General features: G+C 71.1%; 52 protein-coding genes, 2 tRNA genes and 1 riboswitch (2 of these 55 only partly in view). Of the genes, 24 read left to right on the top strand and 30 right to left on the bottom strand.

Annotated features, from left to right (window positions below; all coding sequences use genetic code 11):
* The 5 genes from AC3RJ7_RS06780 to AC3RJ7_RS06760 form a co-directional block, all read right to left on the bottom strand.
* Positions 1–75 carry the start of a sensor histidine kinase gene (locus AC3RJ7_RS06780; protein WP_491455034.1) on the bottom strand. Its footprint begins 1374 nt before the window's first position, so only the first 75 of its 1449 coding nucleotides appear in the window; its start codon is at positions 73–75; its stop codon lies beyond the left edge, outside the window.
* Entirely contained in the window at positions 65–1621 is a 1557-nt protein-coding gene (locus AC3RJ7_RS06775; protein ID WP_491455033.1) for a multicopper oxidase family protein, read from the bottom strand. Before AC3RJ7_RS06775 ends, AC3RJ7_RS06780 begins: the two co-directional genes overlap by 11 nt.
* 84 nt (positions 1622–1705) lie before the next feature.
* The gene (locus AC3RJ7_RS06770) at positions 1706–2710 is read right to left on the bottom strand and encodes an Fpg/Nei family DNA glycosylase (RefSeq protein WP_491455032.1); all 1005 of its coding nucleotides are present in this window, start codon (positions 2708–2710) and stop codon (positions 1706–1708) included.
* A gap of 4 nt (positions 2711–2714) precedes the next feature.
* The gene (locus AC3RJ7_RS06765) at positions 2715–3230 is read right to left on the bottom strand and encodes a ribose-5-phosphate isomerase (RefSeq protein ID WP_491455031.1); all 516 of its coding nucleotides are present in this window, start codon (positions 3228–3230) and stop codon (positions 2715–2717) included.
* A gap of 9 nt (positions 3231–3239) precedes the next feature.
* Complete coding sequence (locus AC3RJ7_RS06760) at positions 3240–4241, bottom strand: DUF2332 domain-containing protein (RefSeq protein ID WP_491455030.1); 1002 nt, start codon at positions 4239–4241, stop codon at positions 3240–3242.
* 150 nt (positions 4242–4391) lie between these two features.
* Here AC3RJ7_RS06760 and pepN (AC3RJ7_RS06755) point away from each other — a divergent pair, with 150 nt between their 5' ends.
* The 9 genes from pepN (AC3RJ7_RS06755) (at position 4392) to AC3RJ7_RS06715 (ending at position 16696) form a co-directional block, all read left to right on the top strand.
* Positions 4392–6962, top strand: a complete 2571-nt coding sequence (gene pepN, locus AC3RJ7_RS06755; RefSeq protein WP_491455029.1) for an aminopeptidase N — start codon at positions 4392–4394, stop codon at positions 6960–6962.
* A 118-nt stretch (positions 6963–7080) separates the two neighbouring features.
* On the top strand, positions 7081–7992 hold the full coding sequence (locus AC3RJ7_RS06750; protein ID WP_491455028.1) for an ABC transporter ATP-binding protein: 912 nt from the start codon (positions 7081–7083) through the stop codon (positions 7990–7992).
* Entirely contained in the window at positions 7989–8843 is an 855-nt protein-coding gene (locus AC3RJ7_RS06745; protein WP_491455027.1) for an ABC transporter permease, read from the top strand. The genes AC3RJ7_RS06750 and AC3RJ7_RS06745 overlap by 4 nt, the downstream gene beginning before the upstream one ends.
* A 10-nt stretch (positions 8844–8853) precedes the next feature.
* Entirely contained in the window at positions 8854–10155 is a 1302-nt protein-coding gene (locus AC3RJ7_RS06740; RefSeq protein ID WP_491455026.1) for a sensor histidine kinase, read from the top strand.
* Entirely contained in the window at positions 10152–10871 is a 720-nt protein-coding gene (locus tag AC3RJ7_RS06735; protein ID WP_491455025.1) for a response regulator, read from the top strand. The genes AC3RJ7_RS06740 and AC3RJ7_RS06735 overlap by 4 nt, the downstream gene beginning before the upstream one ends.
* Before the next feature lie 53 nt (positions 10872–10924).
* Complete coding sequence (pepN, locus tag AC3RJ7_RS06730) at positions 10925–13495, top strand: aminopeptidase N (RefSeq protein ID WP_491455024.1); 2571 nt, start codon at positions 10925–10927, stop codon at positions 13493–13495.
* 11 nt (positions 13496–13506) lie between these two features.
* A complete protein-coding gene (locus AC3RJ7_RS06725; RefSeq protein ID WP_491455023.1) occupies positions 13507–14616 on the top strand; it encodes a mechanosensitive ion channel family protein in 1110 nt (369 codons plus the stop codon).
* On the top strand, positions 14613–14999 hold the full coding sequence (locus AC3RJ7_RS06720; RefSeq protein WP_491455022.1) for a globin: 387 nt from the start codon (positions 14613–14615) through the stop codon (positions 14997–14999). The genes AC3RJ7_RS06725 and AC3RJ7_RS06720 overlap by 4 nt, the downstream gene beginning before the upstream one ends.
* Before the next feature lie 41 nt (positions 15000–15040).
* The gene (locus tag AC3RJ7_RS06715) at positions 15041–16696 is read left to right on the top strand and encodes an FAD-binding dehydrogenase (RefSeq protein WP_491455021.1); all 1656 of its coding nucleotides are present in this window, start codon (positions 15041–15043) and stop codon (positions 16694–16696) included.
* Positions 16697–16698: 2 nt separating this feature from the next.
* On the opposite strand, the gene AC3RJ7_RS06710 is transcribed toward AC3RJ7_RS06715, so the two are convergent.
* The gene (locus tag AC3RJ7_RS06710) at positions 16699–17376 is read right to left on the bottom strand and encodes a DUF8185 domain-containing protein (RefSeq protein WP_491455020.1); all 678 of its coding nucleotides are present in this window, start codon (positions 17374–17376) and stop codon (positions 16699–16701) included.
* Between the two features lie 90 nt (positions 17377–17466).
* On the opposite strand from AC3RJ7_RS06710, the gene AC3RJ7_RS06705 reads away from it, so the two are divergent.
* The 3 genes from AC3RJ7_RS06705 (at position 17467) to AC3RJ7_RS06695 (ending at position 19443) form a co-directional block, all read left to right on the top strand.
* Positions 17467–18348, top strand: a complete 882-nt coding sequence (locus tag AC3RJ7_RS06705; RefSeq protein ID WP_491455019.1) for an acyl-CoA thioesterase — start codon at positions 17467–17469, stop codon at positions 18346–18348.
* A 95-nt stretch (positions 18349–18443) separates the two neighbouring features.
* Positions 18444–18917, top strand: coding sequence for a QcrA and Rieske domain-containing protein (locus AC3RJ7_RS06700; protein ID WP_491455018.1), 474 nt, complete (start codon positions 18444–18446; stop codon positions 18915–18917).
* Position 18918: 1 nt separating this feature from the next.
* The gene (locus tag AC3RJ7_RS06695; protein ID WP_491455017.1) at positions 18919–19443 is read left to right on the top strand and encodes a hypothetical protein; all 525 of its coding nucleotides are present in this window, start codon (positions 18919–18921) and stop codon (positions 19441–19443) included.
* A gap of 51 nt (positions 19444–19494) precedes the next feature.
* On the opposite strand, the gene AC3RJ7_RS06690 is transcribed toward AC3RJ7_RS06695, so the two are convergent.
* The 6 genes from AC3RJ7_RS06690 to AC3RJ7_RS06665 all read right to left on the bottom strand — a co-directional run bounded on the left by AC3RJ7_RS06690 (position 19495) and on the right by AC3RJ7_RS06665 (position 25039).
* On the bottom strand, positions 19495–19974 hold the full coding sequence (locus AC3RJ7_RS06690) for an acyl-CoA thioesterase (RefSeq protein ID WP_491455016.1): 480 nt from the start codon (positions 19972–19974) through the stop codon (positions 19495–19497).
* Between the two features lies 1 nt (position 19975).
* On the bottom strand, positions 19976–21658 hold the full coding sequence (gene ettA, locus AC3RJ7_RS06685; RefSeq protein ID WP_491455015.1) for an energy-dependent translational throttle protein EttA: 1683 nt from the start codon (positions 21656–21658) through the stop codon (positions 19976–19978).
* A 230-nt stretch (positions 21659–21888) separates the two neighbouring features.
* Positions 21889–22434 (bottom strand): RES family NAD+ phosphorylase, encoded by a 546-nt coding sequence (locus tag AC3RJ7_RS06680; RefSeq protein ID WP_491455014.1) that lies wholly within the window; start codon positions 22432–22434, stop codon positions 21889–21891.
* Positions 22435–23017: 583 nt separating this feature from the next.
* A complete protein-coding gene (locus tag AC3RJ7_RS06675) occupies positions 23018–23671 on the bottom strand; it encodes a hypothetical protein (RefSeq protein ID WP_491455013.1) in 654 nt (217 codons plus the stop codon).
* A gap of 173 nt (positions 23672–23844) precedes the next feature.
* Positions 23845–24339, bottom strand: coding sequence for a DUF6993 domain-containing protein (locus tag AC3RJ7_RS06670; RefSeq protein ID WP_491455012.1), 495 nt, complete (start codon positions 24337–24339; stop codon positions 23845–23847).
* 76 nt (positions 24340–24415) lie between these two features.
* Entirely contained in the window at positions 24416–25039 is a 624-nt protein-coding gene (locus tag AC3RJ7_RS06665; protein ID WP_491455011.1) for a single-stranded DNA-binding protein, read from the bottom strand.
* 259 nt (positions 25040–25298) lie between these two features.
* On the opposite strand from AC3RJ7_RS06665, the gene AC3RJ7_RS06660 reads away from it, so the two are divergent.
* Together AC3RJ7_RS06660 and AC3RJ7_RS06655 are read left to right on the top strand one after the other, a co-directional pair.
* Positions 25299–25547, top strand: coding sequence for a hypothetical protein (locus AC3RJ7_RS06660; protein ID WP_491455010.1), 249 nt, complete (start codon positions 25299–25301; stop codon positions 25545–25547).
* A gap of 71 nt (positions 25548–25618) precedes the next feature.
* Positions 25619–26287, top strand: a complete 669-nt coding sequence (locus tag AC3RJ7_RS06655; protein ID WP_491455009.1) for a hypothetical protein — start codon at positions 25619–25621, stop codon at positions 26285–26287.
* A 13-nt stretch (positions 26288–26300) separates the two neighbouring features.
* Here the strand turns inward: AC3RJ7_RS06655 and nadE are convergent, their stop codons facing one another.
* The gene (gene nadE / locus AC3RJ7_RS06650; protein WP_491455008.1) at positions 26301–27122 is read right to left on the bottom strand and encodes an NAD(+) synthase; all 822 of its coding nucleotides are present in this window, start codon (positions 27120–27122) and stop codon (positions 26301–26303) included.
* Positions 27123–27213: 91 nt separating this feature from the next.
* Between nadE and AC3RJ7_RS06645 the strand changes: the two genes are divergently transcribed.
* From AC3RJ7_RS06645 to AC3RJ7_RS06620, 6 genes are all read left to right on the top strand, one after another.
* Positions 27214–28434, top strand: a complete 1221-nt coding sequence (locus AC3RJ7_RS06645; protein ID WP_491455007.1) for a cation:proton antiporter — start codon at positions 27214–27216, stop codon at positions 28432–28434.
* 30 nt (positions 28435–28464) lie between these two features.
* Positions 28465–28537, top strand: a tRNA-Arg gene (locus AC3RJ7_RS06640).
* Positions 28538–28605: 68 nt separating this feature from the next.
* A complete protein-coding gene (gene orn / locus AC3RJ7_RS06635) occupies positions 28606–29253 on the top strand; it encodes an oligoribonuclease (protein ID WP_491455006.1) in 648 nt (215 codons plus the stop codon).
* A gap of 44 nt (positions 29254–29297) precedes the next feature.
* Positions 29298–29370 (top strand) — tRNA-His (locus AC3RJ7_RS06630).
* A 222-nt stretch (positions 29371–29592) separates the two neighbouring features.
* Positions 29593–29940, top strand: coding sequence for a metallopeptidase family protein (locus AC3RJ7_RS06625; protein WP_491455005.1), 348 nt, complete (start codon positions 29593–29595; stop codon positions 29938–29940).
* A gap of 25 nt (positions 29941–29965) precedes the next feature.
* Positions 29966–31219 carry a D-alanyl-D-alanine carboxypeptidase family protein gene (locus tag AC3RJ7_RS06620; RefSeq protein WP_491455004.1) on the top strand — a complete coding sequence of 418 codons (1254 nt, stop codon included), beginning with the start codon at positions 29966–29968 and terminating at the stop codon, positions 31217–31219.
* Between the two features lie 26 nt (positions 31220–31245).
* Here AC3RJ7_RS06620 and AC3RJ7_RS06615 read toward each other — a convergent pair whose 3' ends face one another.
* From AC3RJ7_RS06615 to AC3RJ7_RS06545, 15 genes are all read right to left on the bottom strand, one after another.
* Positions 31246–31503 (bottom strand): hypothetical protein, encoded by a 258-nt coding sequence (locus tag AC3RJ7_RS06615; protein WP_491455003.1) that lies wholly within the window; start codon positions 31501–31503, stop codon positions 31246–31248.
* Positions 31504–31507: 4 nt separating this feature from the next.
* Complete coding sequence (locus AC3RJ7_RS06610; RefSeq protein ID WP_491455002.1) at positions 31508–32092, bottom strand: nucleoside/nucleotide kinase family protein; 585 nt, start codon at positions 32090–32092, stop codon at positions 31508–31510.
* Positions 32089–32880: an energy-coupling factor transporter transmembrane component T family protein gene (locus AC3RJ7_RS06605; RefSeq protein WP_491455001.1), complete on the bottom strand. Its 792-nt coding sequence runs from the start codon at positions 32878–32880 to the stop codon at positions 32089–32091. The genes AC3RJ7_RS06610 and AC3RJ7_RS06605 overlap by 4 nt, the downstream gene beginning before the upstream one ends.
* A complete protein-coding gene (locus AC3RJ7_RS06600) occupies positions 32877–34361 on the bottom strand; it encodes an ABC transporter ATP-binding protein (RefSeq protein WP_491455000.1) in 1485 nt (494 codons plus the stop codon). Before AC3RJ7_RS06600 ends, AC3RJ7_RS06605 begins: the two co-directional genes overlap by 4 nt.
* A gap of 2 nt (positions 34362–34363) precedes the next feature.
* Positions 34364–35002: an ECF transporter S component gene (locus tag AC3RJ7_RS06595; protein WP_491454999.1), complete on the bottom strand. Its 639-nt coding sequence runs from the start codon at positions 35000–35002 to the stop codon at positions 34364–34366.
* A 37-nt stretch (positions 35003–35039) separates the two neighbouring features.
* Positions 35040–35149, bottom strand: a riboswitch (TPP riboswitch).
* A gap of 66 nt (positions 35150–35215) precedes the next feature.
* Positions 35216–35548 carry a hypothetical protein gene (locus AC3RJ7_RS06590; RefSeq protein WP_244853775.1) on the bottom strand — a complete coding sequence of 111 codons (333 nt, stop codon included), beginning with the start codon at positions 35546–35548 and terminating at the stop codon, positions 35216–35218.
* 10 nt (positions 35549–35558) lie between these two features.
* Positions 35559–36899, bottom strand: coding sequence for a DNA polymerase IV (locus AC3RJ7_RS06585; protein ID WP_491454998.1), 1341 nt, complete (start codon positions 36897–36899; stop codon positions 35559–35561).
* 97 nt (positions 36900–36996) lie between these two features.
* Positions 36997–37614 carry a hypothetical protein gene (locus AC3RJ7_RS06580; RefSeq protein ID WP_491454997.1) on the bottom strand — a complete coding sequence of 206 codons (618 nt, stop codon included), beginning with the start codon at positions 37612–37614 and terminating at the stop codon, positions 36997–36999.
* Positions 37615–37729: 115 nt separating this feature from the next.
* Positions 37730–39253 (bottom strand): Asp-tRNA(Asn)/Glu-tRNA(Gln) amidotransferase subunit GatB, encoded by a 1524-nt coding sequence (gene gatB, locus AC3RJ7_RS06575; RefSeq protein ID WP_491454996.1) that lies wholly within the window; start codon positions 39251–39253, stop codon positions 37730–37732.
* Positions 39253–40794 (bottom strand): Asp-tRNA(Asn)/Glu-tRNA(Gln) amidotransferase subunit GatA, encoded by a 1542-nt coding sequence (gene gatA / locus AC3RJ7_RS06570; RefSeq protein WP_491454995.1) that lies wholly within the window; start codon positions 40792–40794, stop codon positions 39253–39255. The genes gatB and gatA overlap by 1 nt, the downstream gene beginning before the upstream one ends.
* Positions 40791–41093, bottom strand: a complete 303-nt coding sequence (gatC, locus tag AC3RJ7_RS06565) for an Asp-tRNA(Asn)/Glu-tRNA(Gln) amidotransferase subunit GatC (protein ID WP_244853770.1) — start codon at positions 41091–41093, stop codon at positions 40791–40793. The genes gatA and gatC overlap by 4 nt, the downstream gene beginning before the upstream one ends.
* 107 nt (positions 41094–41200) lie before the next feature.
* The gene (gene ligA / locus AC3RJ7_RS06560; protein ID WP_491455244.1) at positions 41201–43519 is read right to left on the bottom strand and encodes an NAD-dependent DNA ligase LigA; all 2319 of its coding nucleotides are present in this window, start codon (positions 43517–43519) and stop codon (positions 41201–41203) included.
* Positions 43520–43693: 174 nt separating this feature from the next.
* Positions 43694–44407, bottom strand: a complete 714-nt coding sequence (locus AC3RJ7_RS06555) for a hypothetical protein (protein ID WP_491454994.1) — start codon at positions 44405–44407, stop codon at positions 43694–43696.
* 149 nt (positions 44408–44556) lie between these two features.
* The gene (mnmA, locus tag AC3RJ7_RS06550) at positions 44557–45663 is read right to left on the bottom strand and encodes a tRNA 2-thiouridine(34) synthase MnmA (RefSeq protein ID WP_491455243.1); all 1107 of its coding nucleotides are present in this window, start codon (positions 45661–45663) and stop codon (positions 44557–44559) included.
* A gap of 65 nt (positions 45664–45728) precedes the next feature.
* Entirely contained in the window at positions 45729–46964 is a 1236-nt protein-coding gene (locus AC3RJ7_RS06545) for a cysteine desulfurase family protein (RefSeq protein ID WP_491454993.1), read from the bottom strand.
* 99 nt (positions 46965–47063) lie between these two features.
* Between AC3RJ7_RS06545 and glgX the strand changes: the two genes are divergently transcribed.
* Together glgX and ybaK are read left to right on the top strand one after the other, a co-directional pair.
* Entirely contained in the window at positions 47064–49148 is a 2085-nt protein-coding gene (glgX, locus tag AC3RJ7_RS06540) for a glycogen debranching protein GlgX (RefSeq protein WP_491454992.1), read from the top strand.
* Complete coding sequence (gene ybaK / locus AC3RJ7_RS06535; protein WP_491455242.1) at positions 49148–49648, top strand: Cys-tRNA(Pro) deacylase; 501 nt, start codon at positions 49148–49150, stop codon at positions 49646–49648. The genes glgX and ybaK overlap by 1 nt, the downstream gene beginning before the upstream one ends.
* Before the next feature lie 51 nt (positions 49649–49699).
* Here ybaK and glgP read toward each other — a convergent pair whose 3' ends face one another.
* Positions 49700–52279, bottom strand: coding sequence for an alpha-glucan family phosphorylase (gene glgP, locus AC3RJ7_RS06530; protein ID WP_491454991.1), 2580 nt, complete (start codon positions 52277–52279; stop codon positions 49700–49702).
* Positions 52280–52401: 122 nt separating this feature from the next.
* Between glgP and AC3RJ7_RS06525 the strand changes: the two genes are divergently transcribed.
* On the top strand, positions 52402–54423 hold the full coding sequence (locus AC3RJ7_RS06525; RefSeq protein WP_491454990.1) for an alpha-1,4-glucan--maltose-1-phosphate maltosyltransferase: 2022 nt from the start codon (positions 52402–52404) through the stop codon (positions 54421–54423).
* Positions 54416–56629 carry a 1,4-alpha-glucan branching protein GlgB gene (gene glgB, locus AC3RJ7_RS06520; RefSeq protein ID WP_491454989.1) on the top strand — a complete coding sequence of 738 codons (2214 nt, stop codon included), beginning with the start codon at positions 54416–54418 and terminating at the stop codon, positions 56627–56629. Before AC3RJ7_RS06525 ends, glgB begins: the two co-directional genes overlap by 8 nt.
* 52 nt (positions 56630–56681) lie before the next feature.
* Here glgB and AC3RJ7_RS06515 read toward each other — a convergent pair whose 3' ends face one another.
* A protein-coding gene (locus tag AC3RJ7_RS06515) for a co-chaperone YbbN (protein WP_491454988.1) crosses the window boundary here: on the bottom strand, positions 56682–56833 show its 3' portion. Its footprint extends 787 nt past the window's final position; only the last 152 of its 939 coding nucleotides appear in the window; the start codon falls outside the window, past its right edge; the stop codon is at positions 56682–56684.

The raw sequence follows: 56833 nt of genomic DNA, 5'->3' as shown, positions 1-56833 counted from the left end.
CGCCGGCGGGGTCGTCGTGTTCATCGTCTTCGCGTCCATATCCATCGGTCCGGTGGTCACGGCGTCAGTGCTCATGGTGGGTTCCTCCCGTCATCGTGGCAGACCCGGCGGGATCGAGGGCTGCCGACTGCCCGGGTTCGACGACGGCGAATTGCCCCATCATCCCCTGGTCCTCGTGCCACAGCAGGTGGCAGTGGTACATGTACGGCGTGTCCGGGTCGGTGTAGTCCTCGAACCGCATGAGGAGTTCGTACTCCGTCTCGGGTTCGGTGAAGATCGTGTCCTTCCAGCCGGCGAGCTCGGCCGGCGGCGCGTCGCCGTCGATGGACGCGACGCGGAACTGCACGTCGTGCACGTGGAAGCTGTGCGGGAGCTGCGTCGTGTTCGCGACGACCCACCGCTCGAGCGTGCCGACCGTGACGGTCTCGTCGATGCGCCCCATCTCCATCGCGTCGCCGTTGATCTCGAAGCTGTCGTTGAGCTCGAAGCGGCGGGTCGTGGCGACGTCGGCCGGATCGTAATCGGTGATCGTGGCGAGCTGCTCGGGCACCTCGGGCGCCGGGTCGAGGTGGTCGGCGGCGCGCACCTCGAGCACGTCGAACGCATCGCTGCCGCCGTTCGTGGCGGCGACCGGGCTGACGAGCCCCGCCACCGCGGGCGTCATCCTCGACTGCAGGACGACGCGCTCGCCGGGCTGGACGCGCAGTAGCACCTCTGCGCGCTCACCCGGCGAGAGACGCAAGTGTTCGAGATCGACGGATGCCTCGAGCAGACCGCCGTCGGTGGCGATGAGCTGCACGGGGCGGGCGTCGCTCCAGGTGAACGCGTAGCTGCGGGCCGTCGAGGCGTTGAGCAGCCGCAGCCGCACGAGTTCGTCGCGCACCTCGAGGTACGGGCTGCGGGTGCCGTTCACAATGAGCTCGTCGCCGATTCCACCGGCGTAGGTGCGCTGTTTCGACTCCTGCTCCCCCTCGGCGGAGAAGCCCGTGTCCTGGACGATGACCGGGATGTCGTCGACCCCGTACTCTCCCGGCAGGCCGAGCGCCCGCTCGGCCTCGTCATGCAGGATGAACATGCCGGCGAGCCCGCGGGCGACGTGGTCCTCGGTCTCGCCGTGCGGGTGCGGGTGGTACCAGAGCGTCGCCGCCGGCTGGTCGATGCGCCACTCGGGCGACCAGGAGGCATCCGGTTCGACCATCTGGTGCGGGCCGCCGTCCATCTCCGGCGGGAGGTGCATGCCGTGCCAGTGCACCGTCGTGGGCTCGTCGAGCGAGTTGGTCACGTCGACGCGCACGTGTTCGTCGCGGTCCGCGACGAGGGTCGGTCCGAGGTAGCCGCCGTTGAACCCCCACGTGTCGCTCGGCTCGCCCGGCTCGAACTCCGTCGACCCGGCCTGCGCGTCGAGCGCGAAGACGCGGGTGCCGTCGGCGTCGACGGTCGACGCGGCGAGCGGCGGGATCGCGAGCGGGCGGTCGAAGTCGACCTCCCCGATCGTCGAGACCGGGGCGGGGGTGACGAGGCCGCAACCGGCGAAGGCGACGGCGACGAGGCCGCCGGCGGCGATCGCAGCGATCGCGCTGCCGATCGCGGCTCGGGGCCTGCGGAGGCGGGTCTGAGGCATGACTCCAGCCTCGCGAGCGACGGCGGCTCGGCCCAGCCGGCGGGCGCCCCGATCGCGACGGGGGTTATCCCCCCGCTCGGGAGATCACGCCTGGCAGGAGGGGCACCAGTAGAGCTTCCGGGCGCCCATCTCCTCGAGCACGATGTTGGTGCCGCAGACGCGGCACGGCAGGCCCTCGCGCTTGTACACCCAGTGCCGGTCGTCACGGCTCGCCATCGCGGCACGGTACGCGTCGGGGTCGAGGCCGTCCATCGTCATCATCTGCCCGGTCTCGACACCGATCGCGAGGAGCTTCGTCCAGTCGCGCCAGAGCTCGCGCACGAGCTCCTCCGGCACCTGCCGGCCCGGGGTGTGCGGGTTGAGCCGCGCCCGGTAGAGCAGTTCGGCCCGGTAGACGTTGCCGATGCCCGCAACGACGTTCTGGTCCATGAGCAGCAACCCGATGGGGGTCGGCTTCCTCCGGACGACGCTCGTGAAGCGCTCTTCGGAGGCGGGCCCGGGGTCGAGCAGCGGATCGGGCCCGAGCTTCGCGACGATCGCCTCGACCTGTGCCGGGTCGAGCACCTCGCACGCCGTCGGACCGCGCAGGTCGGCGCAGATCGTGTCGGTGAGCAGTCGCACCCGCACCTGCCCGACCGGCTCGGGCGGGAACGTGTCGAGGCCGTTGCCCTCCTTCTCCGACTCAGACATGCGCAGGCGCGTCTTGCGCGGCGCGCCGATGGACGTGAGCGAATTCTCGCCGGCCGAGTCGAAGACCACGGCATCGGGGTTCGGCGACTCGAGGAACGTCCCCCGCTGGTTCGTCTGCCCCATGCGTCCGTTCGCCGACGCGATCGTGGCATCCATCAGGATCTCGCCCGCGAAGTCCCACGCCCCGTACATGCCGAGGTGCACCCGCAGCCAGACATCGCCCTCGAAGCCGAGGAACATCTGCTTGCCGACCGCACGGGCGTCGAGCATGCGGCGGCCGTCGAGCTCGGCGGCGCCCACCGCGAAGCGGCCCTGCGGGCTCGACGCGTGCACGACGTGGCCGACGAAGTTGCGCTCGAACTGCCGGGTGATGCGGTGGACGGAGTGGCCTTCGGGCACCCTGCTACTCCGCCGGCGCCTCAGGACGAGGCGTGACATCCACGCCCTTGCCGGCGATGTCGCCCGTCGTCTCGTACTCGGCGAGCTGGGCGATGCGGCGGACATGGCGTTCGTCGCCCGAGAACGGCTCTGCGATGAACGCGTCGATGTAGCGGATCGCCTCTTCGACCGTGTGCTGCCGGGCACCGATCGAGATCACGTTCGCGTCGTTGTGCTCACGCGCGAGGATGGCGGTGTCCATGCTCCAGACGAGGGCTGCGCGGATGCCCGGCACCTTGTTCGCGGCGATCTGCTCGCCGTTGCCCGAGCCGCCGAACACGACGCCGAGCGCCCTCACGCCGGCAGCCTGGTCGCGCGCGACGCCGAGCGCGGCGTTGATGCAGAAGGCGGGGTAGTCGTCGAGCGCGTCGTACTCGACCGGTCCGTGGTCGATCACCTCGTGGCCGCCGTTCGACAGGTGGGCCTGCAGGGTCCGGCTGAATTCGAGGCCGGCGTGGTCGGTCGCGATGTGGATGCGCATGGAGCAATTCTAGGGATCCGGCACCCACGTGACGGCGCGACCGTGCGGCTGCGCCCAGGCGAGCTGCACGCCGTCGAGCGCGAGCACGAAGTCGGTCGAGTCGTTGGGCACGTCGTCGCGCACCCGGATGCCGGGCACGATCGACCGGCCCTCGACCGAGAGCCAGTGGCCGGGCAGGGTGCGCACCGTCTCGGCGAACCGCGCCCGTGCGGCCGCGTCCAGGTAGGCGATCACCGCCGTGTGGAAGACGACGAGGGTCGCGTCGGCCGGCGCCTCCGCGGCGAGCGCGGCGAGTCGTTCGTTGAGGTCGCCGGCGACGATACGCGGTGGATCGGCGGCCGCGACGGCGGCTGCCGCCCGCAGCCGCTCGCGCCGGTCGTCGTGCTCGGGCCAGATGAGCGCATCGAGCCAGGCGAGGTCATCGGGATTCGTCACGTCGAGCGGGTTGAGGTCGATGCCCGCACGCCACACGACCTCGGGCAGGCGGGCGGGTACCGGCACGGGCGCGGTGCCGCTCGTCTCGTGGGCCTCGCAGTCGAGGATGACACGGCTCGCGCCGCCGTCGGGGTCGAGCTGCTCGTGGCCCGAGTACCGGTAGCTGTACCGGTCGGGGTAGAGGCACAGGCCTGCCGACGTGCCGACCTCGAGGAGGGCGAGCGGCCCGGGGATCCCGGCGAGCGCGGGGAGATGCAGCGCGCAGCGCCCGGCCTCGTTCGTCTGGGTCGCGTGGGTCTCGGCGGTCGCACGAACGGCCGGCCAGTGCGCGGCCAGCCACTCGCGGAACTCGTCGTAGGGGGCGGGCTCGGCGCCGTGGAAGCGTGCGGCCGAGAAGACGAGGTTCGGCTGGCGCTTCGCGGGCGGCAGCTCGTCGATGAGCGCGATCGCCGCGGGGTCGCCGGCGACGCCGAGCGCCCAGGCGTCGTAGGTCTCGGACATTCCGCGCGCCTCGACCTCCGCGAACGCGCGGTAGCGCTCGGAGGTCGGGGCGTCGTTGTCGACACTGCTGCGCATGGGTGAAGGCTACGCCGCGCCGGCGCCGCGCGCTCGGCCGCACGAGTCTCGCCCCCGTGATCGTCGCTACTCCCCCGACGGATGCGAGGGCTAGGCTGGAACGCGTTGCCTGCGGCCACGAGCCGCGTCGATACTTGCGAAGGAGCGCACGTGCCCGGAGAGAACCTCACCCGACTCGAAGCCGAGGAGCGCGCCGCGCTCGTCACGGTGCACGACTACGACGTCGTGCTCGACGTCACCGTCGGCCCCGAGGTCTTCAAGACCACCACGACCGTGCGCTTCGACGCGACGACGCCGGGCGCCTCGACCTTCATCGACGCGATCACCGCCGCCGTGCACTCGGTCACCCTCAACGGCGTCGCACTCGACCCGGCCGAGGTGAGCGACGGCGTGCGCATCCAGCTGCCGAACCTCGAGGCCTCGAACGTGCTCGTCGTCGAGGCCGACGGCCGCTACATGAACACCGGCGAGGGCCTGCACCGCTTCGTCGACCCCGCCGACGGCGAGGTGTACCTCTACACGCAGTTCGAGGTGCCCGACTCGCGCCGCATGTTCGCGGTGTTCGAGCAGCCCGACCTCAAGGCCGCGTTCAAGTTCACGGTCACGGCCCCGTCGCACTGGCAGGTCGTCTCGAACATGCCGACGCCCGAGCCCGAGCTGCACCCGTCGGGCCGCCGCGCGGACGACGTGTCGACCGCGACCTGGTCGTTCGAGCCGACGCACCGCATCTCGAGCTACATCACCGCGCTCGTCGCCGGCCCGTACGACGTGGTGCGCGACGAGCTCACGTCGAGCGACGGCCGCGTCATCCCGCTCGGCGTGTTCAGCCGCAAGAGCCTGTCGCAGTACCTCGACGCCGACTACATCTTCGAGAAGACGAAGCAGGGCTTCGAGTACTTCGAGCAGAAGTTCGACGTGCCCTACCCCTTCACGAAGTACGACCAGCTCTTCGTGCCCGAGTACAACGCCGGTGCGATGGAGAACGCCGGCTGCGTCACCTTCACCGAGGTCTACGTCTTCCGCTCCAAGGTGACCGACGCCATCAAGGAGCGCCGCGTCGTCACGATCCTGCACGAGCTCGCCCACATGTGGTTCGGCGATCTCGTCACCATGAAGTGGTGGAACGATCTCTGGCTCAACGAGTCGTTCGCCGAGTGGGCGTCGACCATCGCGACCGCCGAGGCGACCGAGTGGCACCACGCCTGGACCACGTTCAACTCGATGGAGAAGAGCTGGGCGTACCGCCAGGACCAGCTGCCCTCGACCCACCCCATCGTGGCCGAGATCCGCGACCTCGAGGACGTGCTCGTCAACTTCGACGGCATCACCTACGCCAAGGGCGGCTCGGTGCTCAAGCAGCTCGCCGCCTGGGTCGGCATCGACGCGTTCTTCACGGGAGTCTCGGCCTACTTCAAGAAGCACGCGTGGGGAAACACGACCCTGGCCGACCTGCTCGCCGAGCTCGAGGTCGCCTCCGGCCGCGACCTGTCGGGCTGGTCGAAGCTGTGGCTCGAGACCGCGGGCGTCAACACCCTGCGCCCCGAGATCGAGACGGATGACTCGGGCGCGATCACCTCGTTCGCGGTGCTGCAGTCGGCGCACCCCGACTACCCGACGATCCGCCCGCACCGCCTCGCGATCGGCTTCTACAACCTGCGTGACGGCAAGCTCGTGCGCGAGCACCGCGTAGAGCTCGACGTCGACGGCGAGCGCACCGACGTCGCCGAGCTCGTCGGTCTCGCGCGCCCCGACCTCGTGCTCCTCAACGACGACGACCTCGCGTACGCGAAGATCCGCCTCGACGAGCAGTCGCTCGAGGTCGCGATCGCGAACCTGTCGAAGATCGAGGACCCGCTCGCCCGCGCCCTCGTCTGGTCGAGCGTGTGGGACGCCACCCGCGACGCCGAGACGACCGCGAGCGACTACCTGGACCTCGTTCTCGGCAACATCGCGAGCGAGACCGAGTCGACGACCCTGCGCATCATCCTCGCCAACGCGCAGCTCGCCGCGAGCTCGTACGTCGCCCCCGAGCGTCGCGCCGACGCGCGCCGCACCCTCGCCGACGGGTTCTGGCAGCTCGCGCAGCAGGCCGAGGCCGGCAGCGACGCCCAGTTCCAGTTCGTGAAGTCGTTCGCCGCGATCGCCGAGGCCGGCACCCACGTCGACGCCCTGGCGGGCCTCTTCGACGGATCGATCTCGCTCGACGGGCTCGACATCGACACCGACCTCGGCTGGGAACTGCTCATCGCGCTCGTCGCGGCGGGCCGCGCCGGCGACGCCGAGATCGACGCCCGCCTCGCGACCGACAAGACCGCGACGGGCCAGGAGTCGGCGGCGCACGCCCGCGCCGCCATGCCGACTGCCGAGGGCAAGCAGCGCGCCTGGGACTCGATCGTCGTCGCCGACACCGCGACGAACTCCGTCGTGCGCACCACCGCGGCGGGCTTCGTGCGCGCCGACGACCAGTCGCTGCTCGCGCCGTTCGTCGAACGCTACTTCGGCATGATCGGCGAGGTCTGGAAGGCCCGCAGCTACGCGATCGCCGAGAAGCTCGTCGAGCTGCTCTACCCCGCCACCCTCGCGAACCGCGAGCTCGTCGACGCGAGCCACGCGTGGCTCGACGCCAACGCCGACGCCGCGCCCGCGCTGCGCCGTCTCGTCGTCGAGAACGTCGCGGGCGTCGAGCGCGCGCTCGCCGCGCAGGCGCGCGACGCGCAGTAGTCGCACCGCGGCCTCATCGGGGCGGCGGCCGCGTGGTACCCCGGTACCACCCGCCGCCGCCCCGAAACCATTCCGGCGACGGACGCGCGACGGCTGCGGCATCCGTAGCGTCGAAGGCATGATCACCGCAACCGCGCTCACCAAGCGCTACGGCGCGAAGACCGCCGTCAACGACATCTCGTTCACCGTACGACCCGGCCAGGTGACCGGGTTCCTCGGGCCCAACGGCGCCGGCAAGTCGACCACGATGCGCATGATCGTCGGGCTCGACCGGCCGAGCGCCGGCGCCGTCACGGTCGGCGGCAAGCCGTACGCCGAGCACCGCGCACCCCTGCACGAGGTCGGCGCGCTCCTCGACGCCAAGGCCGTGCACACCGGACGCACCGCCGAGAACCACCTGCTCGCGATGGCCGCCACGCACGGCATCGGCAAGCGGCGCGTGCGCGAGGTCATCGAGCTCACCGGGCTCGAGTCGGTCGCGCGCAAGCGCGTCGGCGGCTTCTCGCTCGGCATGGGCCAGCGGCTCGGCATCGCCGCCGCGATGCTCGGCGATCCGGCCACGCTCATCCTCGACGAGCCGGTCAACGGCCTCGACCCGGAGGGCGTGCTGTGGGTGCGGCAGTTCGTGCGCCACCTCGCGGGCGAGGGCCGCACCGTATTCCTCTCGTCGCACCTCATGAGCGAGATGGCGCAGACCGCCGATCACCTCATCGTGCTCGGCCGCGGCGAGATCATCGCCGACGCGCCCGTCGACGAGATCGTCGCCGGCGGCACCCGGCCGCGCGTCCGCGTGCGCTCACCGCACGCCTCGCGGCTCGCCGACCTGATCGCGGCACCCGAGGTCGCCGTCATCCGCTCCGAGGCGGGCGTGCTCGAGGTCACGGGCCTCGAGGCAGCCGGCATCGGCGACCTCGCCGCCGCCAACGGCCTCGCGATCCACGAACTCACCCCGCAGAACGCGTCGCTCGAAGAGGCCTACATGGCCCTCACCGCCGACGCCGTTGAATACCGTACGGAGGCCGTCCGATGACCACCATCACCCCCACCGCGGCGCACCCCTCGCAGGTCGCCCGCACCACCCGCCTGAGCTTCGGCGGCGTGCTCGCCTCGGAGTGGATCAAGCTGCGGAGCCTGCGCTCGACGGTCTGGTCGTACCTCATCGTGATCGCGATCTCGCTCGGCATGGCGCTGCTCATGTCGCTGACCATGGTGAACGGGATGGGCGGCGGCGAGGAGATCGACGGCGGCCCGCTGCCGCTCGAGCAGACGCACGAGCTCGTCATCCAGGCGTCGACCTTCGGCGTCTACTTCGGCCAGCTCGTCGTCGGCGTGCTCGGCGTGCTCGTCATCAGCGGCGAGTACACGACCGGCATGATCCGCTCGACCCTCACGGCGGTGCCGAAGCGGCTCCCCGCCCTCGCCGCGAAGGGCGTCGTGCTCTTCGTCGCGACGTTCGTCGTCGGCCTGCTCGCGAACCTCGGCGCCTACCTGACCGCGACCATCGTCTTCGGCAGCGAACTCGAACTGTTCGACGCGAACACGCTGCTCGCGCTCGCCGGCGGCGCCCTCTACCTCGCGCTCGTCGCGGTGTTCGCCCTCGGCGTCGGCACGATCATCCGTTCGAGTGCGGGCGGCATCGCCGCGGTGCTCGGGCTGCTGCTGCTCCTGCCGACCGTCCTCCAGCTCATCCCGGCCGACTGGGCGCACGACGCCATTCCGTACCTGCTCTCCTCCTCCGGCATGACGATGTTCATGGCGATCGGTGCCGACCCGGCGACGATCGTCGGACCGAACGCCTGGCAGAGCCTCCTGATCGTGCTGGCCTGGGTGGGGGCCTCCCTCGCCGGCGCTGCGGTGCTCCTGGGGCGCAGGGACGCGTAGAGTCCTGCCTATGACGGAAGCACCGTTCTCCCCCGGCCGCCCGGCTTCGGCGGTCGGGGGAGAACTCCGTCTCCCGAAGCCGCCCGGCGTGATCCGGCAGTTCTGGGCGAGGCATCCCCGGCTGACCGACTCGCTCATCACCGCGTTCTACGTCGTGCCGAGCGTCATCGCCGTGACGCTCATCGCCCTCGAACCCGAGGAGCCGCCGGTCGGGGCGACCATCATGCACTTCGTCGGCATCGCCCTCGGCGGGGCCGCGCTGCTGCTCTTCCGGCGCAGCCGCCCGTGGCTCGTGATGTTCGTCGCGTGGTTCGTCTGCCTCGTCTCCGCCCCGTACGGCACGAGCGACGTCTTCCCCATCCTGTTCGCCCTCTACGCACTCGGCGTCTACCGCTCGACGAAGGCCGCGTGGGTCGGGTTCGCCGGCTCGGTCGCGACGGCGACGGCGGCCGCCTACCTCGAGGTCTGGACCGGATCCACTCCCGAAGGCGGGCCCGTCGGAGCGGCCACGCAGTTCACCGTCGTCATGCTCGTCGCGACCCTCATCGGCATCACCGTCGGCAACCGCCGCCGCTACCTCGACGCGCTCATCGCGCGCGCCCACGACCTCGCGCGCGAGCGCGACCAGCAGGCCAGGCTCGCCGCCGCCGCCGAGCGGGCTCGCATCGCCCGCGAACTCCACGACATCGTCTCGCACGGACTCACGGTGATGGTGACGCTCGCCGACGGTTCGGCGGCGACCGCCGCCCGCGATCCCGAGCGCGCTGCCGACGTGATGCGGAGCGTGGCCGAGACCGGCCGCGACGCGCTCGGCGAGATGCGCCGCATGCTCGGCGTGCTCACGGAGCCGGGTGCCGGCCCCGAACTGGCACCGCAGCCGGGCGTCGCCGCGATCCCCGAACTCGTCGACGGGTTCCGCGACGCCGGTCTCCCCGTCCGGCTCACCACGACCGGCGCGCCGACGGCCGACCCGGCGCTCGAACTCGCGATCTACCGCGTCGTGCAGGAGGGGCTCACGAACGCGCTCCGCCACGGCGAGCGCGCGCACCACGTCGACGTCGCGATCACCCACTCGCCGAGCGCGGTCGAGGTCGTCGTCGAGGACGACTCGCCGCCGCCGAAACCCGGAACCGTCCCCTCGACGCGCGGGGCGGGGCGGGGCCTCGCCGGGCTCCGCGAGCGCGTCGCCCTCTACGGCGGCACGCTCGAGGCCGGGCCGCGCGCGGTCCGCGGATGGCGCCTGCGAGTCGAACTGCCGAACCGCACCGCCACCCCCGAACCATCGACCACGGCGAACGAGGACGACGCATGACCGACCGACCGGCAGCAGCCCCCACGACGGACCGCCCCGTCCGCGTCGGCCTCGTCGACGACCAGGCGCTCGTGCGCACCGGGTTCCGGCTCGTGCTCGACGCCGAACCGGGCATCGAGGTCGTCGGCGAAGCGGGCGACGGCCGCGCGGCCCTCGAGCTCGTCGACGAGGCCGAGGTCGACGTGCTGCTCATGGACGTCCGGATGCCCGGCATGGACGGCATCGCCGCAACGGCGGGCGTGACGGCGAGGCATCCCGAGACCCGCGTCATCGTGCTGACGACGTTCGACCTCGACGAGTACGCCTTCGCGGCGATCCGCGCCGGGGCGAGCGGGTTCCTCCTGAAGGACGTGCGCCCGCACGAGCTCGTGACGGCCATCCGTACCGTCCATGCGGGCGAGGCGGCGCTGTCGCCGCGGGTGACCCGGCGCATGCTCGAACTCTTCGCCGCCGAGCTCCCGACGCGGTCGGACGGGCCCGACGGAGCGGCCGAGGCGCAGCCCGATCCGCTCGACGCGCTCACCGCCCGCGAGCGGGAGATCCTCGTCGCGATCGCCGGAGGTCTCAACAACGCGGAGCTCGCCGAGCGGTTCTTCCTCTCGGAGTCGACCGTGAAGACGCACGTCGGCCGGGTGCTGCAGAAGACCGGTGCCCGCGACCGCGTGCAGCTCGTCATCCTCGCGTACGAATCGGGCCTCCTCGACCCGCACGGCTGACGGCGCTCGGATCGCTAGGCTGGCTGGGCGCCATCGCTACGAAGGGATCGTCCATGCCTGCTGCCAACCTCACCCGTGCGGAAGCCGAGGAGCGCGCCGCGATCGTCGGCTCCCCGAGCTACGAGGTCGTGCTCGACCTCACGGGCGACGGCGAGACGTTCCGCAGCGAGACGACCGCCCGCTTCACGGGCGTCGAGGGCGCATCGACCTTCATCGAGGCGTGCACCGAGCGGGTGCACGAGGTCGTGCTCAACGGCGTGCCGCTCGACCCCGCGTCCGTCAGCGACGGCACCCGCATCCGTCTCGAGCCGCTCGAGGCCGAGAACGAGCTGCGCGTCGTCGCCGACGCGCGCTACACGAACTCGGGCGAGGGCCTGCACCGGTTCGTCGACCCCGTCGACGGCGAGACCTACCTCTACACGGAGTTCGCGGTCGCCGAGGCCAACCGGGTGTACGCCGTCTTCGACCAGCCCGACCTCAAGGCCGGCGTGCGGTTCACGATCACCGCACCCGCGCACTGGACGGTGCTCTCGAACGCGCCCTCCCCCGAACCGGTCGCCGACCCCGAGGCATCCGCGGTGGCGACCTGGTCGTTCGAGACCGGCCCGGTCATCTCGAGCTACATCATCGCGATCATCGCCGGCCCGTACGCGAGCTGGCGCGGAAGCGCCGCGAGCGTCGACGGCCGCGAGGTGCCGCTCGGGCTCTTCACCCGCGCGTCGCTCGCAGAGTACGCCGACCCCGACATGATGTTCTCGACCGTGCAGGCCGGCCTCGCGTTCTACGAGCAGGCGTTCGGCGTGCCGTACCCCTACGGGAAGTACGACCAGATCTTCGTGCCCGAGTACAACTGGGGCGCCATGGAGAACGTCGGTGCGGTGACGTTCAACGAGGGCTACCTGTTCCGCTCGCGGGTCTCCGACGCCCGCCGCGAGCAGCGTGCGATCGTCGTGCTGCACGAGCTGAGCCACATGTGGTTCGGCAACTCGGTCACGATGAAGTGGTGGAACGACCTCTGGCTCAACGAGTCGTTCGCGACGTGGGCGTCGACGCTCGCGACGTCGGAGGTGACCGAGTTCACCGGCGTCTGGTCGACGTTCGCCAACGACGAGAAGACGCACGCCGCCGAGCAGGACCAGCTGCCCTCGACGCACCCGATCGTCGCGGAGATCGGCGACCTCGAGGACGTCGAGGTCAACTTCGACGCCATCACGTACGACAAGGGCGCCTCGGTGCTGAAGCAGCTCGTCGCCTGGGTCGGGCTCGACGCGTTCAAGCGCGGCGTCGGCGCCTATCTCGCGAAGCACGGCGGCGGCAACGCGACCCTGCGCGACCTGCTCGACGAGCTCGAGGCCGCGAGCGGACGCGAGCTCGCACGGTGGTCGGAGCTGTGGCTCGAGACCGCGGGCGTGAACACGTTGCGTGCCGACATCGACGTGGATGCCTCGGGCACGATCACCTCGGCGGCCGTCGTGCAGACCGCGGCCGATTCGCACCCGACCCTGCGCCCGCACCGGCTCGCACTCGGCGGCTACGTGCTCGGCGAGTCGGGCCTCGACCGGGTGTTCCGCGTCGAACTCGACATCGACGGCGCCCGCACCGAGGTTCCCGAGCTCGTCGGCCGGACCCGGCCCGACCTGCTGCTCGTGAACGACGACGACCTGACCTACGCGAAGGTCCGGCTCGACGAGCGCTCGTTCGAGACGGCGGTGCATCATCTCGCCGCGCTCGCCGACCCCGTCGCGCGGGCCGTCGTGCTCGGCTCCGCGTGGGACGCGGTGCGCGACACCGAGCTGCCCGCGGCCGACTTCGTGCGGCTCGTGCTCGCCTCGATCGGGCACGAGACCCAGTCGTCGGCGCGCGGCCTGGCGCTCTCCCGGCTCGAGCTCGCGGTGTCCCGCTACCTCGCCGACGAGCACCGCGATCGGCTCGCCGCGGAGGCGGGCGACGCCGTCTGGGCCCTCGCTGAGCTCGCACCGGCCGGCTCCGACGCACAGCTCCAGTTCGTGAAGGCGTTCACCTCGCTCGCGTCGACCGACGCGCACGGCGACGTCCTCGGCAGCCTCCTCGAGGGCTCGATCACGCTCGACGGGCTCACGGTCGACCTCGACCTGCGCTGGGAGCTCGTCATCGCCCGAGCCGCGCTCGGCGCGGGCGACGACGAGGAGGTCGCCGCGGCGCTCGCCGCCGACGACACGGCGAAGGGCCGGCAGCTCGCGGAGACGGCGCGGGCCGCGCGCCCCGACCAGGCGGTCAAGGATGCCGCGTGGCAGCGCGCGATGACCGACGCGAGCCTCTCGAACGACGTGGCCAGGGCGGTCGCCGACGGCTGGCGCCGAACGAACTCGCCCGAGCTGCTCGCGACGGTCGTGCACGACTACTTCGCGGCGCTGCCGGGTGTCTGGGCCGACCGCAGCTTCAACATGGCGTCGATCCTGTCGAAGCGCCTATTCCCGACGCCGCTCGTCGACGCCGAGCTGGCCGAGATCACCCGGGGATGGCTCGCCGAGCACCCGGAGCCCGCGTCGATGCACCGCGCCGTGGCCGAGCATCTCGCCGAACTCGACCGGGCGCTCGCGGCCCGCGCCCGCGATGCCAGCGAGCTCTCGGACGGGGCTCAGTAGACTTGCACACCATGTTCCGGCTCGAGACGCCACCGCCCGAGGACCAGTCGGTCGACTTCGATTTCCTGACCCGGATCGGCACGTACTGGGCCTCCCACTGGGACGAGATCCTGGGCCAGATCATCTCGATCGTCATGATCATCGTGATCGCGCTGGTCATCCGCTGGCTGCTGCACTTCGTGATCGAACGCGTCGTCAGGCAGATCGTCTCCGGCGTCAAGAAGAAGCAGGACGTCACCGACACGCAGGCGCTGCAGGCCTCGCCGCTCGCGACCGTGCGGCTGGTGCAGCGCACGCGGACCCTCGGCACGGTGCTCACGAACATCGTCAACGTGACGCTGTTCGTCGTGGTCGTCCTCCTGATCGTCAACACGATCAACCAGGAGATCCTCGGCTCGTTCGCCCTGCTGACCGCCGCGGTCGGCGCGGGCCTCGGCTTCGGCGCGCAGAACATCGTGAAGGACGCCTTGAACGGGCTCTTCATGGTCGTCGAGGACCAGCTCGGCGTCGGCGACATCGTCGACCTCGGCCCCGCCACCGGCATCGTCGAGGAGGTGCGCATCCGCATCACCACCGTCCGCGACGTGAACGGCACGCTCTGGTTCGTGCGCAACGGCGAGATCCTGCGCGTCGGCAACATGTCGCAGGGCTGGGCACGCGTGATCATCGACCTGGCCGTGCCCTACGACGCCGACGTCGACGCCGTCGAGGCCGAGCTGCTGCGCGCGGCGACCGAGATGGCGCACTCGACCAAGTGGCGCAGCCGCATCATGGAGAAGCCCGAGGTCTGGGGCCTCGAGTCGATCTCCGCCGACGCCCTCGTGATCCGCGTCGTCATGAAGGTGCGCTCCTCGGCAAAAGACGACGTCGCGCGCGAACTGCGCATGCGCCTCAAGCGCGCGCTCGACGAGATGGACGTCAAGCTGCCGAGCCTCTCGAGCGTCGTGCCGACGGGGTTCGATGGTGCGACCCGCGTCAAGGGGGCGAAGCCGCCGCGCACCGCGCCGAACGCCGTGGTGGCCGGCACGACCGGCACCACGACGAAGAAGCCGAGGAACCAGGCGCCCCGCGCTCCCCGTACGACGAAGTCGCCGACCCCGCCCCCCGGAGGCACCGCATGACCGAGCTGCAGTCGTTCTACGAGCAGGTGGGCGGAACGGCGACGTTCGAGAAGCTCGTCGCCGAGTTCTACCGTGGTGTGGCCGACGACCCCGTGCTGCGCCCCATGTACCCCGAGGAGGACCTCGGGCCCGCGGCGCGCCGCCTGCAGCTCTTCCTCGAGCAGTACTGGGGCGGCCCCACGACGTACGGCGAGGAGCGCGGCCACCCGCGCCTGCGGCTGCGCCACCAGCCGTTCAAGGTCAACCCCGATGCCCGCGACCGCTGGCTCGCGCACATGCGCACCGCGGTCGACTCGCTCGAACTTCCCCCGCTCGCCGAGGAGACGCTGTGGGATTATCTGCAGCGGGCCGCCTTCGCGATGGTGAACACCTTCGACGACTGACCGATCCACCGCCACCCACCCGAAGCGACGAAGGAGTCACTGTGGCAGCTGCACCCAACCCCGATGCGATCATCGTCGGCGCCGGCCTCTCCGGCCTCGTCGCGGCCTCGGAGCTCGTCGATGCCGGCCGCAGGGTCGTGATCGTCGACCAGGAGCCCGAGGCGAGCCTCGGCGGTCAGGCCCACTGGTCGTTCGGCGGCCTGTTCCTCGTCGACTCCCCCGAGCAGCGGCGCATGGGCGTGAAGGACTCGATCGACCTCGCCCGCCAGGACTGGCTCGGCACGGCCGGGTTCGACCGCGACGAGGACGAATGGGGCCGGCGCTGGGCCGACGCCTACCTCGAGTTCGCAGCCGGCGAGAAGCGGGCGTGGCTCCACGAGAAGGGCGTGCGGTTCTTCCCCGTCGTCGGCTGGGCGGAGCGCGGCTCCGGAGCCGCGTTCGGACACGGCAACTCGGTGCCCCGATTCCACATCACCTGGGGCACCGGACCCGGCGTGCTCGAGCCGTTCATCGCTCGCGTGAAGGCCGGCGAGGCGGCGGGCCTCGTCGAGTTCCGGCACCGGCATCGCGTCGACGAGCTCGTCGTCGAGGGCGGCTCAGTGGTCGGCGTCCGCGGCGCGGTGCTCGCGCCCGACGCAGCGGCCCGGGGCGAGGCATCCAATCGCGACGTGGTCGGCGAGTTCGAGCTGCGCGCGCCCGCCGTGGTGGTCGCGTCCGGGGGCATCGGCGGCAACCACGAGCTCGTGCGGCAGTACTGGCCGTCGCGTATGGGCAAGGCCCCGGAGGGCATGCTCTCGGGCGTTCCCGCGCACGTCGACGGCCGGATGCTGCCGATCGCGGAGTCGGCGGGCGCACGTCTCGTGAACCGCGACCGCATGTGGCACTACACGGAGGGCATCACGAACTGGGATCCGGTGTGGCCGCTGCACGGCATCCGCATCCTGCCGGGCCCGTCGTCGCTGTGGTTCGACGCCGAGGGCCGCCGGCTGCCGGTTCCCCTCTTCCCCGGGTTCGACACGCTCGGCACGCTCGAGCACCTCGCCGCGACGGGCCACGCGCACTCGTGGTTCGTCCTCACGCAGAAGATCATCGAGAAGGAGTTCGCGCTCTCGGGCAGCGAGCAGAACCCCGACCTCACCGGGAAGGACCTGAAGCTCCTCGCCCAGCGGGTCCGGCCCGGCGCACCCGCGCCGGTCGAGGCGTTCAAGCAGCACGGGGTCGACTTCGTCGTCGCCGACACGCTCGACGAGCTCTTCGACGGCATGCGGGCCCTCTCCCCGGAGGTCGAGCTCGACACCGCGAACATCGAGCGCGAGATCGTCTCGCGAGACCGCGAGGTCGACAACGAGTTCTCGAAGGACCTTCAGCTCATCGCCGTGCGCGGCGCGCGGAAGTACCGCGGCGACAAGCTCATCCGGGTCGCGACGCCGCACCGCATCCTCGACCCCGAGGCGGGCCCGCTCATCGCGGTCAAGCTGCACCTGCTCACCCGCAAGAGTCTCGGCGGCATCCAGACCGACCTCGACTCGCGCGCCCTCGGCGCCGACGGCGAGCCCGTGCCCGGGCTCTACGCGGTCGGCGAGGCCGCCGGCTTCGGCGGCGGCGGCGTGCACGGGTATCGCGCGCTCGAGGGCACGTTCCTGGGCGGATGCCTCTTCACCGGACGCTCGGCGGGGCGGGCGATCGCGCGCGGCTGAACTCAGGCCTTCAACGTCCAGGGCTTGCGGCGCACGAGCACGTGGCCGCGCCGAGAGGTCAGGCGTGTCCACGGGCCGGTCTCGAAGAGCCGTACCGGGTCATCGCCGAGGAACCCGAGGCTGAACGCCGCGAAGGCGGCGCCCGTCGGCACGTACTCGAGCCCCTCGACGCCGCGTCCCCACACCTCCGAGCGGACCCGCTGCACGAGCTGCTCGCCCGTGCCCTCCGGGATCGCCTTGGCCACCTCGTCGATGCCCGCCCGCGCCGCGGACTCGAGCACTGAGGCATCCGCCTCGCCGAGCGGCCGCCAGCCGCCCCGCGGCGGCGAGATGCCCGCCCAGGTGACGGTGTTGACCTCGGGAGGACGCGACATCGACACGGGGCGCGACTCGTCGTCGGCGAGTTCGCCGCGGGCGCGGACGATGCGCTCGACGAGCGATCGCATCGGCACGACCGAGTCGAACTCCTCGTCGTCGGCGAGGGCGAACGTGCGCAGGCCGAGGACCGTCGGGCTCTCGTCGAGGATGCCGCGGGGGTAGAGGATCGCGGTGTAGACCGCGAGGATGCCGGAGCCCGCGACGAGACGCACCGACCCGTCCTCGACGCGGCCGGCCCGTTGCAGGTACGTGTGCAGATCGCCGAGCGACAGGCTGTCGGCGAGCGTGAGTCGTTCAACCATCTCCTGTCTAAACTACCAAGAGCACGGGCCGCTCTCGGCGGGCCGAGTTCCACGGCGCCGGCGGCGGCCGCCCACCGACACGGAGGAACGATGAACGGACCGATCGACGGCCTGCTGAGCACGCTCAACCTCACCGACACGGGCGCGCGCACGACGGAGGACATCTTCACCGGTCCGTCGCAGTGGATGCCGCTCGGCCGGGTGTTCGGCGGGCAGGTGCTGGCCCAGTCGATCGTCGCGGCGCTGCACACGGTCCCCGAGGACCGGAACATCCACTCGATGCACGGCTACTTCCTGCGGCCGGGCGACGTCGCCCACCCGATCACGTTCTCGGTCGACCGCATCCACGACGGCCGCTCGTTCTCGACGCGGCGCACCCAGGCGTTCCAGCACGGCGAGCCGATCCTGTCGCTCATCGCCTCCTTCCAGACCGAGGACGACGGCGTCGAGCACCAGCTCGACATGCCGCTCGACCTGCCCGACCCCGAGACGCTGCCCACGACGGCCGACGTCCTCGGCGCGGTCGACCACGACGTCGCCCGCTACTGGTCGAGCGAGCGCGCGTTCGACGTGCGGCACGTGCCGTCGCCCGTGTACCTGCGCGTCGACGGCGAACGCACGCCGCGCCAGGCGGTGTGGATGAAGGCGTTCGGCAAGCTCTCCGACGACCCCAAGCAGCATCGCGCCGCGCTCGCGTACGCGAGCGACTACTCGATCCTCGAGCCCGTGCTCCGCGCCCACGGAGTGGCCTGGGCGACCCCGGGCCTCAAGGTCGCGAGCCTCGACCACGCCATGTGGTGGCACCGCGACGCCCGCGTCGACGAGTGGCTGCTGTACGTGCAGGAGTCACCGTCGGCGAGCGGCGGGCGCGGGCTCTCGCTCGGCCGCATCTACACGCGCGACGGCCGGCTCGTCGCGAGCGTCGCGCAGGAGGGGATGGTGCGGGTGCCGCACCCCGAGACGTTCGACTGAACGTCTTCCGTGCATTCCCCGCACCGAGGCCCCCGATGCCCCAGAATTGGGGCAGGGCGCGGTTCCGCGTCCGATGCGGACGAAGGAGTTCGGCGATGACGGTTCCCCAGGATCTCACGCGGCGCGCGGCGATCACCCTCGGTTCGGCGGGCGCGCTCGGCGGCGCCCTGGCACTTGCGGGCTGTGCGGATGTCACGGGCGACGGCCCGAGCGACGGGGCGAACTCGTCGCCCGTCGCCCCCGACGACACCTCCTCCGCGGCACCGCCCGCGGCCGGCGAGGCCATCGTCGCAACGGCCGACGTGCCGGTCGGCGGCAGCGTCGACGCGACGCTCGACGGCGAGGCGGTGCTGGTCGCGCAGCCCGCCGAGGGCGAGTTCGTCGCCTTCAGCGCGATCTGCACGCACCAGCAGTGCGTCGTCGCGGCGGCCGGAGCGGAGTTCCACTGCCCCTGCCACGGCTCGATCTACGATGCCGCCACCGGTGACGTGCTCGCGGGTCCGGCGCCCGAACCGCTGAGCCCCATCCCGGTCGAGGTCGCGGGCGACCAGGTCGTCACCGCTTCCTGAGATGGACTACGAGTTCGCCGGATTGCCGGCGCACGTGCTCCTCGTGCACGGGGTGATCGTCCTCACGCCGCTCGTCGGACTGTTGCTGGTCGTGATCGCGGCCTGGCCGGCCGCCCGTCGCGTGCTGTGGCTGCCGGTGCTCGCGGGCACCGCGATGCTCGTCGCGCTCGGCCTCGTCACGGTCGAGGCGGGCAAGTGGCTCGAGGTGCGCCTGCCTCCGGCGCCGCTCATCCAGGAGCACACGGCGATGGGCGAGGACCTCACGCCCTGGCTGATCGCGATGCTCGTCGTGGCCGCGGCGATCTCGGCGTGGGCGCTCGTCGAGCGTGCCGCCGCGAAGCGCGCTCCGGTCGGCGCCGAGATCGCCCGCCCGTCCCGCGGCCTGCGCATCGTCGTCGGCGCGGCCCTCACCGTCGCCGCGTTGACCGTGGCGGGCGGGGCCACCTGGAAGCTCGTGCAGATCGGCGAAGCCGGGAGCCGAGCGGTCTGGGAGGGTTCGTTCAGCGACGACCCCGTCGACCCCTGATCGTGTGGACCGCCGGCGACCGATCCAGGTCGGTCGGAGCCGCGAGGGCGTTCAGCGTCGACGGAACTCGATCGTGTCCTCGAGGTACGGCTCCCACGCCGCCCGTTCGGCATCGCTCATGCGCCGGGGCCGCTCGGTCGCCGCGTCGACGAGCACGATCGTCGTCACCGCACGCGTGTACCGCACCCGCGGCTCGGTGCCGGCGGGCGAGTAGACCTCGTAGCAGACGTCGAGACTCGCCCCGCCCATGTGCCCGATCCAGAGCTCGATGTCGAGCGGCAGCCGCTGATACGGGATCGGGGCGAGGTACTCGACCTCCTGGCGCGCGATCAGGGTGACCGTGGTCGCCCCGGGCGTCGCGTCGAGCACTGCGGTCGATGCGCCGACCGCGTGTTCGGCGGTCCCATCGTCGTTCACCCAGAACGCCTGGATGCGAGCCTCCTCGAGGAGGCTCAGCATCCGGGCGTTGTTGACGTGCCCGTAGGCGTCGAGGTCGCTCCAGCGGAGCGGGGTGGGCACGTGGAGGCGCATGTCAGTCTCGCGTGAGCTTGCGGTACGTGGAGCGGTGCGGCTTCGCGGCGTCGGCGCCCAGGCGCTCGACCTTGTTCGCCTCGTACGCCTCGAAGTTGCCTTCGAACCAGTACCAGTTCGACGGGTTCTCGTCGGTGCCCTCGTAGGCGAGGATGTGCGTGGCGATGCGGTCGAGGAACCACCGGTCGTGGGTGATCACGACGGCGCAGCCGGGGAACTCGAGCAGCGCGTTCTCGAGGCTCGACAGGGTCTCGACGTCGAGGTCGTTCGTCGGCTCGTCGAGCAGCAGCAGGTTGCCGCCCTGCTTCAGGGTGAGCGCGAGGTTGAGACGGTTGCGCTCGCCGCCCGAGAGCACCCCGGCGCGCTTCTGCTGGTCGGGGCCCTTGAAGCCGAAGGTCGAGACGTAGGCGCGACTCGGCACCTCGGTCTTGCCGACCTGGATGTAGTCGAGCCCGTCGGAGACGACCTCCCACAGCGACTTGTCGGGGTCGATCCCGCCACGGGTCTGATCGACGTACGAGATCTGCACGGTCTCGCCGACCTTCACGTCGCCGCCGTCGGCCGGCTCGATGCCCACGATCGTCTTGAAGAGCGTGGTCTTGCCGACGCCGTTCGGGCCGATGATGCCGACGATGCCGTTGCGGGGCAGCGAGAAGCTGAGCCCGTCGATGAGCACGCGGTCGCCGAAGCCCTTCTTGAGGTTCTTCACCTCGAGCACGATGTCACCGAGGCGCGGACCCGCGGGGATCTGGATCTCCTCGAAGTCGAGCTTCCGCGTGCGCTCGGCCTCGGACGCCATCTCCTCGTAGCGAGCGAGGCGCGCCTTCGACTTCGCCTGGCGGCCCTTGGCGTTCGAGCGGACCCACTCGAGCTCCTCCTTCAGGCGCTTCGCGAGCTTCGCGTCCTTCTTGCCCTGGACGGTGAGTCGTTCCTGCTTCTTCTCGAGGTAGGTCGAGTAGTTGCCCTCGTAGGGGTAGAGCCGGCCGCGGTCGACCTCGCAGATCCACTCCGCGACGTGGTCGAGGAAGTACCGGTCGTGGGTGACGGCGAGCACGGCGCCGGGGTACTTCGCGAGGTGCTGCTCGAGCCAGAGCACGCTCTCGGCATCGAGGTGGTTGGTGGGCTCGTCGAGGAGCAGGAGGTCGGGCTTCTGCAGGAGGAGCTTGCAGAGCGCGACGCGGCGCTTCTCACCGCCCGAGAGCACCGAGACGATCTCGTCGCCGGGCGGGCAGCGCAGCGCGTCCATCGCCTGCTCGAGCTGGGAGTCGAGGTCCCATGCATCGGCCGCGTCGATCTCCTCCTGGAGGGTGCCCATCTCGGCGAGCAGCGCATCGAAATCGGCGTCGGGTTCGGCCATGAGCATCGAGATCTCATTGAATCGGTCGAGCTTCGCCTTGATCGGGCCCACGCCCTGCTGGACGTTCTCGAGCACGGTCTTCGACTCGTCGAGCTCGGGCTCCTGCATGAGGATGCCGACCGAGAAGCCGGGCGTGAGCTTCGCTTCGCCGTTCGACGGCTGGTCGAGGCCGGCCATGATCTTGAGGATCGTCGACTTGCCGGCGCCGTTCGGACCGACCACGCCGATCTTCGCCCCGGGGAGGAACGCCATCGTCACGTCGTCGAGGATGACCTTGTCGCCGACCGCCTTGCGGGCGCGCACCATCGAGTAAATGTATTCAGCCACCGTAGTCTGTCTCCTCGGTCACTTCACGTATGGAATACGTCGAAGCAGTTAGCACTTGGGGGTCGGTCTTAGATGATCCGACCGCCACATACGAGAGTATCTGACCAGATGGACTTAGCCATCCGAGCGCGAGCACCGCAATCAGCGGGCAGGAATTAGAGACCAGACCCGGATTGGCTGGGATCCCATCCGGATCGTTCTCTCTGGCTCTTGACGAGGTGCTGCCGCAGTCAAGATCGGAGGCGGGGCCGCCCGAGTATCGATGCCGCTTCTACAACGAACGACGTACTCAACGTGATTTCTGTGGATTCGATCCATTCGAGCCCGGACCGATCCCAGATTCCGAGCGACCCCCAGTCGGGATCGTGATAGCTCCACCACCGCACCCCAGCACTTTCACGCGAGCTGTAGACACCCAATGCCCAGGCCCTCGTCAGGGTTCGGTTCCGGGTCACGACTCGCGAGGGTCGCAACCGAAGGTCATGCAATTCTGCTGGATCGTCGAGGTCAATAACCGTGACATCGCCCGAAAACTCGGAAAGAACGAGCTTCGCGTCTGGCAAACCGTTCGGCGGTATGAAGAGGTCATTTGACCATTCGGAGTAGTCCCCAAATACTTCGGCAACCGCACCGGACGGTGAATCAGCTACATAGAACGTTTCGTACTCAGCATTGTCGACGCGACCAGAACGCCCCGGCGAAATATAGAAGGGGTGCCCCTTCTCGCCCTCCTGGGCGGAATCGATGTACGGGTGTACACGGAAGTAGCGCGCCATATGCGTTGTCTAGTAAGCGAAGTCTTCTTGCGCAGCAATGGCTTCGATCACCTCGGATATCCGTCCCGCGAGCAGGGCGAATGCCGGCCTTGTTCCAAGATGTTTGTTATCCGACCGAAGCCAAACTTCAGCGAGTCGAGCGGGCATGAACCGAACCAACCGCTCGACCGCGTATCTCGCGTCCAGCTCAAGTCGATCACTGTCAATCTCACTACCGCTTGCGTAGTCACGGAGGATTGAGTCAACGATCTGTTCAGAAATCCGAACGCCTCCGATGTCTGGCGCATCGCGCCGTAGGAGGTGGGAGCGAAGGTGCGTCAAAGTCGCGGCGTGGCTGCTCTCATTTCTGTGAGTCTGATACCCCCACAGACGCGAGCTTCCGCTCGCCGCTCGAAGAGGAAGTCCCCAAGCGGTTCGACCATCAATCGTCGAAACCGTCGTGACTTGTTCTGAATTGAACCAATCCGCGCTCGCAGCCAACTCCGCATCCCAATCGACCTCTGACGGGATCTGAGCGATGGATTCACGTTGGATCGCGTGCAGTCTCCGAGCATTCGGCGGTTCAGATACCGATCGTGCACGTTCACTCATCAGCTTCAACCTCCTGATAGACACTCGAATCAGGTTCGTCAGTTTGCTGCTCAACCGCAATTATCAGGTTTGCCGCATTCTCCAGCACCGCAATCATGCGCCGCAGGTCTGCATAGCCAACGTTCACGCTCAAGAATGTCCGGGTGCTCTCAATTGGCGAGAGCTTCGTGCCTGATGAAATGAATGAGTCCACAAGCAACTCCGCTGCGAGACGATCTCGCGCCGGGTCGACAACCACACGAGACACCATGTCTCCGATTACCCGGACAGCGGCACTTCGACGCACCTGCCATTCACCCTGCAAGTTCGGCATGGACGACTCCATGAACCGAACTCGATCCACTGCATCGCCTGCGACATCCTCACCTTCAATAGGTGATGCCCAGCCTTCGATCACGATGTCCGGTGCGCCACCGAATGCGAACACCATCATTTGGTCAATGATCGAAAACTCATCGCGAAGGACAGCCTGCTGCTGTTCGTCGAGGCCAGCTCCGACGGGATCGAATACGTCTAGCGTGATCGAAGCCACCCCGGAATGGTAGTGGATGGCTGCGAATCCAGCTTCAACCGCCTTATCGACCAGCCCTATTAGCAACTGAAACTCGCCGATTGGCATCGTCAAGAGCTCAGGCTGGTCCGTCACAATCGCTCTCCTCACGCTGAGTCGAATTAATCGACGACTCTATCCAATCTCGGCGGGTCCGTAGGGCGAAAGAAGCGGCCCTCGGCTTTGCGAATAGGGTGACCGAATGTATTCAGCCAAGAGATTCCCTCACACCGTCCGGCGGCCGCCGAGCACGGGCCGCCGCATGTCGGCTACCAGTCTATGGGGCGCGTCTGCCCGATCAGACAGCCGCCGGTGCCGAGCGCCGGACGCACCGCACCGTGATAGCCCCCCGAACTCGGGCCGTACTGCCCGACGAGGCATTCATCCTGGAAGAGCACGGCGAACTGGACCGAGTCGGCCGGGTCGCCGAGCGTCGTCTCGTCGGCAGTGACCTGCATCGCCGCCTTCTCGAAGCCGGCGGCGACGAGCGCGTCGATGAAGTCGCGACCGCCCGCCTCGGCGTTCGCGGCGACGACGGCGGCGTTGACCGAGTTGAAGTAGTCGAGGTTCTCGGCGGCGGAGAGTTCGGGCCGCAGGGATGGCGGCGCCGCGGGCTGCGTCGTCTGCGGCGCCGAGCCCGACGGACCCGCCGACGGCGACGCCTGCGGCGTCGCCGATCCGAAGAAGGTGCATCCCGTGAGCGCGAGCATCGTCGCCGTCGCGACGAGCGCGGTCTTCGCCCGCGTGCCGATCCGCCGTGCCATCGTTCCCCTCACCGCGGTGTCGACCGCCCGAGCCGAGTCTATGCGTTCCCTCCCGGCTCGGGCGGACCGGAGACACTCAGTCGCCCACCGCCCCGGCGTACACGCCTCGCTCGACCCCGCCGGCCTCGTCGTCGTCGGCCTCGTCGTCGGCGTCGTCGGCCTCGCCGTCGTCGGCGTCGTCGTCGAAGCCGTCGTCACCGAGATCGCGGATCTCGCCGGTCGCGAGGGAGAGCCCCGCCCAGTCCGTGCCGGCTGGCTCTGCGACGACCTCGCCGTCGCCCGCATCGACGACGCCGTCGGTCGACGGGTTCTCGACGCCGTCGACGTCGGCGGGCTTCGCTTCGGGCTGCATGCGCGCGTACGTGGAGACGCACCAGGCCAGGTCGTGCCCGATCGCGTCCGCGTCGATCTCGACGGACTTCCCGGACTTCGGGCCGGCCTCCCACGCTCGCACGCGGAGGCGCCCCTGCACGATGACGTGCTGGCCCTTGCGCACCGAGAAGCTCGCGTTGCGGGCGAGTTGCCGGAAGGCGGACACCGAGTACCAGTTGGTCTCGGCGTTCTCCCACGAGCCCTTCGTGCGATCGAAGTACCGCCTCGTCGATGCGAGCCGGAAGGTCGTGATGACGAGGCCGTCGCCCGTCACCTTCTGGATGGGGTCGGTGCCGACGATGCCGGTCACCGTGATGCTGTCGGTCATATGCACTCCTCGATCGGACGCCGTCGCCGTTCGACGGCTCGTGGTCCCGGAGCGGCCTCGTGCCGGATACCGCCCCGGAACCACGTGCTCCCACGATGGGGCTCCCGTCGAGGCATCCGGACGCCGGACGTCGGATACGTGGGCAACCCGCGGAGCGCGGGGGCTGTCGAGGAGAAGTCGCCACGCGGCCGTGTCGGAGGCGGCGGTTACGCTCGCGGAAACACCTCGCAGGGCCGGCTGCATCGTCGAAGGGAGCACCATGACGACCGTCGCCGTCCGTCCGCGAGAGACCTTCCCGGTGGCCGTGCCCGGCCTCGCCATCATCCCGGCCGGCCCCGGCCTGTGGCGCATCGCGCGCCCCGGCGGCGCAGTGCTGGGGCACGTCGAGCGCCACGGCGAGGGTGATGCGGCGCGGTTCATCGCACGCCGCTTCCTTCCCGGCGGCCGGCCTCCCGTGCCGCTCGGCGAGTTCTGGTCCCCCGCGGCGGCCGTCGAGCTGTTCCGCTGAGCGGCGCGCCGATTCCGGCCACGCCGTGGCGAAGCGGGGGCCCCGCACGCCGACGGCAGTAGCCTGCGGCCATGCAGTGGTGGAACGACTTCATCTCCTGGCTGACCTCGAGCACATCGCAGACGGCCGTGTTCTCCGCGATCGTGCTGTTCGTCGCGGTACTCGCGGCGGGCCTGCTCGCCGCATGGATCTCGACGTCCGCCGTGCGACGGATCGTCGGCCAACGGGACCGCGAGGCCAAGGCCGCCGCGATCGCGGCGCTCGTCGACGCGGCCACCGAAGCATCCGTCTGGAACTCGCTGACCCCGCAGGAACAGGTGCTCGCCGATCGCACGGTCGGGCAGGCCGACATCGTCGTTCGACTGCTCCCGATTCGAGGATCCGACGTCGCGGCGAACTGGGCCGCCCACCAGCTGCACGAGCTGAAGCGCGCTTCGGCGACATTCGGCTACCAGCTCGACCCGGCCGTCGTCGAGTTCCGCGATCGGCTCCTCGAGTGGCAGCGCCACCCCGGCCGGACTCGGCGGCAGTTCCAGAACGACCTCGACCGCTGGCGCACGCAGCGGCAGCAGCCCGAACAGGGCACCATCGATGCGCAGGACACCTGGGTGGCCGAACAGCACCACGACCGTTACCGCGTCGGCGCCGACACCGCCGAGCCGACGACCGCCCCCACTCCGACGCTCCCCGACGACGCCTCGACGGGCACGGCGCTCACCGAGGCCGAGCCGCAGCGCTGACCCGTCGGCCCGATCACCGCCACCAGTCGTCGAACGGCGACGCCGGGACGGTGCGCTTGTGGCGCGTCTGCAGGTACCGGGCCTCGATCTTCTCGGCGGTCTCCGGCGCGATGTCCGCCCCCTCGAGGTACGCGTCGATGTCGCGGTAGCTCAGGCCCAGGTTCGCCTCGTCGGCCTGACCCGGCTCCCCGTCGAGCAGGTCGGCCGTCGGCACCTTGAGATAGAGACGTTCGGGGGCCCCCAACTCTTCGAGGAGCGCTCGACCCTGCCGCTTGGTCAGTCCCGTCAGCGGCACGAGGTCGACTCCGCCGTCGCCGAACTTCGTGAAGAACCCGGTGAGCGCCTCGGCGGCGTGGTCGGTGCCGACCACGAGCAGGCCGCCCTCGCCCGCGAGCGCGTACTGGGCGACCATGCGCATGCGTGCCTTGACATTGCCCTTGCCGAAGTCGCTCAGCGGTGCGTCGACCGCCGAGGCGAACTCCGCCGCGACACGGTCGACGCCCGGCTTGATGTCGAACACCACCGTCTCCTGCGGTTCGACGAATCGCAGGGCGAGTTGGGCGTCGTCCTCGTCGTGCTGGACGCCGTACGGCAGGCGGACGGCGACGAAGCGGGCCTCGACCCCCTCATCGACGAGCTCGGCGACGGCCATCCGGCAGAGCCGGCCGGCGAGCGACGAGTCCTGTCCTCCGCTGATGCCGAGGACGAAGCCGCGAGCGTGCGCCGCCCGGAGGTACGCCTTCAGGAAGTCGACCCGCCGCCGCACCTCGGCAGCGGCGTCGATCTTCGGGTTCACGTTGAGCTCGGCGATGATTCGCGCCTGCAGGTCTCGCATGCCCCGACGATACCGTCGCCGTGTTACGGCCGGGAAACACGCGGACGCTCCACTAGCATCGCGACAGAAGCCCGCCCACCCAGGAGGTCCCGTGGAGTACTCGATCAGCACGATGGTGCTCGTGCCGGCGATCGCGGTCGCCGCGCCCCTGATCGTCAGGGGCCTCGGACGGTGGGTGGCGATCCCCCTCGTGGTGTTCGAGATCGTGCTCGGCCTGCTGCTCGGCCCCGCCGTGCTCGGCTGGATCGTGCCGCACGAGTTCTTGAGCATGCTCTCGGAGTTCGGCCTCGCCATGCTGTTCTTCCTCGCCGGCAACGAGATCGACTTCCGGGCGGTTCGCGGGCGCCCGCTCAGTCGCGCGGCGATCGGGTGGATCATCTCGCTCGCCGCGGGGATCAGCATCGCGGTGCTGTTCGCCCCCGACCTCCCGGCCGCCGCGTTCATCGGCATCTCGCTCACGTCCACCGCCCTCGGCACCCTCATGCCCGTGCTGCGGGACTCGGGCGACCTCACGACGCCGTTCGGCATCTCGGTGCTGGCGATCGGCGCGGTCGGCGAGTTCGGCCCGCTGCTCGCCATCTCGCTCTTCCTGAGCGGCCGCTCCCCACTCGTCGCCGCGATCGTGCTCGTCGCCTTCGCCGTCGTCGCCGGCATCGCCATCTGGCTCGCCGCGAAGGGTCACGGCAAGCGCCTGCACGCCGTGATCACCTCGACGCTCCACACGAGCGGCCAGTTCGCCGTGCGGCTCGTCATCTTCATCCTGCTCGCGCTCGTCGCCCTCAGCATCGTCCTCGATCTCGACATGCTCCTCGGCGCCTTCACGGCGGGCGTGCTGTACCGGCTCCTGCTCAACGGCGCACCCGAGCGCGACGCCGAGGCGATCGAATCGAAGCTCGAAGCCGTCGGCTACGGCTTCCTCGTGCCGATGTTCTTCATCAACACCGGCATCACGTTCGACCTCGAGGCGCTCTTCGCCGACGGGCGGACGACGGCCATGCTGCCCATCTTCCTCGTGCTGCTGCTCGTGGTGCGCGGCCTGCCGTCCATGCTCGGCGCCCCGGCCGGGTCGAGCCGACGCGACCTCGCCGCGACCGCGCTGCTCGGCGCGACAGGCCTCCCGATCATCGTCGCGGTCACCGCGATCGGCGTCGACGCCGGCGATCTCTCGAGCGGCACGGCGGCCGCGCTCGTCGGCGCGGGCATGCTCTCCGTCCTGCTCTTCCCGCTCATCGCCCTCATGATCCGCCGGCGCGGCGACGCGTCGCGCGAGCGAGCCATGACCGACGACGTGCACGTGCCCACGGAGGGCTGACCGCCCTCGACGGGTATGCTTGCCGAGACCGCCCCCGTAGCTCAGCGGATAGAGCAGGAGCCTTCTAATCTCTTGGTCGCAGGTTCAATTCCTGCCGGGGGCACCGACGACACGGGATGCCGCGACGCGACGCCGAACGGCGCTGTCAGCGCCGACGGATAGACTCGCGGCATGGCTTCCTCGAGCGACAGACTGGTCTGGATCGACTGCGAGATGACCGGGCTCGACCTCGAGGTCGACGAACTGGTCGAGATCGCGGTCGTGATCACCGACTACGACCTCCGTCCCGTCGACGGCGGACTCAGCATCGTCATCAAGCCCGACGCGAGCGCGTTGGAGTCGATGGGCGAGTTCGTCCGGCAGATGCACACGACGTCGGGCCTCATCGAGGAGATCCCGAACGGGGTGTCCGTCGCCGAGGCCGAGTACCAGGTGCTCGAGTACGTCCTCAAGCACGTGCCGGACGAGCAGAAGGCGCCGCTGGCCGGCAACTCGATCGGCACCGACCGCGCATTCCTCACGAAGTACATGCCGCGACTCGACGCCCACCTGCACTACCGCAACGTCGACGTCTCGTCGATCAAGGAGCTGGCCAAGCGCTGGTTCCCCCGGGCGTACTTCAACTCGCCTCCGAAGAACGGCGGTCACCGCGCCCTCGCCGACATCCTCGAATCCATCAGAGAGCTCCACTACTACCGCCGCGCGGTGTTCGTGGCAGACCCCGGCCCGGCGAGCCACGAACTCCAGGCACTCGCCGCAGAGGTCGTCGCCGAGTTCGAGCAGGGGGCCGACGTGTTCGAGCAGGGGTCCAACGTGTAGTAGGCTCTATCCGTTGTCCTGATCGCCCCGGCGGTCGACACATGGTGGGTATAGCTCAGTTGGTAGAGCGCCTGGTTGTGGTCCAGGAGGTCGCGGGTTCAAGCCCCGTTACTCACCCGAAGAGCGCTTGGTCGCGGTACAGGTCCAAGCACAGGGTCGCGGGTTCAACACCCGTTACTCACCCGAAGAGCGTTTGGTCGCGGTACAGGTCCAAGCACAGGGTCGCGCGGGTTCAAACCGGTGACTCACTCTGATACTGTGCGAAGCGCGGGCCCGAGTGGCCCGCGTTTCGTGCATTCGTAGACCGATGCAGCGCCGACCGACCCGACGGAGCCGATTGTGGAACTCGATGCCGAGGCCTTCGAAGCTCTCGTCGTCGATGAGCTCGACCAGTTGCCCGACGACATGGTGGACGGTCTCGAGAACGTCGTCTTCGTCGTCGAGGACCGCCCTGAGGACGGCTCCCTCGACCTTCTCGGCCTCTACGACGGCTGGGCGCTGACCGAGCGCGACCGTTACGGGTTCGGCGAGATGCCCGACCGCATCATCCTCTACCGCGAGCCGCTGCTCGCGATCTGCGCCGATGAAGAAGAACTCCGCGACGAGATCCACGTGACGCTCGTGCACGAGATCGCGCACTTCTACGGCATCGACGACGAGCGCCTGCACGAGCTGGGCTGGGCGTGAGCTCGACCGGGATACCCTGAACGTCATGAGCCTGTCCCCCGGCCGCATCGTCGGCATCGCCATCGGCGCCGTCGCGATCCTCGCGATCGGCGTCTACGGTCCTGCCATGCTGCTCGGCCCGCTTCCCTCGGCGGAGGTCCACGTCGCGTCGGGCGGAGCCGGCACCGCCGAGGAGCCGGCTCCGATCGTGCTTCCCGAGACCGGTGCGAGCGCGTTGGTCCTCGTGGACGAGGACGGCACGTCGTCGACCCTCGCGACCGGCGGCGACACCGGCGTCGTGCCGATCGGCGGGGCGGCCAAGCTCGTTGCCGTGCTCGCGACACTCGATTCGCTGCCGTTGCCCGACGATGGCCCCGGCCCGTCGATCAAGATCGGGCCCGCCGACTACACGGGCTATCTCGATCACTCGAAGGCCGGCAATCGCACCCTCCAGGTCTCCCCCGGAGACAGCTGGTCGGAGCGCGACGTCGTTCGTGCCGTGCTCTTCGCCTCCAGCAACAATCACGCCGACACGCTCGCCCGCTGGGCGTTCGGCAGCGTCGACGGCTACGTCGCGAAGGCGAACGCGTGGCTCGAGTCCGAGGGCTTCGAGTCGACCAGGGTGGCCGACGCGACCGGCCTGTCGTCCGACAACGTCGGCAGCGCCGAGGAGCTCGCCCGACTCGGGGCGATGGCGCTCGCGAATCCGCAGCTCGCCGCCCTGATCGCCGACCCCGAGCGCAGCGACCCGACCTCGCGCAACGTGCCCGACGTCATCGACCACCTCGGCGACGAGGGGCTCCGCGCCCTCTCGCGCAGCTATACGGACGAGGCGGGAGTCTGCTTCATCTTCACCGCCACGGTCCGGGGCGCAGACGACGAACCGCGTCGGATCGTCGGAGCGATGACGACGATGCCCGACTACGAGACGCTGGATCCCGCGGCCGTCGCGGCGTACGAGTCGGTCGCCGCATCGGCGGCTCCGATCACCGTGATCGCCGAGGGTGCGAGCTACGGCACCGTCGAGACCGCGTGGGGCGACGAAGCCGAGCTGATCGCCCGCACCGAGCGGACGGACGCTGCGTGGGGCAGCGACCCGGGCGAGGCATCCATCGTCGTGGAACCGTTCACGACCGCGCGCGCCGGGCGTACGGTCGGCACGGTGACCGTGCCGACCGCAAACGGCGACATCGGCAGCGAGCTCGAGCTGTCGGCCGACATCGACGACCCGGGGCTGCTCTGGCGGCTTGCGCACCCGTTCGTCCTCATCGACGCCTTCGTCGACAGCCAGGCCGGCTGACCCGCCGGGTCGCCCGGCGGCCCGCCTCAGTCGTTCTCGTCGTCCGACTCGACCGGGTCGGAGTCGTCGGCGTCGAAGCTGAAACGGACCCGCAGTTCGCCGCCGACCTGGCGCTCGTCGACCGCGTCGTACCAGAACAGCGATTCGAGGCCGTCGACCGCGGCCACCATGCCGACCCGCGACTCGGGCCTGCCGCCGACCAGCGCGCGATGGTCGAACTCGCCCTCGAGCGGTCCGTCGATGAACTCTGCGACGTACTGGGCGCCGACCGAATCTGCACTCATATCACTACCGTAGCCCTCGCGACGCCGCCTCGGGCAGTTCGAGGACGAGGTGAGCCCGTCGCACGGGCGAGGTTCGATGCACGTACCGGCGCCACTCGGTCTCCCAGACGTCCCAGAACGGGTCGAAGGCGCCGGCGTCGCGTTCGAGGGCGCGACGCTTGCGCGTCGCCTCCCCCGCGCGCAACCAGACGCGCACGACGCCGTCCCGCCCGGCGGTCGCCTCGAACGCCCCGCAGCCCTCGACGATGAGCGGCCGCCGGGGAAAGCGGTGCTCGCGCTCGGCCGGGCGGTCGAGCGCCCAGTCCCACGAGCGCCAGCCGCCCGGCACGCCACGGGCGAGCGGTGCGAGCAGCGTCCGATCGAGCGAGCCCGCTGCGGCGGCGAGCCCGAGCCAACCCGGATACACGGCGTCGAGCCGCACGATCTCCGGTGCGGGCGCACCGCGCCGTCCGCGGGCGAGCTCATCGGCGAGGGTCGACTTCCCGGTCCCGCTCGGTCCGTCGATCGCGATCGTCACGGGCGACGATCCCGGGCTTCGACGGTGCGCGACGGCGAGCACCCGCGCGAGCGCCGCCGTGGTGCCGTTCACGCCCACACCGGGTGGAACTTGCCGGCGGCGATCGCGGTGATGACGGCGGTCGCCGCGACCGCGCCGGCGATCGCGATGAGCGCCCAGTCGCTCCGGCCGATCGTCGACTCCCGTGCCCACGTGCGGGGGGTGTCGCTGCCGAAGCCGCGCGCCTCCATCGCCGTCGCGAGCTTCGAGCCGCGCCGGATCGCCAGCACGAGCAGGGCGAACGCCATGGTCGCGAACCGTCGCAGCACCCCCGTGTCGCCGATGCCCCGCGCGCGACGGCTGAGGGCCATGGCCTGCCAGTCCTCGATGAAGAGCCCCACGAGGCGCGCGCCGGCCAGCGCGCCGAGCACGAAACGGCTCGGCAATCGCCAGACCTGCGCGAGACCGTCGGCGAGTTCGGTCGGGTCGACGCGCAGGAACAGCAGCACCGCCGGCAGCCCGATCGCGAGCACCCGCACGGTGACCGCGATCGCGAGTTCGATCGACCCTTCGGTGATGCGGGCGAGCCAGAAGCTCCAGTACTCCTCGCCCGACGGGCGCCCGTAGAGCAGCATGCTGATCCCGGCGATCGGAGCCGCGATGAGAATCGGCCAGGCCCGTCGCACGAGCACCCGCGGTCGCACCCCCGCTGCGGTGAACAGCGCGAGCTCGATCATGAGGGCGGTCGCGGCGCTCACCCAGTCGATCGTGAAGAGGAGCGGCAGCGTGAGCAGCATGGCTGCGGCGAGCTTCGTGACGGGGTTCACCCGGTCGACGAGGTGCAGGTGCGGCGCGTTCTCGAGGCCGATCGCGGTGCTCATGCGAACTCCCGTTCACCGGCGAGCTCGAGCCTGATGCGTCGGTCACCGAGCGCTCGGATGTAGGCGGCGTCGTGCGTGACGGACAGCAGCGCGAGGCCGTCGTCGACGAGCCCGCGCAGCAGGGCCGTGAGTTCGAGCCAGGTGAGTCGGTCCTGGCCGAAGGTGGGTTCGTCGAGGATCAGCACCGACGGCCGCGCCGCGAGCACGGCGGCGACCGAAAGCCGACGCTTCTCGCCGCCGGAGAGCGTGAACGGGTTCGCGAGGGCGATGCGATCGAGGCGGAGCCGGGCGAGCAGGTCGTCGACCCGGTCGGCGGTCTCGCGTTCACCCAGGCGCAGCGCCCGGGGTGCCACCTCGAGCTCGGCACGCACCGTCGCCGCCACGAACTGGTGTTCGGGCTCCTGGAAGACGGTGCCGATACGCGTGAGCAGCTCGCGCGAGCGCCAGGCGATCGGGTCGCCGCGCAGGCCCGTCGACAACGCCGGGGATGCCTCGACGCGGCCGTCGATCGGGGGCAGGAGCCCGCCGAGGGTGAGCGCGAGGGTGGACTTGCCTGCACCGTTCGGCCCGGTGAGCACGGTGCTCGCTCCGCGCAGGAGAGTGTGGTCGAGACCGCGCTGCACGACCTCGCCGCGCCGGCCCACGGCGAGTCCGCGGGCCGACAGCGCCCACTCGCCCGCCGGTCGGTCGGGCAGCGGGCTCGCGGACGTATCGGTCGGCTCGTCGGGCACCCATACCCCGGCGGCGAGCAGTGCGGCGCGCTCGCGTTCGAGCACCGCGGCCGGTGCGCCGTCGGCGAGGAGCCGGCCGTCGCGGCCGAGCACGATCACACGGTCGACGAGATCGCTCCAGACCTCGACGCGATGTTCGATGACGACGAACGTCGAACCGTGTCGATCGAGCACGCGCTCGACCGCCGACCGGACCTCGCGGATGCCGTCCGGGTCGAGGTTCGCGGTGGGCTCGTCGAGGAGCAGCAGGCCGGGTCGCATCGCGAGGGCGCCGGCGAGGGCGAGGCGCTGCTTCTGACCGCCCGAGAGCGCTGAGCTCGGGTGGTCGAGCGGCACGTCCAGGCCGACCTCGTCGAGCGCGTCGCGCACGCGTCGCCAGATCTCGTCGCGCGGGACGCCGAGGTTCTCGCACCCGAAGGCCACGTCGTCGCCGACGCGCGCGAGGATGACCTGCGAGTCGGGGTCCTGCAGCACGAGCCCGGCCCTTCCCCGGGCCCGTGCCGGGTCGACCCCGTCGACGAGGAGTTCGCCGAAGGCCTCGCCCTCGTCGTCACCGCCGTGCACGCCGGCCAGGGCGTGCAGGAGCGTCGACTTGCCCGCCCCGCTCGGTCCGAGCAGGAGCACCCGCTCGCCGGGTGCGATGCGGAGGTCGAGGTCGTCGATCGCCGGTCGGAGGCGGGAGGCGTGCCGCCAACCCCAGCCGCGCGCCTCGACGGCGGCCGGGGTCGGCGATGGAACGGTGCCCTGCACGGTCAGACCCGTCGTGTCGCTTCCTGTCCGGAGGCGAAACGGCTGAGCGCACCGGTGGCCGCGAGCGCACGGACGATCAGCCAGCCGAGCGCGCCGGCCAGGAGGGCGCCCGACACGACGACCGTGGTGAAGTAGAGGGCGAGGAACTCCGCCGACTTCTGCAGGTTGCCGGAGGTGAACAGCTCGAGGACCCACGCGCCGGCGCCGGCGGCGGCCCCCGCGAGGATCGCCTGCAGCAGTCCGAATCGGCGGTACCGGAAGAGCGCGAAGACGAGCTCGGCGCCGATGCCCTGCGCGAGGCCCGAGAGGATCACCTCAGGACCCCACACGTTGCCGACGATGGCCGAGACCATCGCCGCGACGAGTTCGACGAAGAGCGCAGCGCCCGGCTTGCGGATGATGAGCCCGCCGAGCACGCCGCCGATCAGCCAGATGCCGACGGCGATGCCGCCGAGCCCCGGAGTCACGGCGTCGGCCGCCATGAACCAGGCGTAGCCGACGTTGTTCCAGAACAGGAACAGGAGGCCCGTCGCCACGCCGACGACCGCGCCGACGACGATGTCGACGACGCGCCAGCGGAGGTTGCGCGCGGGTGCGTTGCCTGCGGCGGACGAGGCGGTGGATGGTGCGGTTGCGTGCACTGTCGTGCCCTTTCGATCGTTGGAAAGAGGCACGGGATATTGAGATCGATGCCCTCCCTGCGCTGGCATGACCCAGATCAGGTTCGACGGTCGAAGGTTGAGAACCTTCCTCTCAGCCCGGCTCACCGGACTCCCGTGTTCACCGACGAGTATACGCGCGGCGCACGGGCATGACGCCGGGTGACGGACGAGCGGCGCCCGCGTGGGCGGGGGTCAGTGCTTGAGTGCGCGGATGACCGCCTTGAGCGCCTTGCCGGTGACCCAGATGAGCGGCGTCGCCACGAGCAGCAGGCCGATGAGGTTCGGCTCGAACCGGACGTCGCCCCCGCGGCCGACGTATGCGCCGAGCGGAATGGAGAGGCCGCCGCCGCCACCGCCGCCGGCCTGGTCGCCGCCCGCGTCGCTGCCGCTGCCGGCGCCGAAGCCGTAGTACCCGAGGGCGACGGGCACGACCTTGGTCCCGTCGAGGTCGACGGTCTCGCCGTACGAGGTCTTGACCCCCACGCCGGCGACGGTCTCTGCGAGTTCGAGGACGAGATCAGCCATGAGGGCCACGCTACCCGCCGAACTGCGTTCGATCCACCCCTGCGCGGCCCTCGTCGGCCTCACGCGCGTCGGCCGCCTGACGGGCCCCGTCCACCGCGCCGGCGGGCTTTCGCCGCATCGACTCCACGCGCGCCGCCGCCTCGCCGCGCCGCACGAGCGCCGCCGGGCGGACGGCACCCCGCCCGAATCGCGCGGTCACCTCGTCGATCGCCCGTTCGGCCTCGCGCCACTCCTCGTCGGGGTCCCAGAGGGCGGCGCCCGTGCCCGACGGACGGAGTTGCTCGGCCCGCACCCCGATGAGCCGGATCCGGGCGCCGTCCCCGACGAGCTCGCCGAGTGCGGCGGACGCCTCGTCGTAGATGCGGCGAGCGACGTCGGTCGGCTCACCGAGCGTTCGCGACCGCGTGACGGTACGGAAGTCGCCGTAGCGCAGCTTGAGCACGACGGTGCGGCCGACGACTCCCGCGCGGCGCAACCGGACGGCTACGTCGTCGGAGAGCCGCAGCAGCTCGCGCCGGATCTGCTCGGGGTCGGTCAGGTCGTGACCGAAGGTGACCTCGTGCCCGATGCTCTTCTCGGAGCGGGCGGTCTCGACGTCGCGGGCGTCGATGCCGTTGGCGAGTCGGGTGAGGCGCGCCGCCAGTGCCGGGCCGACCGCGCGTTCGAGTGCCTCGGGCGGCATCGCGGCGACGTCGCCCACGGTGCGCAGTCCGAGCCGCGTCAGCGACTCCTCGGTGACTCGACCCACCCCCCACAACGCGGACACGGGAAGCGGATGCAGGAACGCGAGGGTCTCGGCGGCGGGCACGACGAGCATGCCGTCGGGCTTCGCGCGGCCCGACGCCACCTTCGCGACGTATTTCGTCGCCGCGACGCCGATCGAGCAGGTGAGCCCGGTCTCGCTCCGCACCCGCTCGCGGATGGTCCAGGCGATCTCGGCGGGGCTGCCGTGCAACCGCCGCGCGCCCGAGACATCGAGGAACGCCTCGTCGATCGAGAGGGGCTCGACGAGCGGGGTGATCTGGCCGAAGATCTCCATCACCCGCTTCGAATAGCGCGAGTAGCTCGCATAGTCGCCGCGGAGCACGATCGCGTTCGGGCAGCGCTGCAGGGCCACCGACATCGGCATGGCGGAGTTCACGCCGTAGCGGCGTGCCTCGTAGCTCGCCGCCGAGACGACACCGCGACCCGCGGTGCCGCCGACGAGCACGGGCTTGCCGCGGAGTTCGGGACGGCTCAGGAGCTCGACCGAGACGAAGAACGCGTCCATGTCGACGTGCAGGATCGGTGTGGCCGAGTCGTCGACCGGGCCGGTCGTGACCTGGCGCGACGAGCCGTCCTGCTTGCTCATGATGCGACCCTATCCCGGCCCGCCGACGTCGTCGGTTCCGGTGCCCCTCTCGCCCACCGGCAATCCGACGACCGGTGGGCGGAGGCTCGTCGGAACGTCAGAATCCGAAGTCGCCGCCGCCGAAGTCGCCGCCCCCGAAATCGCCGCCGAACCCGCCGAAGTCGCCGCCCGTGTCGCCGCCCGCGTCGACGGCGCCGGCATCGGAAGCGCCGGCATCGGCTCCGCCCGCGTCCGCGCCGCCCGCGTCGAACGACGCCGGGTCGGGCAGGATCGCGTCGGCGATCGCCGTACCGACGACCACACCGGCGATCGAGCCGAGCAGCGAGCTGCCGAACATCGAGCCGAACGACGGGCCGCCGGGGCGCATGCCCGGCTGGCCGGCCGGAGCGGCGTTCGAGAACGCGCGCTCCATGCTCCCCGGAGCGCGCAGTTCCTGCCGCGTCGCCGCCCGCGCGAGCGCACTCGGCTCATCGGACACGAGCCGCTCCCCAGCCGGCGCCTGATCGGCGAGCGCGCGGTACACCTGCTGGCGCTGCTCGGGCGTGAGCTTCGCGAACGCCTCGGCGTGCACCTGCTCGATCGCCTCCGGAGGAGCGGTGCGCAGCAGGTACCGGTACCGCTCGATCGCGAGCTCGTCGCTGCTGAGCGGGCGGGCGGGCGGCGGCACAGGGCGCTGCGGTTCGGGAGTGCCGAAGAGTCGGTCGAAGAATCCCATGGTGTCCTCGCTGATCGTGAAGGTGTACCTGCATTCTCCCGGTGCCCGCCTTGAAACGGCTGAGAGCCGGGCCGCGGCATCCGCCTGCGGTCCGGCTCCCAGCGGCCGTGCGAGCCTAAGCCCCCGTCGAAGCCGCGCGCTCGAGCACGAGCTCGCGGACGCGGGCCGCGTCGGCCTTGCCCTGCATCGCCTTCATGACGGCACCGATGACGGCACCGGCGGCCTGCACCTTGCCGTCGCGGATCTTCTCGAGCACGTCGGGCTGCGACGCCAGCGCCTGGTCGATCGCCGCGATCAACGCGCCGTCGTCGGAGACGACGGCGAGACCGCGAGCGTCGACGATCTCCTGCGGCGACCCCTCGCCCGCGACGACGCCCTCGAGCACCTGGCGGGCCAGGCGGTCGGTGAGGGTGCCTGCGTCGACGAGCGCCGCCAGCTCGGCGACCTGCTCGGGAGTGGCCAGCGACGCGGCATCCGTCTCGCTCGCGTTCGCGATGCGGGTGAGCTCGCCCGTCCACCACTTGCGCGCCGCAGCGGGCGTGGCGCCCGCGGCGATGGTGGCGGCCACCTCGTTGACGAGTCCGCCGTTCACGACGCCCTGGAAGTCGATGTCGGTGAAGCCCCACTCGGCCTTCAGCCGGCGCCGACGGGCGGCCGGCGGCTCCGGAAGGGCCGCACGCAGCGACTCGACGAGCTCGGCCGACGGCACCACGGGCACGAGGTCGGGCTCGGGGAAGTAGCGGTAGTCGTCGGCGTCGGACTTCGGTCGGCCCGGGCTCGTCGTGCCCGTGTCCTCGTGCCAGTGGCGCGTCTCCTGCGTGATCGTGCCGCCCTTCGCGAGGATCGCGGCTTGCCGCTGGATCTCGTAGCGCACCGCGCGCTCGATCGAGCGGAACGAGTTCACGTTCTTCGTCTCGGTGCGGATGCCGAGCTTCTCGGCGCCCCGCGGGCGGAGCGAGACGTTCGCGTCGCAGCGGAGGTTGCCGCGCTCCATGCGCGCCTCCGAGATGCCGAGCGCGAGCGCGATGTCGCGGATCGTGGACACGTACGCCCTCGCGAGCTCGGGGGCGTCGCCCTCGGCCCCGAAGATCGGCTTCGTGACGATCTCGACGAGCGGCACGCCCGCACGGTTGTAGTCGACGAGCGAGTACTCGGCGCCCTGGATGCGGCCCGTCGCGCCGCCCACGTGGGTGAGCTTGCCCGCGTCCTCCTCCATGTGGGCGCGCTCGATCGGCACCTGGAAGGTGCGCCCGTCGGCGAGCTCGACCTCGACCGACCCTTCGAACGCGATCGGCTCGTCGTACTGCGAGATCTGGTAGTTCTTCGCGAGGTCGGGGTAGAAGTAGTTCTTGCGCGCGAAGCGGCTCGACTCGGCGATCGAGCAGCCGAGTGCGAGGCCGAGCGAGATCGACTTCTCGACCGCGTCGCCGTTCACGACCGGCAGCGAACCGGGCAGGCCGAGGCACACCGGCGAGACGAGCGTGTTCGGCTCGGCCCCGTGGTACTTCTCGTTGGCCGGGTTCGGCGCCGGCGAGAACATCTTCGTCTCGGTGTTGAGCTCGACGTGCACCTCGAGGCCGATCACCGGCTCGAAGAGCTCGAGGGCCTTGTCGTAGTCCATCAGTTCGACGCGCGCCATCAGAGTGCGCCCTCCTCGGTCGCGGTGAGCTCATGGGTCGACAGGTCGGGCGCCTTCGCGAGGATGGGCCCGCCCCACTCGGCGACGAGCAGCTGCTCGAGCGCGCCGCCGACGTTGTACAGGCGTGCGTCCTCGCGCGCGGGCGCGAGGAACTGGATGCCGACGGGAAGGCCGTCCTCGGGTGCGAGGCCCGACGGCACGGAGATGCCCGGCACGCCGGCGAGATTCGCCGGGATCGTCGCGACGTCGTTCAGGTACATCGCGAGCGGGTCGTCGAGCTTCTCGCCGAGCTTGAACGCCGTCGTCGGCGCGGTCGGCGTGGCGAGCACGTCGACCTTCTCGAAGGCCGCGTCGAAGTCGCGCTGCACGAGCGTGCGCACCTTCTGGGCGCTGCCGTAGTAGGCGTCGTAGTAGCCCGCCGACAGGGCGTACGTGCCGAGGATGATGCGCCGCTTCACCTCGGGGCCGAACCCGGCCTCGCGAGTGGCCGCCATGACCTGCTCGACCGTGCCGCCGCCGTCGGGCGTCACGCGCAGGCCGAAGCGCACCGAGTCGAACTTGGCGAGGTTCGACGAGGCCTCGGCCGGCAGGATCAGGTAGTACGCCGCGATCGAGTACTCGAAGTTCGGCGCGGAGACCTCGACGATCTCGGCGCCCTGCTTCTCGAGCAGGTCGAGGGACTCGTGGAAGCGCTGCCGGACGCCCGCCTGGAAGCCGTCGGAGTCGAGCTCCTTCACGACGCCGATGCGCAGGCCCTTCACGTCGGCGTTGCGCGCGGCCTCGGCCATCGACGGCCAGCGGGCGTCGATCGACGTGGAGTCGTGCGGGTCGTGCCCGGCGATGACGTCGTGCAGGAGCGCTGCGTCGAGCACGGTGCGCGTGACGGGGCCGATCTGGTCGAGGCTCGAGGCGAGCGCGATCGAGCCGTACCGGCTGACGGCGCCGTACGTCGGCTTCACGCCGACCGTTCCGGTCACGTGGGCGGGCTGGCGGATCGAGCCGCCCGTGTCGCTGCCGAGCGCGAGCGGCGCCTCGAATGCGGCGACGGACGCGGCGGAGCCGCCGCCCGAGCCGCCCGGGATGCGCTCGAGGTCCCACGGGTTGTGGGTCGGGCCGTACGCCGAGTGCTCGGTCGACGAACCCATCGCGAACTCGTCCATGTTGGTCTTGCCGAGCGGGACGAGCCCCGCCTCGCGGACCTTGCGGACGGGGGTCGCGTCGTACGGCGGGATCCAGCCCTCGAGGATCTTCGAGCCCGAGGTCGAGGGCATGCCCTCGGTGACGAGCACGTCCTTGATCGCGATCGGCACGCCGGCGAGCTCGCCGAGCGACTCCCCCGCTGCGCGGGCACGGTCGACCTCTGCGGCGGCCGCGAGGGCGCGCTCGGCGTCGACGTGGAGGAACGCGTGCACCGCGCCGTCGACGGCGGCGATGCGATCGAGGTGCGCCCGGGTCGCCTCGACGGACGAGACGTCGCCGGCGGCGAGGCGGCCGGCCAGATCGGCGGCGTTGAGGCGGATCAGGTCGTCGGCGTGGCTCACTGCTCCTCCCCCAGGATCGCGGAGACGACGAATCGGTCGCCGTCGCGCTCGGGGGCGCCGGCGAGCGCCTGCGCGGGGGTGAGCACGTCGTCGGTCACGACGTCGGCGCGGAAGACGTTCTGCATCGGGATGGGGTGGCTGGTGGGCGGAACCTCGGGGGTCGCGACGCGATTCACCTGCTCGACGGCCTGCATGATCTGGCCGAGCTCGGTGGTGAGGTGCGCGATCTCCTCTTCGGTGAGCGCGATGCGAGCGAGGGTCGCGAGATGCGCGACCTGCTCGGCACTGATTTCAGGCATGCTGCTCCGAACGTGTCGTGACGGGATTACCGGCAAGTCTATTCGAGCGGCCCCGGCGTCGCCTGCGCCGCGTCCCAGCCGACGAGGATGCCTCGCCGGCGACCCGATCACCCGTCGAGCGCCGCCGGACCCTCGGTCACGAGGACGGCGAACTGCGCGGCGTCGAGCACGCGGATGCCGAGTTCTTCGGCCTTCGCGAGCTTCGAACCGGCGCCCGGCCCCGCGGCCACGTAGTCGGTCTTCTTCGAGACGCTCGAGGCCGCCTTGCCGCCCGCGGCGATGATGGCCTCCTGGGCGCCCTCGCGCGTGAAGCCCTCGAGCGATCCGGTTGCGACGACGGTGAGGCCGGCGAGCACCCCGCCCGCCTCCGCGGCAGCGCCCGGACCGAGGTGATCCGGCGTCCACCAGCGCACGCCGGCCCGGTCCCACCGGTCGACGATCTCGACGTGCCAGTCGACGCCGAACCAGTCGATGAGCGAGTCGGCGATGATGCCGCCGACCCCCTCGACCTCGGCGAGCTGCTCGCGGCTCGCCGCTCGGATCGCCTCGAGCGAGCCGAACCAGTCGGCGAGCGCGCGCGCCGCGACCGGGCCGACGTGGCGGATGTTGAGCGAGACGATGAGGCGCCAGAGCGGCTTGGTCTTCGCCTTCTCGAGTTCGGCGAGGAGCTTCGTCGCCGCTTCGGAGGGGCCGAGTTCTCGGAAGTCCTTCTTGACGCCGGCGGCACGGCGCTCGGCGGCGGTCAGCTGCTCGGTGCCCGGCGGGTAGGTGATCCGCACCTTCTGGAAGGGGGCGCGCTTCACCGGCTCGCCAGTCGTCTCGTCGACCTTCGGTTCGCCGGTCTCCGCGTCGCGGACGACGACCTCGATCGGGACGAGCTCGTCGATCGTGAGGTCGAACAGCCCCGCCTCGGTCGGCAGCGGCGGGTCGGCGGGGAACGACGGCTGCGTGAGCGCCGCCGCAGTCACCTCGCCGAGCGCCTCGATGTCGAGCCCACCCCGGGAGCCGATGTGCTCGATGCGGCCGCGAACCTGGGCCGGGCACGACCTGGCGTTCGGGCAGCGCAGGTCGATGTCGCCCTCTTTCATGGCGCGCAGCGGCGTACCGCACTCGGGGCAGAGCTCGGGCATGTGCCACTCGACCTGGCTGCCGTCGCGCAGCTGCTCGACCGCGCCGAGGATCTCCGGGATGACGTCGCCTGCCTTGCGGAGCACGACCGTGTCGCCGATCATGACGCCCTTCGCGCGGACCACCTGCTGGTTGTGGAGCGTCGCCTGGCGCACCGTGGAGCCGGCGACCTTCACCGGCTCCATCACGGCGTACGGCGTGGCGCGACCGGTGCGGCCGACGCCCACGACGATGTCGAGGAGCTTGGTGTGCACCTCTTCGGGCGGATACTTGTACGCGATCGCCCACCGCGGTGCGCGACTCGTCGCGCCGAGCTCGTCGTGCAGTGCGAGCTCGTCGACCTTGACGACGATGCCGTCGATCTCGTGCTCGACCGAGTGCCGGTGCTCGCCGCGCTCGGCGATGTAGTCGGCGACCTCGGCGACCGTGCCGAACACCCGCGAATGCGGGGAGACCGGGAGCCCCCAGCCGGCGAGCAGGCCGTAGATCTCGGACTGGGCGGTCACGTCGGGGTGCGCCCACGCGCCGATGCCGTGCAGGTAGAGGTCGAGCCGGCCGAGCCGTTCGCGCATGAGCTCGAGCTCGAGGCCGCTCTTCTTCTCGCGGCGCTGACGCAGGCTGCCCGCCGCCGTGTTGCGGGCGTTCGCGAACTCGGGGTACTTGGTCGGGATCTGGTCGGCGGGGCGCCCCTTGGCGAGCTGTTCGGCCTCGTAGGCGGCCTGGAGCTCGTGCTGGCGCGCGTTGAGCGCCTCGAAGTCGGTCGTGCGCAGGAACACCTCGCCGCGCACCTCGAAGAAGTCGGGGAAGCCCGTGCCCGTGAGCCGGCGCGGGATGACCGGGATGAAGTCGACGTTCTCGGTGATGTCCTCGCCGACCCGGCCGTCGCCCCGGGTGGTCGCCGTCTCGAGCACGCCGTCGCGGTACGCGAGGCTGATCGCGAGCCCGTCGATCTTGAGCTCGGAGAGCCAGCGCACGGGCCGCCCGGCCGCGGCGGCGGTCTTCGCCGCCCAATCCCTGAACTCGTCGATCGAGAAGACGTTGTCGAGGCTGAGCATGCGCTCGGCGTGCTCGTGCTCGGGGAAGCCCGCCGGCACGATCGCGGCCCCGACCTGCTGGGTCGGGCTGTCTTGGCCCGCCAACTCGGGGAAGGCGCGCTCGAGCGCCTCGAGCCGGTGGAAGTCGGCGTCGTACTCGGCATCGGAGAGCGGGGAGTCGCCGTCGCCGTAGTACGCGAGCCGGGCCGCCTCGATACGGGCGGTGAGGCGGTCGGCCTCGGCTCGCGCGGCCTCGAAGGACATGGACTCGAACTCGGCCGGGATCTCGCCGGCGACGGTCGTCTCGCTCACAGGCCAATCCTAGAGAGGCCGTCCGACAGTCGTGGGCCCGATCGACGGACGGGGCGGAAGGCCGACCCCGGTGCCCGGCCACGCGAGGCGGGAGCCGGGCCACCGGGCGCGTCGAGCCGGATGCCGCTACGCCTCCAGTCCGGACGCGTCGACGCGGCGATGGTACCGGACGCCGACCGTGCCGCCGAGGAGGGCGCCGCCCATGCTCACTGCGACCAGGGCGACGACGACGACGACGAGGGCGATCGCCAGCGCGTCCTCGGGCAGCGGGAGCCGCGGGAAGCCGTCGACGTAGCCGAGCACGGTGCCGCTCGTGCCCGGCAGCACGCCGACCGCCGCGACCGCGATCGCGGCGAGGAGCGCCCACGCCCAGACGGCGAGTCCCTGCACGATGCCGCTGAAGCGCGCCATGCGGCCGGCGACGTACCCGCCGCAGTAGAAGGCGGCCAGGAGCACGGCGAGCAGCCCGCCGACGCCGATCCAGACGGCGGTGTCGGCATCGATCGGGAGGTCGCCCGTCAAGGCCCGCGGGCTCTGCGACACGTCGAGCCCGAATGCCGATCCGGTGACGGCGGCGCATCCGACGACGATCGCCGAGACGGCCATGGCGATGAGCCAGCCGAAGAAGGCCGAGCCGACCTTGATGCCGCCGAATCGACTGCGCTGGCGCTCGACGATCTCCTCCATCGTGATGGTGTCCGCGGCGTCGATCCAGGGGGCGGGTCGCGTCTCGGCGGTCGTGACGGGCCCGGTGTCGAGGTTTCGGAAGGGGGCCGCCGGGTCTTCGCCCGCGGGCGCCCGATAGTCCATGGGATCGATAGAGTCACGTGGGTAGGACACGGGGTCTCCTCATCATCTCGCACGGCGCCGGGGGTAGCGCCGCCGAGGCGAATCTACGTGAAGCCCGTCGCGAGGTCGAGGCGCACCCGCCTGGCCGAGACCACGACGCGCGTCGCCGGGCGGCGCCGCCCGCGGGGAGGGACGGGCGCCTACGCCTCGACGGGCACGGCGCTCACCGTGCGGTCGATCGTGAACTGGCCGAGCACGCGCGAGCCGACGTAGATCACGGCGGTCTGCCCGGGGGCGACGCCGCCGAGGGGCTCGGCGGGCGTCACGACGACCTCGCCGTCGACGAGCGCGGCGACGGCGGGCACGGGGTCGGCGTGCGCACGGATCTGCACCTCGCAGTCGAACGATTCGCCGGCCGCGGTGATGATGCCCGACGCGACGGGATCGAGGCCCGCCCACGAGAACCTGGCCCCCGCGACCTCGGCCACGGCGAGCGCCGCCTTCGGGCCGACGACGACGGTGTTCTCCTTCGGCCGCACCTCGAGCACGAACCGCGGCTTGCCGTCGGCCGCGGGGGTGCCGAGGCGCAGGCCCCGCCGCTGGCCCACCGTGTAGGCGTGCGCACCGTCGTGGGAGCCCACCACGGCGCCCGTGCGATCGACGATGTCACCGGTCGCGGTGCCCACCTTGTCGGCGAGCCAGCCCTTCGTGTCGCCGTCGGGGATGAAGCAGATGTCGTACGAGTCGGGCTTCTGCGCGACACTGAGGCCGCGGCGCGCCGCCTCCTCGCGCACGAGCTGCTTCGACGCGGTGTCGCCGAGCGGGAAGTACGCGTGGGCGAGCTGCTCCGCCGTGAGCACGCCGAGCACGTACGACTGGTCCTTCGCCTCAGCGTTCGCGCGGTGCAGCTCGAGCGCGCCGGAGTCGCCGGTCACGACCTTCGCGTAATGGCCGGTCGCCACGGCGTCGAAGCCGAGGGCGAGCGCCTTCTCGAGCAGGGCTGCGAACTTGATGCGCTCGTTGCAACGCATGCACGGGTTCGGCGTGCGACCCGCCGAGTACTCCGCGATGAAGTCGTCGACGACGTCGGCCTTGAACCGCTCGGAGAAGTCCCACACGTAGTACGGGATGCCGAGCACGTTCGCCGCGCGCTGCGCGTCCATCGAGTCCTCGATCGTGCAGCAGCCGCGGCTGCCGGTGCGCAGGGTGCCCGGCATTCGGCTGAGGGCGAGGTGCACGCCGACGACCTCGTGCCCGGCCTCGACGGCGCGCGCGGCCGCGACGGCGCTGTCGACGCCGCCTGACATCGCTGCAAGGACCTTCACCCCTCCAGTGTAGGCAGGGCAGTCTGAGCGGATGCCTCGGGCGGGCGTCAGCGGTCGAACGAGGTGGCGCGGCCGGCGAGTCCGGCCTTGGCGGCCTGCGCGTGCGCGGCGGGGAGGGCGGCGAGGAAGGCGTCGACGTCGGCCTCGGTCGACGTGTGCCCGAGCGTGATGCGCAGCGCGCCGCGGGCGTCCGCCTCGGTACGGCCCATCGCCATGAGCACGTGCGAGGGCTCCGGCACGCCGGCCTGGCACGCGGAGCCGGTCGACACCGCGACCCCGGCGGCGTCGAGGAGGAAGAGCAGCGAGTCGCCCTCGCAGCCGGGGAACGAGAAGTGCACGTTGCCCGGCAGGCGCACGGTCGCGCCGGGGCCGATGTCGCCCGACAGCCGCGCCGAGGGCACGGCCTCGATCACGCCGGCGATCACCCGATCGCGCAGTCCGGCCATGCGCACCGCGTCGTCGTCGAGCCGGGCGGCGACGGCCTCGGCGGCCTCGGCGAAGGCGGCGGCCGCGGCCACGTCCTGGGTGCCGGAACGGACCTTGCGCTGCTGCCCGCCGCCGTGGATGAGCGGTTCGACGGCCGCCGACCGGTCGAGCACGAGCGCGCCGATCCCGGCGGGTCCGCCGATCTTGTGCGCCGAGACGCTGAGCGCGACGAGCCCCGCGCCGCGCGGCGCGCCGGTCGTCGTTCGCAGCGTGCGCACGTCGATCGGCACCTGGCCGTACGCGGCGATCGCGTCGACGTGCAACGGCACCCCGGCGCGGGCGGTGAGGCGTGCGACCTCCTCGACCGGCTGGATCGTGCCGACCTCGTTGTTCGCCCACAGCATCGTCACGAGCGCGACCGACCCGGCGTCGGCGAGCGCCGCCTCGAGCGCGTCGAGCCGCACCCGGCCGACCTCGTCGAGCGGGATCTCCACGATCTCGGCGCCCTCGTGCTCGGCGAGCCAGTCGACGGTGTCGACGGTGGCGTGGTGCTCCCCCGCGGGAACGAGGATCCGCGGGCGCGCCGCACCCGCCGAGGCATCCTCGCGCCGCTGCCACCAGAGGCCCTTGATCGCGAGGTTCACGGCCTCGGTGCCGTTGCCCGTGAACACGACCTCGATGCCGTCGACGCCGAGCGTCGCCGCGACGCGCTCGCGCGACTCCTCGAGCAGCCGCTTCGCCCGCTGTCCCGCGCCGTGGATCGACGACGGATTGCCGACCACGGCGAGCGCGGCGGTCATCGCCTCGATCGCCTCGGGCAGCATCGGCGTGGTCGCCGCGTGGTCGAGGTAGACCATGGCCCGCCCTTCGTCGTCGTCCGTCCGTGATGGATGTCCCGGCGCGCCGCCTGCACGCGCTTGCAGGCGGCCTCACCGGCAAGAACTACTGTAGATCGCATGCCTCCGCACGGTCCCCTCGACGAACTCGGCGTCCGCGCCGACGCCGGCGGCGGACGCATCCGGGTGTGGTCCGGGCATGCGACGAGCGTCGACCTCGTCGTGTTCGATCCCGACGACCTCGACTGGGCGGTCGAGCGCGTGCCGCTCGCGCGCGACGCCCGGGGCGTCTGGTCGGGCGAGTCGGCCGCACTCGTGCCGGGCGCGCACTACGGGCTCCGGGTCGACGGGCCGGCCGGGTTCGACCACGCGTTCAACCCCGTGCACACGCTGCTCGACCCGTACGCCCGCGGCCTCGCCCGTGCCGACGACGGGTCGTGGCGCGGCGTCGTGCTCGGCGACCTCGCCGAGGCGGGCTTCGACTGGGGCGGTGTCGCGAAGCCCCGCGTGCCCCTCGACCGGACCGTCGTCTACGAGGCGCACGTGCGCGGGTTCTCGAAGCTCAACCCGGCGATCCCCGAAGCGCTCCGCGGCACCTACGCCGGCCTCGCGCACGATGCCTCGCTCGAGTACCTCACGGGGCTCGGCATCACGACGGTCGAACTGCTGCCGGTGCACGCCTTCGTCTCCGAGCAACGGCTCGTGCGCCAGGGCAAGCCGAACTACTGGGGCTACAACACGCTCGCCTTCTTCGCCGCCCACGCGCCGTACGCGAGCGCCGCAGCGCAGGCCGAGGGCGCTCACGCCGTGCGCCGCGAGTTCGCCGGCATGGTGCGGCGCCTGCACGAGGCGGGCCTCGAGGTCGTGCTCGACGTCGTGTACAACCACACCGCCGAGGAGGGCCGCGAGGGGCCGACCTACAGCTTCCGCGGCATCGACAACGCGAGCTACTACCGCCACGACGCCCACGGACGCTACGTCGACACGACCGGCTGCGGCAACACGGTCGACTTCGGGCACGAGGCATCCGTGCGGCTCGTGCTCGACTCGATGCGCTACTTCGCGGGCGAACTCGGGGTCGACGGTTTCCGGCTCGACCTCGCGACGACCCTCGGACGCGACGTCCACGGCGAGTTCACGGCCGACCACCCGCTGCTCCGCGGCATGCTCGACGATCCCGTGATCGGCGCCACGAAGCTCATCGCCGAACCGTGGGACGTCGGCCCCGGCGGATGGCGGACGGGCGGCTTCCCGCCCGGGTTCGGCGAGTGGAACGACCGCTACCGCGACCGCATGCGCGACTTCTGGCTCGGCGACCTCCGCCGCGAGCGGCAGACGGGCTCGCCGGGCAGCGGCATCGGCCGCTTCGCGACCCGGCTCGCCGGCTCGTCGAACACCTTCTCGCCCGAGCGCGGACCGCTCGCGAGCCTGAACTTCGTCACCGCGCACGACGGGTTCACGCTCGCCGACCTCACGGCGTACGACGTCAAGCACAACCTCGGCAACGGCGAGCAGAACCGCGACGGCACCGACGGCAACAACTCGTACAACCACGGGATCGAGGGCGAGGCGGCGGACCCCGCGGTCCGCGCGGCGCGACGGCGGAGCATCCGCAACCTGCTCGGCACCCTGCTGCTGTCGGCGGGCGTGCCGATGCTGACCGCGGGAGACGAGTTCGGCCGCAGCCAGCGTGGCAACAACAACGCCTACTGCCACGACTCGCCGCTCACCTGGCTCGCATGGGACGCCGCCGAGCGCCCCCGGCACGCGCCCGAGCTGCTCGCGACCGCGAAGCACCTGCTGCGCCTGCGCGCCGAGAATCCGGCGCTGCGGCCGATCCGCTTCGCCCGCGACGGCGAGACGACGCCGAGCGCGTCGGAGATGCACTGGTTCAACGCCGACGGCGAGACCATGGGCCTCGACGACTGGAACTCGCCGGCCGAGCGCACGCTGCAGTTCGTCGCGGCGTCGACGCCCGAGACCGAGGCCTTCAACCGCATCCTGCTCGTCGTGCACGCCCGGGAGACGGAGGCCGACGTCGTGCTGCCCGTCGTCGACGGCGTCACCGGCTACCGGGAGCTCTGGGACTCCGCCGAGGAGGCCCCGGTGCCCGCCCTCGAACCGGCGGCCCCGCTCGCGCCCGGCGATCGGATCCGCATCGCCGGCCCGTCGATGCGCCTCTTCCGCGCCGAAGGCGGCGAATGATGGCGAAGCGCGCGGATGCCTCGGCGTCGGGCACGCCGGCGACGCTCGCGCTCGCCCGTGCCGGGATCGAGTTCTCGGTGCTCGCCTACGACCACGACCCGCGGGCGGCGGCCTACGGCCTGGAGGCCGCGGAGAAGCTCGGCCTCGACGCCGACCGGGTCTTCAAGACGCTGCTCGCCGAGGTCGACGGCACGCTCGCGGTCGGGATCGTGCCCGTCGCCATGCAGCTCGACCTGAAGGCGCTCGCCGCCGCGCTCGGCGGCAAGCGCGCCGAGATGGCCGACCCGCGCGTCGCGGAGCGCAAGACGGGCTACGTCGTCGGCGGGATCAGCCCGATCGGCCAGAAGACCGCGCTGCCGACCGTGCTCGACGAATCGGCGGTCGTCTGCGAGACGATCTACGTCTCGGGCGGTCGGCGCGGGCTCGACCTCGAGCTCGCGCCCGACGACCTCGTCGCCGTCACCGGGGCGCGCTACGCCCCGATCGCCCGGACGCGCTGATGCGGCTCGTCGTGGCATTCCTCACGCGGAGCCCGACGATCGGCGCCGCGGTCATTCGGCGACCGCGACGAGCCCCAGTTCTGCGGGGTTCGTCATGAGCGGATGCGACGGCACCACCCGCACCGAGTAGCCGAACGCGCCGGCACGGTCGAGCGTGACGAGGCCCTCGTATTCGCCGCCGGCCACGGGCGCGAGCGCCGTGCGGACGGGGTCGCCGATCGAGTCGTCGGCGAGGCCCCGCCCCGACACGAGCTCGACCGCCACGTCGGCCGGGTCGAGCCCGCCGAGCGACACCTCGGCTCGCACGTGCAGCTCGTCGCCGACCACCGGCTGGTCGAGCCCGCCGGACTCGACGTGCAGCACCCTCACCGCGGGCCACGCGGAACGGACCCTCGCCGCCCAGGCCGCGAACTCCCGGGCGCCGCGCGCGTCGTCGGCGCGCATGCGATCGAACGTCGCCGCCGCATGCCGGTACAGCCGTTCGACGTACTCGCGCACCATGCGGTCGGCACCGAGCTCGGGCACCAGCCGCGACATCGTCGTGCGGAGCATGCGCAGCCACTCGGTCGGCACGCGGTCGGCATCGCGCTCGAAGTAGCCCGCCCGACCGTCGGCGTCGGCGGGTCGGTCGTAGAACGCGGGCACGATCCGGTGCTCGAGCAGGTCGTAGAGCGCGGCAGCCTCGCGCGCGTCCCGTTCGGCCGCGTCACCGGCGGCATCGGCCGAGGGGATGACCCAGCCGAAGTCGTCGCCTGCGAACTCCGCCCACCAGCCGTCGAGGATCGACAGGTTGAGGGCGGCGTTCATCGCGGCCTTCATGCCCGACGTGCCGCACGCCTCGAGGGGTCGCAGCGGGTTGTTGAGCCACACGTCGCAGCCCGGGTAGAGCGTCTCGGCCATCGCCATGTCGTAGTCGGGCAGGAACACGAACCGCTCCCGCACCTCGGGCTGGGCCGCGAACTGCACGAGGCGCTGGATGAGTCGCTTGCCCTCGTCGTCGGCGGGGTGCGACTTCCCGGCCACGACGAACTGCACGGGGCGTTCCGGGTTCGTGAGGATCGCGGTCAACCGGTCGGGGTCCTGCAGCATGAGCGTCAGGCGCTTGTACGTGGGAACGCGACGCGCGAAGCCGATCGTGAGCACGTCGGGATCGAGCGCGTTCGCGATCCACTCGGGCGCCGGCGCGCCCGCGTGCTGCTCGATGAAGCCCGCCTCGAGCCGGCGGCGGGCGTCGCCGACGAGCCGGGCGCGCATCTCGCGCTTGACCGCCCACAGCTCGGCATCGCCGACGGCGGGACTCAGCCAGTCGGCGTGCTCGGCGTCGTCCGTGCCGAGCGTGCGCTCGGCGAGCGCCGTGAGCGCCGGGTCGGTCCACGTCGGCGCGTGCACGCCGTTCGTGATCGAGGTGATGGGCACGTCATCGGCGTCGAAGCCCGGCCACAGGTCGCCGAACATGCGACGGCTGACGCGCCCGTGGAGTTCCGAGACGCCGTTCGCATGCCCGGCGAGGCGAAGCCCCATCACGGCCATGTTGAACGCGCTCGTCGCGGGATCGGCCCCGGGTTCGACACCGAGGGCGAGCGCTGCGGCCGCGTCCACGCCGGGCAGCAGCTCCTCCGTGACGTAGCGCTCCACGAGCGCGCGGTCGAAGCGGTCGATGCCGGCGGGCACGGGGGTGTGGGTCGTGAACACCGTTCCGGAGCGGACGAGCTGCAGGGCCTCGGCGAAGGTGAGCCCCTCGCCGATGTACGCCGAGATCCGCTCCAGGCCGAGGAAGCCCGCGTGCCCCTCGTTCATGTGGAAGACCTCGGGCGCCGGGGCGCCGACGAGCTCCGCCCAGGCGCGCAGCGCCCGCACGCCCCCGATGCCGAGCAGCAGCTCCTGCAGCAGCCGATGCTCGCTGCCGCCGCCGTACAGCCGGTCGGTGATCGCCCGGTACTCGTCGGAGTTCGCGGGCACGTCGGTGTCGAGCAGCAGCAGTTCGACCCGGCCGACCGCGGCGCGCCAGACGCGCGCGCTCAGCGTGCCGCCGTCGGGCAGCGCGAGCGAGACCTGCACCGCACTCCCGTCGGACCGGCGGAGCACGGCCAACGGCAGGCCGTCGGGGTCCTGCGCCGGATAGCGTTCCTGCTGCCAGCCGTCGGACGAGATCGACTGCGCGAAGTACCCCGCCTTGTAGAAGAGGCCGACGGCGACGATCGGGACGCCGAGATCCGATGCGGCCTTGAGGTGGTCACCGGCGAGGATGCCGAGCCCGCCGGAATACTGGGGCAGCGCCGCGGTGATGCCGTACTCGGGCGAGAAGTAGGCCACGAGGCCCGGCCGCCCGCCCTCGAGTCCCTGGTACCACCGGGGTTCGTCGAGATAGCGGCGGAGCCCGTCCCGCTCCCGCTCAGCCCATGCGACGTAGTCGTCATCGGCGGCGAGCGCGTCGATCCTGGCCGGATCGACCTCGCCGAGGAACGTCACGGGATCGCGCTCGGAGCGCGACCAGGCCTCGGGGTCGATGTGCTCGAACAGGCGCCGCGTCGGCTCGTGCCACGCCCAGCGCAGGTTCGCCGCGAGCTCTTCGAGGGCGCCGAGGCGGGCGGGGACGACGGCTCGGACGGTGAACTTCCGGATCGACTTCACGGCTCCACCCTAGGTCGCGCGTGTGTCGGGCGTGTGAACCGTTCGCGACGTCGGCGTGGTCGCGGCCGACCCGCGCCGACCGATTCGGTGCCCTGCGGGGGTCGACGCGCTACGGTCGGAACGTGACCACCGCTACCCCGCTCGCCGGCCGCATCCCCGTGACGCGGCTCACTCCGGCCGTGCCCGATCCCCGCTGGCTTCCGAAGGCGTTCGAGGGCGAGATCGTGCCGTTCCGCGCGACGGTGTTCCGCGAGGGGCACGACCGGGTCGGCGCGACGCTCGTCGTCACGAGCCCGTCCGGCGTCGTGCACCGGCAGCGCATGGTCGCGCTCGCCCCGGGCACCGACCGCTGGGAGGCGCTCGTACGGCTCGACGAGCTCGGCGAATGGCGCTGGCACGTCACCGGTTTCGACGATGAGATCGCCACCTGGCGGCACGACGCCGCGGTCAAGATCGACGCCGGCGTCGACGTCGAGCTGATGTACGAAATCGGCGCGCGGCTCATCGACCGCGCCGCGCGAGAGACCTCCCGCCCCCGTGCCGTGCGGAAGCGCCTCACGGCCCTCGCCGACGCGCTCCGCGACCGCGAGGCATCCCCGGACGAACGGCGCGCCCTCGTCGATGCGCCCGTCCTCGAGGAGTTCCACGACCGACCGCTCGCACGCCTCGCGAGCGACTCCGCCGAGCAGCGCCTGCTCGTCGAACGCCGCCGGGCCGGCGTCGGCGCCTGGTACGAGTTCTTCCCGCGTTCGGAGGGGGCGAAGCGCCGGAAGGACGGCACCTGGAGGAGCGGCACCTTCCGCAGCGCGCAGAAGCGCCTCGACGGCGTCGCCGCGATGGGCTTCGACGTCGTGTACCTGCCGCCGATCCACCCCATCGGCGTGACGAACCGCAAGGGTCCCAACAACACCCTCGAACCGGGCCCCGGCGACCCCGGCTCCCCGTGGGCGATCGGCGGCCCGCTGAAGGACGGCAGCCCCGGCGGGCACGACGCCGTGCACCCCGATCTCGGAACCCTCGCGGACTTCCGCGCCTTCGTGCGCCGTGCGAACGACCTCGGCATCGAGGTCGCGCTCGACCTCGCGCTGCAGGCCTCGCCCGACCACCCCTGGGTCGCCGCGCATCCCGAGTGGTTCACCGTCCTGCCCGACGGCACCATCCGCTACGCCGAGAACCCGCCGAAGAAGTACCAGGACATCTACCCCGTCAACTTCGACGACGACCCCGAGGGCATCTTCGACGAGGTGCTGCGCATCGTGCACCACTGGATGAAGCAGGGCGTCCGCATCTTCCGCGTCGACAACCCCCACACGAAGCCGCTCGCATTCTGGGAGCGGCTCATCGCCACGGTGAACGCCGACGACCCGGGCGTCGTCTTCCTCGCGGAGGCGTTCACCCGGCCCGCGATGATGCAGGCCCTCGCGATGGCGGGGTTCCAGCAGTCGTACTCGTACTTCACGTGGCGCAACACGAAGGCCGAGCTCGAGGAGTTCCTCACCTCCGTGTCGCAGGAGACCGCGGATTTCATGCGGCCGAACCTCTTCGTGAACACCCCGGACATCCTCACCGAGTACCTGCAGTTCGGCGGGCCGGCCGCGTTCACGGTGCGCGCCACGATCGCGGCGACGGCGGCGCCGCTGTGGGGCGTCTACTCGGGCTTCGAGCTCTTCGAGTCCGTCGCGCGGCCGGGCGCCGAGGAGGCGATCGACAACGAGAAGTACGAGTACAAGCCCCGCGACTTCTCCGCCGCCGAGGCCGAGGGGCGCTCGCTCGCGCTGTACCTCGGCATTCTCAACCGCATCCGCGCGGAGCACCCGGCGCTGGGACAGCTCCGCAACATCCGGTTCCACGCGAGCGACGACGACTCGGTGCTCGTCTACTCGAAGCACCTCGACGGCCGGTTCACGGACGACGGCCTCGACGACACGATCATCGTCGTGGCCAACGTCGACCCCCACTCGGTGCGGGAGACGACCGTGCACCTCGACCTCGAGGCGATCGGGCTCGCGCCCGACGCACGGTTCCAGGTCGACGACCTCGTCACCGGCTCGCGCTGGGAGTGGGGCGCCTCGAACTACGTGCGGCTCGACGCGTTCACCCGCCCCGCGCACATCCTGCACGTGAGAAGAGGCCCGGATGCCTGACCTGCCCGACGCTCCCGTCGCCGCACCCCGCGTTCCCGACGACGTGCTCGCCGCCGTCGCCGAGGGCCGGCACAGCGATCCCCACTCGGTCCTCGGCCAGCACGGGTTCGACGCACCCCGCGAGCCCGGGCCGCTCACGACGATCCGGACGCTCCGGCCGCTCGCCGCGGGCGTCGACGCCGTGCTGGCCGACGGCACCACCCTGGCGCTCGAGCACGTCGGGCACGGCGTGTGGGCGGGCGCCGGCCGGTTCGGCCCGACCGACTACCTCATCGAGGCCCGATACGACGACGGCTCGGAGTGGACGGCCGACGATCCCTACCGGTTCGCCCCCACGATCGGCGAACTCGATCTGCACCTCATCGGCGAGGGGCGGCACGAGCAGCTCTGGAAGGTGCTCGGTGCGCGGTTCCGCGACCACTGGGGCGCTGCCGGGAGCGTCGCCGGCACGGCCTTCACCGTCTGGGCGCCGCACGCGCGCGCGGTTCGCGTCGTCGGCGCGTTCAACCGCTGGAACGGCGTCGGGCACGCGATGCGCAGCATGGGGGCGAGCGGCGTGTGGGAACTCTTCGTGCCCGACCTCGAACCGGGGGCGCTGTACAAGTTCGAGCTGCTCACGGCGACCGGCGACTGGATCATGAAGGCCGACCCGATGGCCCGCCGGGCCGAGGTCGCCCCCGCCACGGCGTCGATCGTCGACGACGGCCACTACGTATGGGGCGACGGCGAATGGCTCGATCGGCGAGCCGCCGAGAACGCGCACGAGCGCCCGATGTCGATCTACGAACTCCACCTCGGTTCCTGGCGGCCGGGCAGGGGCTACCGGGAGGTGGCCGACGAGCTCATCGAGTACCTCGACTGGCTCGGATACACCCACGTCGAGTTCCTGCCGCTCGCCGAGCACCCCTTCGGCGGGTCATGGGGCTACCAGGTGACCGGCTACTACGCCGCGACGAGCCGGTTCGGCTCCCCCGACGACCTCAGGTACCTCATCGACCGGCTGCACCGGGCGGGCATCGGCGTCATCATGGACTGGGTACCCGGCCACTTCCCGAAGGACGAATGGGCGCTCGCCCGCTTCGACGGGGAGCCGCTCTACGAGCACGCCGATCCGCGCCGCGGCGAGCAACAGGACTGGGGCACGCTCGTCTTCGACTTCGGCAACCCGCGGGTGCGCAACTTCCTCGTCGCGAACGCGCTGTTCTGGCTCGAGGAGTTCCACGTCGACGGCCTCCGGGTCGACGCCGTGGCATCCATGCTGTACCTCGACTACTCGCGTGCCGACGGCGAATGGCTGCCGAACGTCCACGGCGGCCGCGAGCACCTCGAGGCGATCGCCTTCCTGCAGGAGGCCACGGCGACCGCGTACAAGCGCAACCCCGGCATCGTCATGATCGCCGAGGAGTCGACCTCGTGGCCGGGCGTCACCGCACCCACCTCGTCGGGCGGGCTGGGCTTCGGGTACAAGTGGAACATGGGCTGGATGCACGACTCGCTCCAGTACATCCAGAACGACCCGCTGTATCGCTCGCATCACCACCACGAGCTCACGTTCTCGTTCCTCTACGCCTTCAGCGAGCACTTCATCCTGCCGATCTCGCACGACGAGGTCGTGCACGGCAAGGGCTCGCTCGTGCGCAAGATGCCGGGCGACCACTGGCAGCAGCTCGCGAACGCGCGCGCCTACCTCGCGTTCATGTGGGCGCATCCCGGCAAGCAGCTGCTGTTCATGGGCCAGGAGTTCGGCCAGCTCAGCGAGTGGAGCGAGGAACGCGGCCTCGACTGGTGGATCCTCGACCAGCCCTCGCACCGGCAGCTCGCCGAGTTCGTCGGCGCGCTCAACCGCCGCTACCGTGCGACCGCCGCGCTCTGGCAGCTCGACGACGACGCGGCGGGGTTCGAGTGGGTCGAGGGCGGCGCGGCGGCCGAGAACGTCGTCGCCTTCCTCCGGTACGACCGCGAGCGGCGGCCCCTGCTGTGCATCGTCAACTTCGCGGGAAACCCGCACGAACGCTTCCGGCTCGGCCTGCCGTTCACCGGACGGTGGCGCGAAGTGCTCAACTCGGATGCCTCGGAGTTCGGCGGCTCGGGAGTCGGCAACCTCGGCGGCGTCGATGCCGAGGACGTCCCCTGGGCGGGTCGTCCGGCGTCGGCGACGTTCAGGCTGCCGCCGCTCGCGGCCGTCTGGTTCGAGCTCGACGGGTAGGGGCGATCAGGGCGGCCGCGCGCGACCGCCCGTCAGTAGACGCGATCGCCCGTCAGTACAGGAGGCTCGCGAGTCGTCCCCGTGCCGCGGCGACCCGCGGATCGTCGCCGCCCACGACCTCGAACAGCTCGACGAGCCGCTCGCGGACGGTCTTGCGACCGTCGGCGTCGAGATCGGCGAACAGGGCCAGGAGGCGATCGAACG

Source organism: Agromyces solani, assembly GCF_058349925.1.
Note: the sequence above shows the minus strand (reverse complement) of the source record. Positions and strands in the feature narration are given on the sequence as shown.

Excerpts from the sequence above, each read along its gene's own strand:
- AC3RJ7_RS06750 (WP_491455028.1), top strand. The coding sequence starts at position 7,081 with ATGATCACCGCAACCGCGCTCACCAAGCGCTACGGCGCGAAGACCGCC.
- AC3RJ7_RS06700 (WP_491455018.1), top strand. The coding sequence starts at position 18,444 with ATGACGGTTCCCCAGGATCTCACGCGGCGCGCGGCGATCACCCTCGGT.
- AC3RJ7_RS06615 (WP_491455003.1), bottom strand. The coding sequence starts at position 31,503 with ATGAGTGCAGATTCGGTCGGCGCCCAGTACGTCGCAGAGTTCATCGAC.
- AC3RJ7_RS06590 (WP_244853775.1), bottom strand. The coding sequence starts at position 35,548 with ATGGCTGATCTCGTCCTCGAACTCGCAGAGACCGTCGCCGGCGTGGGG.
- AC3RJ7_RS06665 (WP_491455011.1), bottom strand. The coding sequence starts at position 25,039 with ATGACCGACAGCATCACGGTGACCGGCATCGTCGGCACCGACCCCATC.
- AC3RJ7_RS06740 (WP_491455026.1), top strand. The coding sequence starts at position 8,854 with ATGACGGAAGCACCGTTCTCCCCCGGCCGCCCGGCTTCGGCGGTCGGG.
- AC3RJ7_RS06735 (WP_491455025.1), top strand. The coding sequence starts at position 10,152 with ATGACCGACCGACCGGCAGCAGCCCCCACGACGGACCGCCCCGTCCGC.
- AC3RJ7_RS06745 (WP_491455027.1), top strand. The coding sequence starts at position 7,989 with ATGACCACCATCACCCCCACCGCGGCGCACCCCTCGCAGGTCGCCCGC.
- nadE (WP_491455008.1), bottom strand. The coding sequence starts at position 27,122 with ATGCGAGACCTGCAGGCGCGAATCATCGCCGAGCTCAACGTGAACCCG.
- AC3RJ7_RS06705 (WP_491455019.1), top strand. The coding sequence starts at position 17,467 with ATGAACGGACCGATCGACGGCCTGCTGAGCACGCTCAACCTCACCGAC.
- pepN (WP_491455024.1), top strand. The coding sequence starts at position 10,925 with ATGCCTGCTGCCAACCTCACCCGTGCGGAAGCCGAGGAGCGCGCCGCG.
- AC3RJ7_RS06585 (WP_491454998.1), bottom strand. The coding sequence starts at position 36,899 with ATGAGCAAGCAGGACGGCTCGTCGCGCCAGGTCACGACCGGCCCGGTC.
- AC3RJ7_RS06760 (WP_491455030.1), bottom strand. The coding sequence starts at position 4,241 with ATGCGCAGCAGTGTCGACAACGACGCCCCGACCTCCGAGCGCTACCGC.
- AC3RJ7_RS06720 (WP_491455022.1), top strand. The coding sequence starts at position 14,613 with ATGACCGAGCTGCAGTCGTTCTACGAGCAGGTGGGCGGAACGGCGACG.
- AC3RJ7_RS06765 (WP_491455031.1), bottom strand. The coding sequence starts at position 3,230 with ATGCGCATCCACATCGCGACCGACCACGCCGGCCTCGAATTCAGCCGG.
- orn (WP_491455006.1), top strand. The coding sequence starts at position 28,606 with ATGGCTTCCTCGAGCGACAGACTGGTCTGGATCGACTGCGAGATGACC.
- ybaK (WP_491455242.1), top strand. The coding sequence starts at position 49,148 with ATGGCGAAGCGCGCGGATGCCTCGGCGTCGGGCACGCCGGCGACGCTC.
- AC3RJ7_RS06655 (WP_491455009.1), top strand. The coding sequence starts at position 25,619 with ATGCAGTGGTGGAACGACTTCATCTCCTGGCTGACCTCGAGCACATCG.
- AC3RJ7_RS06725 (WP_491455023.1), top strand. The coding sequence starts at position 13,507 with ATGTTCCGGCTCGAGACGCCACCGCCCGAGGACCAGTCGGTCGACTTC.
- AC3RJ7_RS06695 (WP_491455017.1), top strand. The coding sequence starts at position 18,919 with ATGGACTACGAGTTCGCCGGATTGCCGGCGCACGTGCTCCTCGTGCAC.
- glgX (WP_491454992.1), top strand. The coding sequence starts at position 47,064 with ATGCCTCCGCACGGTCCCCTCGACGAACTCGGCGTCCGCGCCGACGCC.
- AC3RJ7_RS06670 (WP_491455012.1), bottom strand. The coding sequence starts at position 24,339 with ATGGCACGGCGGATCGGCACGCGGGCGAAGACCGCGCTCGTCGCGACG.
- mnmA (WP_491455243.1), bottom strand. The coding sequence starts at position 45,663 with ATGTCAGGCGGCGTCGACAGCGCCGTCGCGGCCGCGCGCGCCGTCGAG.
- AC3RJ7_RS06680 (WP_491455014.1), bottom strand. The coding sequence starts at position 22,434 with ATGGCGCGCTACTTCCGTGTACACCCGTACATCGATTCCGCCCAGGAG.
- ligA (WP_491455244.1), bottom strand. The coding sequence starts at position 43,519 with ATGTCCTTCGAGGCCGCGCGAGCCGAGGCCGACCGCCTCACCGCCCGT.
- AC3RJ7_RS06660 (WP_491455010.1), top strand. The coding sequence starts at position 25,299 with ATGACGACCGTCGCCGTCCGTCCGCGAGAGACCTTCCCGGTGGCCGTG.
- AC3RJ7_RS06775 (WP_491455033.1), bottom strand. The coding sequence starts at position 1,621 with ATGCCTCAGACCCGCCTCCGCAGGCCCCGAGCCGCGATCGGCAGCGCG.
- gatC (WP_244853770.1), bottom strand. The coding sequence starts at position 41,093 with ATGCCTGAAATCAGTGCCGAGCAGGTCGCGCATCTCGCGACCCTCGCT.
- gatB (WP_491454996.1), bottom strand. The coding sequence starts at position 39,253 with ATGGCGCGCGTCGAACTGATGGACTACGACAAGGCCCTCGAGCTCTTC.
- AC3RJ7_RS06605 (WP_491455001.1), bottom strand. The coding sequence starts at position 32,880 with ATGAGCACCGCGATCGGCCTCGAGAACGCGCCGCACCTGCACCTCGTC.
- AC3RJ7_RS06545 (WP_491454993.1), bottom strand. The coding sequence starts at position 46,964 with ATGGTCTACCTCGACCACGCGGCGACCACGCCGATGCTGCCCGAGGCG.
- glgB (WP_491454989.1), top strand. The coding sequence starts at position 54,416 with ATGCCTGACCTGCCCGACGCTCCCGTCGCCGCACCCCGCGTTCCCGAC.
- AC3RJ7_RS06580 (WP_491454997.1), bottom strand. The coding sequence starts at position 37,614 with ATGGGATTCTTCGACCGACTCTTCGGCACTCCCGAACCGCAGCGCCCT.
- AC3RJ7_RS06620 (WP_491455004.1), top strand. The coding sequence starts at position 29,966 with ATGAGCCTGTCCCCCGGCCGCATCGTCGGCATCGCCATCGGCGCCGTC.
- AC3RJ7_RS06710 (WP_491455020.1), bottom strand. The coding sequence starts at position 17,376 with ATGGTTGAACGACTCACGCTCGCCGACAGCCTGTCGCTCGGCGATCTG.
- AC3RJ7_RS06690 (WP_491455016.1), bottom strand. The coding sequence starts at position 19,974 with ATGCGCCTCCACGTGCCCACCCCGCTCCGCTGGAGCGACCTCGACGCC.